We start from the raw sequence: 57671 nt of genomic DNA, 5'->3' as shown, positions 1-57671 counted from the left end.
GGCCTCGGCACCGCCGCGAAGCTCTACCCCGCGTTCGTGCTCGTGGTGCTGTTCTTCCTGTGCCTGCGGGCGGGGAAGTTGCGGCCGTGGTTCACCGCGGCGCTGATGTCCGTGGCGGCGTGGCTGGCGGTGAATCTCCCCGTCGCCGCCCTGTGGCCGCGCGGCTGGTGGGAGTTCTTCCACCGCAACTCGATCCGCGCCGTGGACATGGACTCGATCTATGCGGTGATCAGCTCGTTCACCGGCGGCTGGGTGTTCGGCGGGCAGGGCCCGCGCGGGGTGCCTCGACCCTGGCGAACATGATCACGCTGGTGCTGTTCCTCGCAGTGATCGCGGGCGTCGGCTACCTCGCGCTGAAGGCGCCCCGCCGGCCGCGCGTCGCGCAGTTGGCCTTCCTCATCGTGGCGGGGTTCCTGCTGGTCAACAAGGTGTGGAGCCCGCAGTACTCGCTGTGGCTGGTGCCGCTCGCGGTGCTGGCGATCCCGCACACCCGGATCCTGCTGGCCTGGATGACGATCGACGCGCTGGTCTGGGTGCCGCGGATGATGTACTTCCTCGGCATGCAGAACAAGGGCCTGCCGGAGCAGGCGTTCACAGGCACAGTCCTGCTGCGCGATCTGGCCGTGATCGGTCTGTGCGTGCTGGTGGTCCGGCAGATCTACCGGCCCGACGAGGACCTGGTGCGGTCCACGTTCCCGGGTCCGTACTCGTCGCCGCTCGACGACCCCGCCGGCGGGGTGCTCGACGGTGCGCCGGACGCACCGTGGGTGCGCAACCGCAGCGCGCAGCGGGGCAGGTACCAGACGAAGACGACCAGCAGCGCGGCCCGGCCCCAGACACCGATCCACACGCCCCACTGAACCCACCAGGTGATCGGCGTGTTCGCCGCGTGCTCGGAGAAGTAGTTCCACACCGTGAGTTCGAGGCTCAGGTCGAACAGCAGGTACGCCGCGATGAGCCGCCAGTCCACCTTGAGCAGGATGAAGAAGGGCAGCAGCCATAGCACGTACTGCGGCGAATGCACCTTGTGGAACAGCATGAACGCGGCCAACATCGCGCCGCTCACGCCCAGCCAGGGGTACACCCCGGTGCGGCGGTAGCTCACCAACCCGGCCACGAGCACCGCCGCGATCGAGACGACGATGAGCAGCGGAGAGAGGGCGCCCACGAAGTCGTCGTACTGTTTCGGGTCGTCGAACGCCTTGAGCACGCCCCAGTACCAGATCGAGTTGGTCGACAGGTCCGCCGTCCGCAGCTCCTGGAACTTCAGCGACGCGCGCCAGCCCTCGAACCCGAACACCATGAACGGCACGTTGATCGCGACCGCCACCACGACCGCCGTGGCGGCCGTCGCCGCGGCGCCCGGCCAGTCCAGGGCGCGCCAGTCGATGCGGGCGCGGCGCCCGGGACCGTCCGGCAGCCCGACGGTGCCGTCCCTGCCGTACGTGAGCACGTACAGCACCAGCGGCGCGACGAACAGCCCCGGATAGATCTTCAGGTCGAACCCGACGGCCAGCACCGCCGCCGCGGCGATCGCGGGTATCCGGATCGATCCGCCCGTCCGGTCGGCCCAGGCCATGATCCCGAACGCGACGGTGGCCGCCGCGACGACGGGCAGCTCCATGTTGTGGAACGCGTACAACGCGAGCGGCGGGGCGAGCGCCCACAGGGCTGCGGCGCGGCCGGAGACCTTCGCCAGTACCCAAGCGGTGAGCAGGCCGAACGGCACCAGCAGCAGCGCCATGTGCGCGAGGAAGTCGGCGTCGTTGTGCGCGCCGATCGCACCCACCCAGAACAGCAGGCCGCTGAGCACCGGGTACTCGATGGCGCCGCCCTGCAGCTTGCCCTCGCCGTCGATCCAGCCGGTGAGGTACGGGAACACGTGGTTGTTGACCTCGCGGCCGCTCCACAGGAACTGCAGGTCGGAGTAGCAGATCCGGCCCGGCGTGGACGCGAAGCCCTCGGAGCGGCCGAACTCGTCGAACGGCGCGCCGGTGCACTGCGCCTTGATCTGGTAGCCGATGATGAGTGCGAGAACAGTGAGACCGAGCACGGTCCACGCCACCCGATCAGGGCGGAAACTGGGCCGGGGCATGCGCACCACCCTATCGGCACCGGTCGTGGGGGCAGGTCGACGGTGCCGTCACGCTCCGCCCAGGAACTGCAGCGGGTTCGCGTTCCACACGCCGTGGATCACCAACAGCGGCCACATCACCCGGTACCGCAGCCACAGGAAGCCGAGGAACAGCCCGCTCACGCCCTGGTTCGCGAGCACGTTCATCGCGTCCGGCACGGGCGCACCCGAGCCCTGGATCGCGACGTGCCAGGACGCCCAGACCACCGCCGAGAGCGCGACCGCCGCCCACGGCCCGAGCACCGCGCGCCAGCGGGTGAGCAGCCAACGCCGGTAGAAGACCTCCTCGAGCAGCGCGTTCATCGCGAAGCCGACGAGCAGCAGGAGCACCGCGTCGAGGAGCGGTACCCCAGCGAGGAAGTTCTCGCTCCGGTCGCTGAGCGCCAGGTACACCACCAGGTAGGCGATGACGGCGGGCACGGCCTCCACCCGGCGCGGGCCGTCGGGTCGGGCCACCGGCGGCCCCACCGGCGGTCGAGAGCGAACACCGCGGCGGGCACCGCGAGCAGCAGCGCGAGCTTGAGCACGGTGTACGTCGGCTCCTCCGGGCCGAGCACGATGAGCCCAGCGGCGAACGCGACGCCGCAGGCCAGCAGGATCCAGGCCTGGGGCCGCGGGTCCGACGGTGCCGCCGCCCCCGCCCCCGCCGCCGTGCCCCGGGCGGGAACGGCGAGCGCGACGAGCAGCGCCGCGACCACCGGCGCCCACGGCTGCCACCACGGGATCGTGTCCATCGAGTCCGCGGTGTACCGCAGTCCCCGGCCCGAGAGCGCCGCCACGAGCGACGAGACGCCGATCGCGCCGATCCCGAGCGTCGCGACCGTCCACCCCGCCCACGCCCTCACGCCCCCACCGTACGGCGGCGTCCGTTCCGAAACCGGGCTCCAGCGCCGCGACGCCGCGAATACATCGCCGCGACCTCGCCAGAGCCCGGTTTCGGACGGGATCAGCGCCCGTAGAGGTGCTTGAGCATCATCCGGACGGAGTTCATGTCGCGCTCCGTGCGGGTGAACGAGAGCAGGTCCATCGGCAGCGCGAACTTCTGCGCGGCGACGGACTGGGGACGACTGAACTCGCGGAGTCCGTCCGCGCCGTGGATCCGGCCGAAGCCGGAGTCGCCGAGGCCGCCGAACGGCAGCGCGGGCACGGAGGCGAACGACAGGAAGGAGTTCACGGCTACGGCGCCCGTGCGCAGTCGGCGGGCCAGTTCCCGGCCGCGGGTGATGTTCTTCGTCATGATCGCGGCCGAGAGCCCGTAGGTACTGTCGTTGGCCTTGTCGATCGCCTCGTCGACGTCCTTGACGCGCGTGACCACGACCGTCGGGCCGAAGGTCTCGTCGGTGACCGCGGTCGAATCATCCGGCACATCCACCAGCAGCACGGGCTGGACGGTGCGCTCGCCGACCGACTCCCGGCCGCCGACGAGGGCGCGGCCGCCCCGGCTCAGTGCGTCGTCGATGTGCGAGGCGATGATCTGCAGCTGTGCGGGCATGGTCGCGGGGCCGTAATCGACGCCGTCGGTCTCGCCGCCGTGAATCTCCCGGGATGCGGCGGCCAGCTTGTCGACGAACTCGTCGTACCGGTCCGCGACGACGTACACCCGCTCGACGCCCGCGCAGGTCTGCCCTCCGTTGCCGTAGGCGCCGAAGGCCGCGGCCTTCACGGCGGCCTCGACGTCCGCGTCGGCGTCCACGATCATCGCGTCCTTGCCGCCGCCCTCGATCGTGACGGGCGTGAGCGTCTCGGCGCACGCGGCCATGACGGTGCGCGCCGTGCGGGCCGAGCCGGTGAACGCCAGTTTGTCGACGCCCGAGCGGCACAGCGCGGCGCCCGTGTCGCCGCGGCCGTGCACCACCTGGAGCACGGGCTGTGCCGGGCACGCGGCCGCCCAGGTGTCGGCGAGGAACTGGCCGACGGCGGGCGTCAGCTCGCTGGGCTTGAAGACGATCGCGTTGCCCGCGGCGAGCGCGTACGAGATCGAGCCCATCGGTGTGTAGACGGGGTAGTTCCACGGCCCGATCACGCCGATCACGCCGAACGGCCGGTGCTCGACGGTGGCGGTCAGGTTGGCGCCCATCATCCCGGTGCCGACCTTGCGGCGCCCGAGCACCTTCTCCGCGTTCTTCGCGGCCCAGTCCAGGTGGACGATCGCCAGCATGACCTCGAGCAGCGCGTCGTCGTGCGGCTTGCCGGTCTCGGCGGCGATCGCGTCGGCCAGATTCTCGGACCGGCGCGCCAGCTCGGAGCGGAAGCGCAGTAGCCAGCTCCGGCGGGCCTTCGGCTCGAGGTCGCCCCACCACTGGGCGGCTTCGCTCGCGGCGTCCACCGCGGTCGCCACGGCGGCGGGATCGGCGACGGGGAAGCGAGCCACCTCGTCCCCGGTGCGGGGATCGGTGGAGATCAGCTCGCCGGTCTCGAGATTCGACGGTGCGGTCATGGCGGGTCCTCCCGGGAAGGTGGCGGGTCTTTCCCGATATGTTAGAGACTATTCTCTCAGTTGTGTTAGCTTCGGGGCATGTTCTCGACACGCTTCACCGATCAATTCGGTGTTCAGTACCCGATCGTTCAGGGCGGCATGATGTGGGTGGGGCGCGCCGGCCTCGCGTCGGCGGTCTCGGAGGCGGGCGGGCTGGGTATTCTCACCGCCCTCACCCAGCCGAGCCCGGACGAGCTGCGCGCGGAGATCGCCCGCACCCGCGAGCTCACCCGCAAGCCGTTCGGAGTGAACCTCACGGTGCTGCCCACCATCGACCCGCCGCCGTACGAGGAGTACCTGCGCGCCGCGGTCGAGTCCGGCGTGCGGATCATCGAGACCGCCGGCTCCAACCCGGCGCGGTTCCTTCCGTACTTGAAGGACAACGGCGTCAGGGTGATTCACAAGTGCACCAGCGTCCGGCACGCGCTCAAGGCGCAGGCCATCGGCGTGGACGCCGTCTCCATCGACGGCTTCGAGTGCGCCGGCCATCCCGGTGAGGACGACGTGCCCGGTCTGGTGCTGATCCCCGCCGCGGCGGACGCCCTGGACATCCCGATCCTCGCCTCGGGCGGTATCGCCGACGCCCGCGGCCTCGTGGCCGCGCTTGCGCTGGGAGCCGACGGCATCAACATGGGCAGCCGCTTCCTGTGCACTGTGGAATCGCCGATCGCGCCGGAGGTGAAGGCGCGAATCGTCGCGAACTCCGAGCTGGATACGAAGCTCATCTTCCGCACGCTGGGCAACACCGCCCGCGTGGCGAAGAATTCCGTCTCCGTGGAGGTCGTCGAGACCGAGGCGCAGGGCTGCGAGTTCGAGGACATCCGGCACCTTGTCGCCGGCGCTCGGGGCCGCAAGGTCTTCGAGGACGGTGACGTCGAGGCCGGGATCTGGAGCGTCGGACTGTGCCAGGGCCTGATCCGCGATGTGCCGACCGTCGCGCACCTGATCGACCGGATGGTCGCGGAGGGGCGGGACATCGTGGCCGAGCGGTTGGCCGGCATGATCGACGCGGAGGCGGTCCGGGCATGAGCGAGGACCTGCGGACCACGAAGGACGACGGCGTCCTGACGGTGACGATCACCCGCCCGCAGCGCATGAACGCGTTCGGCATCGCCGCCGCGCGGGAACTGGCCGGGATCATCGCGGCGGCCGACGCGGACCCGGCCGTCCGCGTCGTCGTCATCACCGGCGAGGGGAAGGCCTTCTGCACCGGCGCGGACTTGGCCGGCGAGCCCGCGGCGCCGGAGGAGGCCCTCGAGGCGGTCAACTCGTACGTTCGTGCCATCGTGGGCGCGTCGATCCCGGTGCTCGCCAAGGTCAACGGACCGTGTGCCGGCATGGCCGTGGGCCTCGCGCTCGCCGCCGACCTCGTTTTCGCCGCCGAGGACGCCTACTTCCTCCTGCCGTTCGTGGGCATCGGCCTGCTCCCCGACGCGGGGACCACCGCGCTCGTCCCCGCCGCCATCGGCCGCACCCGCGCGATGGGGATGGCCCTGCTCGGCGAGCGTCTCTACGCGCCGGAGGCGTTGCGTGCGGGGATGCTCACCTCCGTCCGTCCGGCCGCCGAGCTCGACGGTGCCGTGGCCGCCGCCGCGGCCCGGCTCGCGTCCGGTCCGCGGGAGGCGATCGCCGCCACCAAGCGCGCCGTCAACGCCTCCACCCTCGCCGGTCTCGACGATGCCCTGCGTCGCGAGACCGAGTCCCAGGTCATCCTGCTCGAGACCGACGACCACCGCGAGGGCGTCGACGCCATGCTCAGTAAGCGCCCGGCGAACTTCGCGCTCTGATCCGCGGCGCCCGCCCCGTTACCTTCGAGGTGGCCCTGAACCAGGGCTGTGGTCGCTGGCACCGGCATGACTGAAGTCCCCTGTCGTACGCATGATCCGGGGGGTGTTGTCACCGGTGACCGGTGGCGTTGGTCGACCGCTGATAGGGACAGGGCCGCCGAGTTTGGGTAGGTCTCTTCGTAACGTGGGTGCCGGCAACCTCCGCCAGACTGCGACCAGAACCGCCAGCGACTGGAAGGAACGCCCGTGACCTCTGATTTCGCCGTGTTCCTCGGACTCGACGTCGGGAAGGAGGCGCACCACGCCTGCGCAGTCACCGACACCGGCCACCGCTTGCACGATCGAGCGCTGCCGCAGGCCGAGGACGCCATCCGCGCCGTGTTGACCAGCCTGGCCGAGCACGGCCGGGTGCTGGTGATCGTGGACCAGCCCGCCTCCATCGGTGCCCTGCCGGTCGCGGTAGCCCGCGACCTCGGGATCGACGTCGCATATCTGCCTGGACTGGCGATGCGCCGGATCGCCGACCTGCACCCGGGCAACGCGAAGACCGATGCCCGCGACGCTTTCATCATCGCCGAGGCAGCCCGCACGATGCCCCACGCGCTGCGCCGCGTCGACACCGGCGACGCGGCCCTGGCCGACCTGGAGGTGATCGTCGGCTTCGACGACGATCTCGCCGGTGAGGTCACCCGGGTCAGCAACCGCATCCGCGGCCTGCTCACGCAGGTCCACCCTGCCCTCGAACGCGTCCTCGGCCCCCGGATCCAGCACCCTGCCGTGCGCGAATTGCTGACACGCTTCGGTGGGCCGCAAGCCCTTTCGGCTGCCACTCGTCGGCAACTGATCGCCGCCACCAAACCCCGGGCACCACGGTCTTACCAGCGGCTCGTCGACGACGTTCAGGCCGCGCTGACCGAGCAGACGGTCACCGTTCCCGGGACCCGCGCCGCCGAGCTCGTCCTGCCCGAACTTGCCACCGAGCTGACCGGACTGCTCGCTCGGCGCGCCAAGGCCGCCGAACAGATCGAGGCAATGCTCGATGCGCACCCTCTTGCCAAGGTCCTGACCTCGATGCCCGGCATCGGTGTCAGGACCGGAGCCCGATCCTCCTCGAAGTCGGCGACGGCAGCGACTTCCCCACCGCAGGGCACCTGGCCGCCTACGCAGGACTCGCTCCAGTTACCCGCCGCTCCGGCAGCTCCATCCGCGGTGAGCATCCCAGCCGAGGTGGGAACAAGCAGCTCAAACGCGCCTTCTTCCTCTCCGCGTTCGCCGCTCTCCACGACCCGACCTCCCGGGCCTACTACGACCGCAAACGCGCAGCCGGCAAGAAACACAACGCCGCCCTGATCTGCCTCGCCCGCCGACGTATCGACGTCCTCCACGCCATGCTCCGCGACAAGGCGCTCTACCAACCGCGGCCGCCTGCCGCAGCCGCTTGACAGAACCATAGGGACACCCCCGATTCGTCCGAGCCCACCCGATTCGATCGGCGAATCGGGTGGGCTGCGACGTATCGGGGGAAGCGGTGGTGAATCGGGTGGGGCACAACGGATCGGCCGCGGCAGAACGTATCGGGGGGCGGAGAAACGCAGGGCCCGGCACCGTCGGGAACGACGGTGCCGGGCCCTGCTACCGGCCTACGGCCTCCGGCTTAGTGAGTCCTACTCGTAGGTCTCGCCGGCGTCGGCCTTCGCGATCAGCGAGGCCGGCGGCTCGAAGTGTGTGCCGTACTTCGCGGCCAGCTCCTTCGCCCGGGCGACGAAGGCCTTCGGGCCCACGGCACCGTCGGCACCCTCGTACCCGTTGATGAACTGCATGACGCCACCGGTCCACGCGGGGAAGCCGATGCCGAAGATCGAGCCGATGTTGGCGTCGGCCACCGAGGTGAGCACGCCCTCGTCGAAGCAGCGCACCGTCTCGATCGATTCGATGAACAGCATCCGGTCGATCATGTCCTGCAGCGGGATGTCCTGTCCCGCGGGGAACAGCTCCTTCAGGCCCGGCCACAGGTTCGTGCGCTTGCCGTCGGCGTAGTCGTAGAAGCCCGCGCCGTCCTTGCGGCCGGTGCGGCCCGCGTCCACCATCGCGTCGACCACGGCGTCGCTGCCGTGGGCGGGAAGGGGTTGCCGGCGGCCTCGGCGGCGGCGCGGGTCTCCTTGCGGATCTTCTGCGGCAGCGTCAGCGTCAGCTCGTCCATCAGCTGCAGCGGTGCGGCCGGGTAGCCCGCCTGGGCGCCGGCGCGTTCGATCAGCACCGGGTTCACGCCTTCGCCCACGGCCGCGATCGCCTCGTTGACGAACGTGCCGATCACGCGCGAGGTGAAGAAGCCGCGCGAGTCGTTGACCACGATCGGGGTCTTCTTGATCTGCAGCGTGTAGTCGATCACCTTGGCCAGCACCGCATCCGAGGTCTTGGCGCCGCGGATGATCTCCACCAGCGGCATCTTGTCGACGGGGCTGAAGAAGTGGATGCCGATGAAGTCCTCACTCCGCTTCACACCCTCCGCCAGGATGGTGATCGGCAGCGTGGAGGTGTTCGAGCCGAGGATGGCGTCGGGCTCGACGATGTCCTCGATCTCCTGGAACACCTTGTTCTTCACCTCGACCGACTCGAACGCGGCCTCGATCACGAGGTCCACACCGGCGAAGTCCGCGGCGTCGACGGTCGGCGTGATGCGGCCCAGCAGCTCGGCCGACTTCTCGGCGGTGGTGCGGCCCTTGGCCAGCGCCTTCTCCTCGAGCTTCTCCGAGTACGCCTTGCCCTTCTGCGCCGCCTCCAGCGAGACGTCCTTGAGGACGACCTCGATGCCGGCCTTCGCCGAGACGTAGGCGATCGCCGCGCCCATCATGCCGGCGCCGATGACGCCGACCTTCTTGGCCTGGTACTTCTCGTACCCGTCGGGCCGCGAGCCGCCGCCGTTGATGTGCTGCAGGTCGAAGAAGAACGCCTTGATCATGTTCTTGCTCACCTGGCCGGTGGCGAGCGACACGAAGTAGCGTCCCTCGATCACACTGGCGGTGTCGAAGTCCACCATCGCGCCCTCGACGGCGGCGGCCATGATGGCGCGCGGCGCGGGCATCGGAGCGCCCTTGAGCTGCTTGCGCAGGTTCGCCGGGAACGCGGGGATGTTCGCGGCGATCGCCGGCGAGCTGGGCGAGCCGCCGGGGATCTTGTACCCCTTGACGTCCCACGGCTGCACGCCGCCCTCGGGGTTCGCCTTGATCCATGCCTTCGCGGCCGGGATCAGCTCCTCGACGGTGCCCACGACCTCATGGACGAGGCCCACCTGCTGCGCCTTCGCGGGCTTCATCCGCGGGCCCTGCAGCAGCACGCCCATGAGCGCGTTCTGCAGGCCGAGCAGCCGGACGGTGCGCGTGACGCCGCCGCCGCCGGGCAGCAGGCCCAGGGTCACCTCGGGCAGGCCGATCTGCGAGCCGCGCACGTCGGCCGCGATGCGATGATGCGTGGCCAGTGCGATCTCGAGGCCGCCGCCGAGCGCGGCGCCGTTGATCGCGGACACGACGGGCTTGCCCAGGGTCTCGAGGCGGCGCAGCGCGGCCTTCATCGACTCGACGTTGTCGAAGACCTGCTGCGCGTCCGCCTTGGTGGCCTGGCGGATCAGGCCCAGGTTGCCGCCGGCGAAGAAGGTCTTCTTAGCCGAGGTCAGCACGACGCCGGTGATGGAGTCCTTCTCGGCCTCCAGTCGGTCGATGGTGGCGGCCATCGACTCCCGGTACAGGTCGTTCATGGTGTTCGCCGAGCTGGTGGGATCGTCCATCGTCAGCACGACGATGCCGTCGGTGTCCTGCTCCCAGCGGATCATGTTGTCAGCCATGTGTTTCGTGTTCTCCTGAAAGTCTGTCCGGGCCGTCGTCAGAGGCGCTCGATGATGGTGGCGATGCCCATACCGCCGCCGACGCAGAGGGTCATCAGGCCGTAGCGGCCGCCGGTGCGCTCGAGCTCGTCGAGCACCGTCGAGACCAGCATGGCGCCGGTGGCGCCCAGCGGGTGGCCCAGCGCGATCGCGCCGCCGTTGACGTTCACCTGTTCACGCTCGAGCTTGAAGTCGTTCATCCACCGCATCACGACCGAAGCGAAGGCCTCGTTGAGCTCCCAGACGTCGATCTGCTCCTTCGTCAGCCCGGCCTTGGCGAGCACCTTCTCGGTGGCCGGGGTGGGCCCGGTGAGCATGATCGTGGGCTCCGAACCGGTGACCGCGGTGGCCACGATGCGGCCGCGCGGCGTGAGGCCGGCCTTCTTGCCCCCGGCCTCGTTGCCGATCACCAGCAGGGCGGCACCGTCGACGATGCCGGAGCTGTTGCCGCCCGTGTGGACGTGGTTGATCTTCTCGACGGTGTAGTACTTCTGCAGTGCGACGGCGTCGAAGCCGCCCATCTCGCCGATGCCGTCGAAGGCGGGGCGCAGCTTGCCGAGGCTCTCGACCGTGGAGCCGGGGCGACGGTGCTCGTCGTTGTCCAGGATCACCAGGCCGTTCATGTCCTTCACGGGCACGACCGACTTGGCGAAGCGGCCCTCGTCCCAGGCGCGCGCGGCGTTGGCCTGCGACTCGGCGGCGTACCGGTCCACGTCCTCGCGGGTGAAGCCGTCGATCGACGCGATCAGGTCGGCGCCGATGCCCTGCGGCACGAAGTACGTGTCGTAGTTGGTGGTGACGTCCTGGTGCATGGCGCCGCCGTCGGAGCCCAGCGGCACGCGCGACATCGACTCCACGCCGCCGGCCAGGACCAGGTCGTCGCCCAGGCCGGCCGCGACCTTCTGCGCCGCCATGTTGGTGGCCTCCAGGCCGGAGGCGCAGAAGCGGTTGATCTGCACGCCCGCGACGGTCTCGGGCAGGCCCGCGACGGTGGCGGCGGTGCGCGCGATGTCGGAGCCCTGCTCGCCGACCGGGGAGACGACGCCGAGGACGATGTCGTCGATCGTCGCCGGATCCATCGCCGGGAAACGGGTCTTGACCTCGTCGATCAGGCCGACCACGAGGTCGAGCGGCTTGGTCGCGTGCAGCGCGCCGCCGCGCTGCTTGCCGCGCGGTGTGCGGATGGCCTCGTAGATGAATGCGTCGGACACGGTGTTCCTTCCATGGTGTGCTTCCGTCCAGAGTGTCACAAGTGAATCACTGTTCTCTAACTTTCAGCGATTCGGCCCCAGGCGAACATGTTCTACAACACAATCGCATACATGACCGCAGAAGAGAACATCGCCTGGTACCCCGCTCGGAGGAGCCCCGCAGCTCGCAGCGCAACACCTGGAACAATCAGGTGCGCAACCACGCCGTCATGCGCGGCGACGCGCCCGCCCTGAAGTACCTCGACAAACAGGTCACCTGGTCGGGCCTCGCCGGACGGATCGGCGCGTTCGCCGGCGCACTCCTGGAACGGGGGATCACGGCGGGCGACCGGGTGCTCATCCTGGGCCTCAACCGCATCGAGTACGTCGAGGCGGCGCTCGGGATCACGGCGATCGGCGCGATCGCCGTCCCCGTCAACTTCCGCATGGCTCCGCCCGAGGTCGCTTACCTGGTGCAGGACACGAAGTGCAGTGCCGTGGTCTACGAGGCGCCGTTCGACCCGCTCATCGCCGGTGTCGCCGGTGCGGGTGCCGAGTTCGGTCTGCGCGTCAGGTTCGACGGTGCCGACCCCGCCGCCGGTGCCCTGGGCTTCGAGGACCTGATCGCCGAGGGCCGCCCCGACCCGCAGCTCGACGTCCCGGAGGACTCGCCCGCACTGATCATGTACACCTCGGGCACCACCGGCCGCCCGAAGGGCGCGGTGCTCACCCACGTGAACATGCTGGCGCAGGGCTGGAACAACCTGGTGGCGCCCGGCTCGGTGGACCCGGACGCGGTCGGCGCGATCGCCGTCCCGATGTTCCACATCGCCGGCTTCGGCGTGCTCGCCACGGCGTTCCTGCAGGGCCTGACCTCGGTGATCTTCCCGCTGGGCGCCTTCGATCCCGCGCAGACGCTGGACGCGCTCGAGCGCGAGGGCATCACCAGCATGTTCATGGTGCCGATGCAGTGGCAGCTGGCGGTCGCGGAGCAGAAGGCGCGCCCGCGCGACCTCAAACTCAAGTACGTCTGGTGGGGCGCCGCGCCGGCCAGCGAGACCCTGCTGCGCCAGCTGACCGAGACCTTCCCGGACGCGGAGATCTGCGCCGTCTTCGGGCAGACCGAGATGTCGCCCGTGACCTGCGCGCTGTCGGGCGCCGACACGCTGCGCAAGGTCGGCTCGGTCGGCAAGGTGGTGCGGACCGTCGCCGCCCGCGTGATCGACCACGAGGGCAACGACGTGCCCCGCGGGGAGGTCGGCGAGATCGTCTACCGCGGGCCGAACATGATGTCCGGCTACTGGAACAACCTCGAGGCCACGCGAGAGGCCTTCGCCGGCGGCTGGTTCCACTCCGGCGACCTGGTGCGGATGGACGACGAGGGCTTCGTCTACGTGATCGACCGCGCGAAGGACATGATCATCTCCGGCGGCGAGAACATCTACTCGGTGGAGGTGGAGAACGCCGTCGCCGCGCACCCGGACGTCACCGAGGTCGCCGTCATCGGCCGCCCCGATGAGCGCTACGGCGAGGCCGTGGTGGCCGTTGTGGGCCTGCGGGAGGGTGCGACGCTCACGACGGAGGCGCTCTCGGCGTTCCTCAACGACCACATCGCCCGCTACAAGCACCCCCGCGATGTCGTGATCATCGATGCGCTGCCCCGCAACCCCACGGGCAAGATCACCAAGCCGGTGTTGCGCCAGCAGTTCGGCTGAGCGCCCGAGATGTCGCCTCAGGCGGCGCGGACCCCGCAAAACGCCGGGGCCGCGCCGCTCAGGGCGACATCTCGGCGGGCGGGCCGAGTAGTCGCATACGGCGGCTAGACGAGCGGGCGGCCGAACTTCGCCCGTAGGCGCATGTCGAGGATCAGCAGGCGGTACGGCAGCCGCCGCACCGAGAGCGGGACCACGCGGCAGACCGCCGCGACGAGGCGCCAGAACCGGTCGAACCGGCGCTGATCGCGATCGGTCCACTCGATCCCCATGGCCTCGCGGAAGGCAGGCGCGAGGAAGCCCGCGCCCTGGAAGCGGGAGAACCGCCGCACGGGACCGGGCAGCGTGCCGAGGAAGGTGAGGTCGACGAGCTGCCGCAGGTAGGCGCGGGTCGCGTCGTCGGGGTCGATGCGGCGCTCGCACTGCTCGATCCACAGCGCGTCGAACTCCTCCGGCGTGGCCGGCCACAGGTCGGCGGGCACCTGCAGGGTAGTGCCCAGCGGCGCGGAGTCCCGGTAGAACAGCGCCCGCTGTTCGGGGCTCATCCGCCCGCGGAGCAGCTGGTGGGTGTCCTCGAACCCCACGTACAGGCACATCGCGACCCACAGCTGCAGGCCGCGATCCATCGCGTTGTACTTGACTTCGCTGGCCGCGGTGCTGCGCACCTGACGGTGTGCGATGTTCACGGCCTCGCGGTAGCGCTCCTTGTCGCGACGGTCGCCCAGGATGGCGACCGCGAGGTACGTGAACGTGGTGCGGGTCCGCTTGAGCGGGTGCTTGTACAGCGACCCGGATTCCACCTTCGACTCCATCACGCCGTAGCCCACGGGCCGGTTGATCAACTGCATCACCACGTTCGCCTGGCCGGCGGCCGCCGACGGCGCGTCCATCGCGTCGGCCAGGACGGTGAGCACGTGGGCGGGCCGGGCGGGCACGTTCAGGGGGATCCGGTACCCCTGCGCCGGGCGCGCCGCGGGCGTCACGGGTTCGACGGTGCCGGGTTCACTCGGATGCTCCGTGCTGAGGGTCATTTCGCTGCTCCAGGGAGTTTCCGCGCCGAAACGGTGCGTGAATGTTCGCTTACTTAGTAGGCTCGACGGTACACCGCGTGAGCGCATTCGTCACCGAGTACGCTCGACGCGGAGCAAGGAGGAGTGGTAGGTGACGCAGGCGCGACGGAAGCGGCCGAAGGATCGGCGCGAACAGATCGCGAGGGTCGCGGCGGAGGACTTCTCCCGGCGGGGCTACCACGGCGTGGGGATCGAGCAGATCGCGGCGACGCTCGATATCAGCGGACCGGCCGTGTACCGGCACTTCCCCAACAAGTACGCGCTGCTCGAGCACGCGATCTCCACGGCGTCGGACGCGCTGTGTTCCGCCGTCCGCGATGCGGCGGAGGCCGCGCAGGACCGGCCCGCCACCGAGCGCATCGACGCGATTCTCGAAGCCGCCCTGCAGGTTTCGTTCGAGCGCCGGAACACCGGTGGACTCTTCCGGTGGGAACAGAGACTGCTGGAGAAGGACGACCGCGCCCGGATCCGGGCCCAGCTGAACGAGATGATCGGGGTCTTCGCCGACGCCGCGGAGCCCGCGGTGCCGGGCGTGAGCAGGAGGAGCTGGAGCTGCGCTGCGTGGCGGCCGTCAGCGTCGCCGGCAGCGTCACCGCGCACCGCACGGTGCTCGCCCAGAAGCGCGCCGAAGCGGTCCTCGCCGACGCGGGCCGGGCAGTGCTCGCGCTGGCACCCGCACCGTCGCCCTACGAACTCGCGCCGGCTCCCGAGCCCGAACCCGACGCCGGGCGTCAGGGCCAGGTGCTCGACGAGGCGATCGAGTTGATCTTCGCGCACGGCTTCCACAACGTGAGCATGGGCCAGATCGGTCAGGCGGCCGGGATCGTGCCGTCGGGGATGTACCGCTACTTCCCGAACAAGGCCGGCATCCTGGTGGCCGCGCTCGAGCGCGCGGGCGCCGCGACCGTCGACTTCATCGCAGAGGTCTCGGAGGCGCACGCGGAGCCGCGGGCCCGGTTGGCAGCACTGGCGCAGGCCTATGTGCAGCTGTCCTTCCGCACGTCCAAGCTGATGACGGTGTACTTCCGCGAGATCGGCAACGTGCCCGACGCCGACCGCAGTCGCCTCGCGGGCGTGCAGCGCGGCAACATCGCCGAGTTCGCCGAGGCGGTGGTGGCCGTGCGTCCGGGCCTGAGCACGGCCGAGGCCACCTTCCTCGTGCACGCCGCATTCGCGGTGGTGTTCGACGTGGGGCGCTCGCGCCGGTTCGATCCCGCCCCGGACTTCCAGGCGGAGGTGTACGCGATGGTCTGCGCGGTGCTCTTCGGCCCGGCCGCGCCGCTCAGATGAGCGGCGTGCCGGCGTCGATCCGGCGCCGCAGGTCCAGCATCAGCGCGTAGCTGCCGCCGAACCGCAGGAATCGCGGGATGAACCGGTTGACGAAGGCCACGAACGCGAAGAGGTTGTCGAACCGACGCTGGTCCGCAGCCGACCATTGCACACCCATCTGCTCGCGGAAGAACGGCGACAGGTAGCCGATGGTGAGGAAGCGCAGCAGCGAGCCGAACACGATCCGCATGGGCCAGTTGATCATCCGCAGATGTAGAAGGTCGTCGAGGTACTCGGCCACGGGCTCGTCGAGCCGGGTCTTCCCGCACGCCGCCGTCCAGTACTCGTCGAACGCGACCCGGGAGGCGGGCCACATGTCCCGCGGCACCTGCATCGACGTCGCGAGGGTGGCGGCCGACTGGTAGAAGTTCTCCGCCTGCTCGTCCGACAAGGGGCCGTTGAGCAGCTGGTACGAGTCCTCGAACCCGATGAACAGGCATGCGGCGACCCATAATTGGAGCTCGCGGTCGAACGCGTTGTACTTCACGGCGGCGCCCGGCGCCGAGTGCACCTGGCGATGGGCCACGTTGACGGCCTCCCGGAACGCGTCGATCTCTCGCTGCGTGCCCAGGAGCGCGACGGCGAGGTACTGCGTGGTGGTGCGGGCGCGCTTCCAGGGGTGCTTCATGAGGGCGCCGCTGTGCACCGTCGAATCCACCACCCCGTGCCCCACACCGGGATTCATCATCTGCATCGCCACGTTGGCGGCGGCCCCGGCGAAGGACCAGAAGTCGAGTGCGTCCGTCACCGCCAGCCGGCGCTTGCCGGTGCGGCGGTTCGTTCCCGGGATGGCGATCCGGGTCTGTTGCACAGTGAGCGTCATCGGGCGGCCTCCTGGGACGTGGGCGGGAGCGTGGCGAGGTAGTCGTAGAGGGCCTTGATCCCCCAGAGCAACAGCACGACTCCCGCCGCCACCAGGGCGATCAGGGCGAGCCATGCCGCGAGCCGCACGACGGCGGCCACGCGGTGCCGGCCGCCGAGGATCTTCACGAACTGGACCACCAGGTCGATGGCCCACACGAGCGCCATCATTGCATCGTCACGTTCGTGAACAGGAGCACCGGCCAGCACACGATGGCGCCGAGGAACGAGACGATCCGTTCCACGCCGCGCAGATCGCCGAGGTGATCCATGTGCGTCACCGACCACGCGACCCCGACCAGCAGGTAGGGGATCCCGACCAGAATGAGGAAGCCGATGAACTCCGAGACCTTCATCTCGTAGTCGAGGAAGCGTTGCAGCATCTTTCGTCCTTCTCCGAGGCGTCAGTTGGGGGTGCCCGACGGTGCCGGAGCCACCGGCAGCGACGGCATCGTCGGGGTGCCGGGCGGGGTCGCCGATGCCGGGGCCGACGGGCTCGCCGTGCCCGACGGTGCGCCGCCCAGGTCGCCGAGGACGGCCGCCGGGTCGGCGGAGTCGCCGACCTCGGTGATGACCCAGTCGCGCCCCCGGTCGATCGAGACCGAGTACGCCGTGGTGCTCACGGTGCCCTGCGGCGCCTGCACGTTCTGCGAGGAGACATCGACCGCGACCTTCACCTGGTAGATGCCGTTGACCTCGGAGACGACCTTCGCGAACAGCGCCTTGCCGGTGGTGGTCATGCGGAGCGGCGTGAGGATCTCGCGCATGGTGTCGGTAATGGAGTCGAACTTCGCGGACAGCTCCGGGGTGACGCCGGTCTTCATCGCGTTGAGCCACGGGGTGAGGTCGCGATAGTCCATCGTCGCCGCCTTGACCGCGTAGTCCGCGGCGATCTGCTCGGCCCGGGCACGGTCGGCGGCCGCAGCCCGCTCGTCGCTGAGCGTCCGGGTCTGCAGGTACAGCAGGACCGAGACGGCGACGAGGGCGACCACCACGACGGTGGCGAACACCGTGCGGATCGTCGCCGACGGTGCGCGCCGCGCGGGGGCCGCATCGTCCTCGGGATCGGTACGCGGCGCGGGTGTCTTCTCGTCGAGTTCGGTCATCGTGCGGTCCTTGTCGTCGGTGTCGGGCACGGGATCACGGCCGGGGGAGAGTGATGGTCACGCGGGCCGCCCCGTCGGGACCGGCGACCTGGAGGGCGGTGGACAGCAGCGTGCTCAGGTCGATCAGCGGCACCGTCCGGTTGAGCGCCGAGAAGATCGAGATGAACGGGCCCCCGGTGGTGGCGAGCGCGGGCAGCAGCTCGTCGAGGTACGGCTTGAGGCGCATGAGGAACGGGTCGATCGTCTTCGCGAACGGTGTCGGAGCGTCCAGGGTGAGTACCATCTTCTGGACGGCCTCGACCGCGCCGCGGACCACGGTGGCGGTGTTCTGGAACTCGGTCCCCAACCGGCTCACCGCGTTCGGCGCCCAGCCGAGGTCGGCGGAGTAGACCTGGGTGTCGGCGAACATCGTGCGGATGGCTGGCATGCGACTGAGCACCGTCGAACTGAGCAACTGGCCCGCGCGACTGAGGGTGGCCAGCTCGTCGTCGCGGCCGTTGGTGGCCTGCCACGCCGTCTGGACCACGTCGGCGATCGCGCCGCTGTCGGCGGTGCGGTTGAGCGCGGCGAGGGCCTTGAACACGTCGCTCACCGACTTCGACTGCGACACGGACGTGGCGGGTACGACTGCGCCGGAGGCGAAGACGGGGCCGCCCGACGAACGCGGCGAGACCTCGATGTACGGCTCGCTGAGTGCGCTGAGTTGCTCGATCGCCAGCGCGGAATCGACCGGGATGCGGTACTCCGACGGATAGCGGACGCGGACCTCGACGCCCTCGGCCGACGGCCGCACGTCGGTGACGTCGCCGATCCGCACGCCGCGCAACATGATCGGTGAGCCCGGGCTGAGCTGGCCGGTGTGCGCGAGCGTGAGCGACAGCGACGTGTACTGCACGCCCGGGCGCAGGCCCATGTAGCCGAACACCAGGATCGACAGCCCGACCACGAGCACCGCGGTGAACGTCACCGCGTTCGCGATCAGTTCCTTCCTCATTTCACCGCTCCGATCATCCGCATCGCCCGCACCGCCTGCTCCGCCTTGTCGGCCGTCGGCACCGCGGTCCCGTCGAACACCTTCGCGACGTTGATCTTCGGTCCGTTTTCGACCCAGGGGATGATCTTGTCGCGGAACAGGTTCCGCAGGTTGATCAGGTTGTCCGGGTGGGTCGCGCCGACCGGCCGGTCGAGCATGAGCAGCGGGCTGATCACCTCGGTGAGCAGCGCAGCGAGGTCGCGCACCCCCGGCGTCAGCGGGGAGGCGTTCGCCACGACCGGGGCGAGCCCGGCGAACACCTCGGTGACGCGGGCGGTCTCGGCGATCGTGCCCCACCGGCGCAGCCCCACCGGCGACAGGTACTCGCCGATCCGTGTGCGCTCGGCGACGATCTTGTCGGTGATCCCGACTACCGAGCGCAGCGCACTGTCGAGGGATCGGGTGTCGTTGGCCCAGGCCATCAGCGTGGTCGCGAGGTTGTCGGTGATCTTGCGGGTACGCGCCGGATCGTCGGGGAAGGCACCGTCGAGCCTGGTGACGGTGTTGCCGAGCTGCGCGACGCCACCACTGCCCAGGAATCCGGAGATGCTCACCATGAGGTCCTCGATCTGGTCCGGTGGCCTGGTCTGCGCGAGGGGGATGGTCCCACCGCCGCGCAGGGCGGCGGCCGTGGAGTTGGGCGATGCGGCGAGCGCGATGTAGACGTCGCCGAGCAGCGTGTCCTGACGGAGTTCGGCCGTCGCGTCGGCGGGGATCGTGGCGGGCTGCGTGATGGTGAGAGTGGCGACCGCGCGGTCCCGGTCGAGGCGGAGCGAGTCGAGCGTGCCGATCGCGCGCCCGTTGTACCGGACCTGCGCCTGGTCGGGCAGGTTCAGGGCGTTCGCGAACTCGACCTTGAGCGGCCAGCCCGAGGACCACGTGACGGGGGTCGGCAGCGTCGACGGCCCGGCGCCGCGGATGCCGACGAAGCCGAGCACTAGGATCGCGAGGATCACCACTGTGCGGGTGAGCCTGCTGCGCACGGTGATCCGGTTCATCGTGCCGCCCCCGTCCCGCGCAGGATCGTCGAGATGAGGTCGACGTCGATGTGACCGGGGTCGACCACCCGGCACTGCCCCGGCGCGATCCGGTTCACGTTGGCGCAGGTGAGTTCCGGGTTGCGCGCCACCATCTTCGTGGGCGGTGGGGTGTACTCGATCTTCAGGCCGAGCGTCTTCTGGTCGAAGGACACGGTGAACGCGTCGATCAACGGCGGCAGGAAGCCCAGCAGGTCGCCCCAGTTCTTCACGCCCGCGGAGATCAACCGCGACGCGGGGATCACGGTGTCGAGGATCGGCCACAAGTTGTGTCCGTAGTGCGCGATGAGGTCGCGCAGCATCTGGCCGAGTGGGATGAGCGCTTCGGCGAGCGTCTGCGTGGTCCGCGCGGTCGGGGTGATCACGTCGGCGAGGCCGCCGGGGGTGTTCGTCAGGAGGGTCTTGAGCGGGTTCCAGTTCGATGTCATTCCGCCCGTGAGCGACGAGATCGAGTCGATGGTCTGGCCGACGTCGCCGATGCCGGGACCGGGGTCGTCGAGGAGGGCGGCGAGGCCGTCGATGACGCCGCCGATGTCCGGACCGGTGCCATTGGTCGCTTCGGCGAGCGACGTGATCGAGTCCTCCACCTGCTTCGCCTGCGCCGGCCCACCGCCGATGGTGAGCTTCGTCGCGAGATCGCCGATGGTCGAGAGGCTTCGGCTGAGCGACTGGGGGTCTTGGTGTCGGTGAGGCAGGCACCGGCCGCGAGCTGCGGTCCCGCGCCGGTCCCGCCGACGAGCGCCAGTTGCCGCGACGCGATGAGGGAGGCGGCGACGGTGACCGCGCCCGCGTCGGCGGTGAGCCGCTGGTCGGCGTCGATACTGAATTCGACCCGGGCGTCGGCGGTCTGCGGCGTGATCGCCGTGATTCGCCCGATCGGAACGCCGAGCCGGGTGACCGGGTTGCCCACGTACAGGCCGATCGCGTCGGGCATGAGCGCGCAGTGCTGCGACTGCGGCTCGCCGGGGGTTCGCGCGACGTACAGCGCGCCGGCGATGACCGCGCCGACGACGCCGATCGCGAGCGCCGAGATCAGCCACTTGGAGGCGAGGATCCGGGTGAGCATCAGCACGGTGCCCCTTCCATGGGGATGCAGTACTGCGACGAGATGGTGGGGACGGAGGCGTCGAAGACGATGGTGCCGTCGGGCTTCACCGAGGATTGCAGGCGCCGCAGGACCTTCATCGCGTCGTCGATCATCTGCTGGTACTTCTGGAGCAGTCCGCCCATCTGCACGGACATCAGGTTGAACTGCGCCTCCATCGAGGCGAGGTTCTCCTGGTAGAACAGCGCGGGCGGGAGGATCCGCTTGAGTACGAGGTCCAGCGAGCTCATGAAGCGTTTGTATCCGGCCACGTTCAGGCGCGCGGTGGAGAAGTAGACGTTCATGTCGCGCATGATCTGGGTGAGGACGTCGCCGTTGCGGTCGATCTCCTTCGAGTACTCGGCCAGGGTTTGGACGAACCCGCCCACCTGCTCCTTCTGCCGCGAAAGGCTCTGCACCACATCGGACATGGTGGTCAGGAGCTCCTTCATCCGTCCCGGCTCGCCCGCCGTCGCGCGCTGGATCTGGGCGAGCGATTCACGCAGCGGCGCCGGATCCACCGCCCGGATCTTCGGCTCCGCCTGCTGAAAGGTCTGAACCAGGCTGTAGGGCAGGCGGACCCGGTCCTTCGGGATCGTGCCCGAGCCGAGCGGGCTGCTGCCGATCGAGTCGATGTCGACGAAGTAGCCGCCCACGCCGGTGAGCATCTTCACTGCTACGCGCGACTGATCGCCGATGTGCACCCCCCGGTCGACCCGCAGACCCACCGCGACATGATCGCCCGCGAGTTCCACCGCGCTGACGGAGCCCACGGAGACGCCCGCTACCCGGACGTCGTCGCCCGCGCGGATCATGCCCGCCTCGGGGAAGTCCGCGCGGTAGACGGTGGTGCCGACGGGCCGGACCGCGAGCACCGAGCTGGCGATCACCACGACCAGGGCGAGCACGACCCCGAGGACGCCGAAGCCCAGTTGCCGTGCCCGGGAACTCGGCAGGGCCCAGAACTCCTCGATGCCGCTGAAGAACTTCAGCGTGAGGCCGTGACCGTCGCGGAGCAGGCGGGCGGGGAGGGCGGTCAGTTGCGGCACAGCGTCACCTTCGTTCCCCGGAGGAACACCTGGATGCCGGCGGGCAGGCTGGCCTCGCCGCGGCTGCAGCCCGTCGCGCCGCCCCCGGCGGGCGTGCGCTGTTGGGTGAGCGAGGCGAACAGGCCCGGCAGCAGTGCGGCCAGGTCGACCAGGCTCTGCAACCGCGGCAGTTCGGGGCGGGCGAGCTCCAGCCAGGTCGCGCCGGCGGGCTGCAGGCCCGCGCCGCGCAGCAGCGCATCGGCGGCGGCCATCAGTTCGGCGCCCTGATCGGACAGGATCTTCGTTGACGGTGCAGCGTTGCGCAGCACCTGGCCGATGCTGGTGAGGTACCCGATCACGGTGGGCAGCGTCGTCGATTTCCCGCCCAGCGTCTCGTTCATCGCGCTGAGATTCCGCACGAGCGTCTCCAGCAGCGCGGACCTGTCGTTCGTGAACCGGGCCAGCGTCTCCAGCGCGTTCATGAGCGGGCCGAGGCCGGAACCGTCGCCCTCCACGACCGCCGCGATCGACTGCGCCAGGTGGTTGATCTGGTCGGGCTGCATCGCGGCGAGCACGGGCTGCAGGCCGTTGAAGATCGAGGTCACGTCGAACGACGGCACCGTCCGCTCCGTGCCGATCGTGGCGCCCGGCTCGATCGCGGCGGCCTTCGCGTCGCTCGACGTGACGTCGAGGTAGCGCAGACCGGTGAGGTTCTGGAAGCGGATCGACAGCGTCGACTTCCCGGTGAGGCGCTGCTCGCGATCGAGGGTGAACCCGACCCGGGCGAGCGTGGCCCGCGCACCGTCGCCCTGTTCCAGCGCAACGGATTCCACCTTCCCGACCTGGACGCCGAGTAGCCGCACGTCGTCGCCGGGGCGCAGCCCCGAGGCGTTGGTGAACAGCGCGGAGTACGACGCCTGCGCGCCGGACGCCGGCCGGGTCAGAGCGCGCACGGTGAAGGCGCCGCCGACCGCGACGAGGACGATGAAGATCAGGAGCAGGATGCCGGGGTTCCGAGTGGTACGCACGTATCAACGCCCCCTTGCGGTGGTCGGGGCCGACGGTGTCGCCGGCCCGGGCTTCGGGGTCGACGGTGCCGCCGTGCCGGGTCGGGCCGGGGCGGGCTTTCCGGGCGGGGTGACGGTGAACTCCGGCATCGGGGGCAGCATGGAGGCGATCGCGGGGAAGCGCTGGAACGTGACGTCGAGGTTCAGGACCGGGCCGGATCCGTTGTCGGGCATGGAACGCCGGACCCGCTCGATGAGCTCCTCGAGCTGGCGACCGTTGCGCGCGGCGTCGGGCATGGAGTCGACCATGCGGGTCGCGAGTTCGCGGACCGGGGTCAGCACTTCGGTGAGCGCCTTCGCGTTGTCCGGGCTGAGCAGGCCGGCCACCGTCGGGAGCAGTTCCTTGACGAACAGATCGATCGTGCCCTTCTGGCCCTCGGGGTAGCCCTTGGTGTCGGGTCCGCTCCACTCCCACAGCGTTTTCAGGGCGGGCAGGAGGTGTGCCGCGGAGCCGTCGACGGAGCGCAGCACGGCGGCGATGGTGGGCAGGGTCTGCGCGGTGGGGATGCGCTGGGTGTCGGCATTGGCCTCGGCGATGGCGCCGATCGCGCCGAGGAACGGCAGGAACTGGCGCGTCGTGGTGTCGGCCTGTGCGAGGAGCTGGGACATGTGAGGCCGGAAGCCTTGGCGCTCCAAGGAACTGAGCGAGCGGATGAGGGTCGACATGGTGCCATCGTCGGGCGTGCCGAGCGGCTCGAAGGAGGCACCGTCGGCGAGGACCCGGCCCGCGCGCGCGGGCGTGAGGGCGACCACGGTGATGCCGAACGTGTTCCCCGGGGCGAACGCGACGCGGACGGCGTCGGTGACCAGATCGTCCGCGGTGCCGTTGAGTTCCATCTCGACGCCGAGCTTGCCGGAGCCGCGCTCGGAGATGCCGGTGACGGATCCGATCCGGAGTCCGTCCATCTCGATGGCGGTGCCGGGGGCGACGCCCGGCGCGACGGCGCGGACGACCAGCGTCAGGGTCTTCGACGGGGTGGTGGTCAGCGCGCGGACGCTCCAGAAGGCACCGGCGGCGAGCACCGCCACGAGGAGGGCGGCGAGCCCGCGGCGCAACAGGGCCGGGCCCGGCGTCATCATTCCGGAGACGGGCGTGATTCCGTGCGTAGTCGTCATGCCGTCACCCCGGAACACCAGTTCGCTGTCGATGCCCCAGATGGCGATCGTGAGGAGCATGTCGAGGACGACGATGGCCACCATCGAGGCGCGCACGGCCCGGCCGGATGCGACGCCGACGCCCTCAGCCCGCCGGAGGCGAAGAAGCCCTGGTAGCAGTGGATGAGGATGACGGCCGCCAGGAACACGACGACCTTGCCGATGGATGCGACGAGGTCTGCGGGGAGAGGAACTGTTGGAAGTAGTGCTCGTAGGTGCCTGCTGCGTCGCCCTGCGACAGCGTGACGATGGTGCTGGCGGCGAAGAAGCTGACGATGATCGCGATGAGGAAGATCGGCACGATCGCGATCACTCCGGCGATGATGCGGGTGCTCACCACGAACGAGATCGAGCGCAGGCCGAGCGCCTCGAGGGCGTCGATCTCCTCGGTGATGCGCATGGCGCCGATCTCGGCGGTCATCCGGCACCCGGCCTGGACGGCGAAGCCTGCGGCGGCGAGCATGGGCGCGAACTCGCGGGTGTTGGCGAGCGCGGCGATGACGCCGGTCAGCGGGCCCATCCCCAGTAGGTCGAGGGTCGCGAACGCCTGGACGGCGACGGTGCCGCCGACGGCGAGGCCCAGCACCACCATCATCAGGGAGGTGCCGCCGCCGACGATGACGGCGCCGCGGCCCCAGGTGAGGTCGGTGACCGTGCGGATCGTCTGCTTCGGGTAGGCGCGCAGGGCGTGCGGGATCAGCGCGATCGCCGAGACGGCGAACGACGTGATGTGGCCCAGGCGGGCGATGACGACGCGCAGCGCGTCGTACGCCGTGCCGAGCGTGCGGACGCCGCGCGGGCGGTAGCGGGCGATGGTCATCGGGCTCAACCCACCCTCATGGGGAAATAAGACGTGTAGATCTGCGTGAGCGCGAAGTTCAGCACGATGATGCCGACCGTCGAGACGACCACGGTGGTGTTCACCGAATCGGCGACGCCGCGGGCGCCGCCCTTGGCCTCCAACCCGTGCTGGCAGCCGAGGATCGCGATGATGAGGCCGAAGATCGCGGCCTTGAGGAGAGAGAACGCGAAGTCGCGCGTGGTGGCGTAGGCGCCGAAGCTGAGCCAGTAGCTGCCGGCGGTGACGTTCTGGCCGAAGACGGCGAGGTAGTACGCCGCTCCGATGCCGACGACGATGATGAAGGTGCACAGCAGCGGGGCGACGAGCGCGGCCGCGATCATCCGGGGGACGACGAGACGGCGCACGGGGTCGATGCCCATCACCCGCATCGCGTCGACCTCCTCACGGATGGTGCGCGAGCCCAGGTCGGCCGCGATCGCGGAGGCGCCGGCGCCGCCGAGGAGTAGGCCCGCGGCGAGCGGCGCGGCCTGCTGGATGACGGTGAGGCCGCTGGCGGCGCCCATCAGCGATCCGGCGCCGATCTGCTGCACGATGCTGCCCACCTGGATGGTGACGATGACGCCGAACGGGACCGCCATGAGGAAGGCGGGGACGGCGGTCACGCTGACCAGGAACCAGGACTGGGTGATGATCTCGCGGATCTGTACGCGCCCACGGAGCAGGTCGGCCGCCATCGCGACGATCGAGTTCAACACGAGCTCGACGGTCCGCCCCAGGGTGCGGACCGGCCCGAGCGCGTTGTCGTCAATGTTCCGGCGCAGCGCGGCGAGCGCGCCCGGCCGGGTTGCCGGGGCGGTTCCGGTGGTTCGCTCGGACATCGGCGCCTCCCTTCGTCCGCCATATGTTAGGGAATATTCTCTAGCTGTGGGTGATTTCGGCCACATATATCCGAGCGCGGCGTCACTTTCCTGATTTCGCTGGTGGCGAGGCATTGGGGTACCCTGGGGCGGTTGCCGATGCGGCGACACTCCTGCCGCGGAGAGTCCGCGGCCGCATAGTCCATAGGAGGAGGCGAAAGCCCATGCGTAAGTACGAACTGATGGTGATCCTGGATCCGAGCCTGGATGAGCGCACCGTCGCTCCCTCGCTCGAGACCTTCCTGAACGTGGTCCGCAAGGACGGCGGATCGGTGGAGAACGTCGATATCTGGGGCAAGCGTCGTCTCGCCTACGAGATCACCAAGAACTCCGAGGGCATCTACGCGGTGATCGATCTGACCGCCGAGCCCGCCACCGTGAACGAGCTCGATCGTCAGCTCAAGCTGAACGAGTCGGTGCTTCGCACTAAGGTGCTGCGGCAGAACTAGCCGTACAACGAATCAGGGAGAGTCACCATGGCAGGCGATACGGTCATCACGGTCATCGGCAATCTGACGGCGGATCCGGAGCTGCGCTTCACCCCGTCGGGGGCCGCAGTGGCCAACTTCACCGTCGCCTCCACGCCGCGCACGTTCGACCGCAACACCAATGAGTGGAAGGACGGCGAGGCGCTGTTCCTGCGCTGCAACATCTGGCGCGAGGCGGCGGAGAACGTCGCCGAGTCGCTCACGAAGGGCACGCGCGTCATCGTCTCCGGCCGGCTCAAGCAGCGGTCGTACGACGATCGCGAGGGTCAGCGGCGCACGGTGGTGGAGCTCGAGGTCGACGAGATCGGCCCCTCCCGAGGTACGCGACGGCGAAGCCGACGCGCACGCAGCGCGGCGGCGGTGGCGGCGGTTTCGGTGGCGGCCAGCAGGGCGGCGGTGGCGGTTACAGCCAGCCCGCGCAGCAGGCTCCGCGCCAGAACCAGCCCGCAGACGATCCGTGGGGCAGCGCCCCCGCGGCCGGGAGCAACTTCGGCGGCGGCACCGACGATCCGCCGTTCTGATCCCGGATCGAACACTGTGTACGGGCACCTCGCTGCCCGGATAGACCTCAACAAGGAGTACCAACACCATGGCCGGTAAGGGCAATGGCCGGAAGGTGCGCGTCGAGAAGGCCGTCAAGGCCAAGGCGTGCACGTTCTGCAAGGAGAAGAACACCAAGATCGACTACAAGGACACCACGCTGCTGCGTCGGTTCCTGTCGGAGCGGGGCAAGATCCGCAGCCGTCGCGTGACGGGCAACTGCGTCCAGCACCAGCGCGACATCGCGATCGCCGTCAAGAACGCGCGTGAGGTGGCTCTGCTGCCGTTCACGTCGACGACCCGCTAAGGAGGGTGAAGAAATGAAGCTCATCCTCACCGCCGATGTCGACAACCTGGGCGGCCCCGGCGACACCGTCGAGGTCAAGGACGGCTACGGCCGCAACTACCTGCTGCCCCGCGGCCTGGCCATCGTCGCCACCCGTGGCGCCGAGAAGCAGGTCGAGGGCATCCGCCGCAGCCAGGAGGCCAAGCGCGTGCGCGGCCTCGATCACGCCAACGAGCTGAAGCAGGCCATCGAGGGCCTCGAGGCCGTCTCGCTGACCGTGAAGACCGCCGAGTCGGGCAAGCTGTTCGGCTCGGTCACCGTTGCCGACGTCGCCGGCGCCCTCAAGGCCGCCGGTGGGCCCGTGGTCGACAAGCGCAGCATCGAGCTGCCCGAGGGCCACATCAAGTCCACGGGCTCGTTCCCCGTGGTCGTGGCCCTGCACCCGGACGTCCGCGCGAAGTTCGCGCTCACCGTCTCGGCGCAGTAGTTCCTACGACGAACGCCCCCATCGCCATCGGCGGTGGGGGCGTTCGTCGTCTGCGGGCCCGGGTGTCAGACCTTCAGCGTGCCGACGCACGGCGTGCTGGTCTGGGTGCCGATCCACTCGGACCCCGCGCCGGCCTTGATCACCATGTTGAACGTGACGGTGCCCTTGCCGGTCGTGATCGGGGTCTTGTTCAGGGTCGGCGACGCGCCGACGCCGCTGACCTTCGCGGTGCCGTACTTGCCCGTGGTGGTGTTGTTCCACGACACGGCCGAGGTGGACGCGAACTGGCTCAGGACGAAGTCGCGGTAGCCGGCGGTGCCGGTCGCGGAGATGAAGATCTGTCCGTTCGTGCCGGCAGTCGCGGTGACCTTCCAGGTCAGTTGATCGCCACCGATGACGAACATCGGGTTGGCGCTGGAGCACGTGGCCGTGACGGAGGCGGGCTTCGGCTTCGGAGCGGGCTTCGGCGCCGCCGCCGCGGGTCCGATGGCGCACGTGGCGACAGCCGCGAGCGCGACCGCGACGCCGGCTGTGCGCGTCGAGATCGTGGAGGTGTTCATCGGGGGCGTCCTTCCGCTGTGAATGATGCTCGGATCAGGCTACTCGGTGCAGGGCGCAGGAAGAAGGCGGCCTCGTTGCCACGAACGTGTTCTCGCAGGTAGTGAGGCCGCGAGGTGACCGATCGGTAACAACGGGGGTGCGTTTGACCACCCGCCGGGGAACGATGCACTGACGACACGCCCGAATGTCAGGACGGTGCGACACGCGGGCGGATGTCACTCCACAGCCCGTGCATGAATTCGGACCGCCCTGACCAGGGACGTTATCGATGTCCGATGTTTGTTTCCACAGGTTTTCCCCATCCCTCCACACCGGCGTCCCCATGCTGGTCGCGCGCCCTCCACAAGAAGTGCACAGCTTCATCCACAGGTCGGCTTTGCGTCCGCGCGCGGAGGGCTTAGCGTTCACGGGCGTTGGTCGCGAGCGCGCGGACGGCAAGGTTGTCAGAGCGCTGCGCTAGACCTACGGGTGAGCAACGGCGAGTCCGCGCGCCTCCTCGGAGGCCGGGACGGGAGAGAGGCGGGTGCGGTGTCGGTCACGGACGAGCAGGAGTACACCCCCGGTCCCGCGAACGGCGCCGGCCCCTCGCCCGACGGTCCGCCGCCCGAGGACTTCGGCCGCCAGCCCCCGCAGGACATGGCCGCCGAGCAGTCCGTCCTCGGCGCGATGATGCTCTCGAAGGACGCGATCGCGGACGTGCTGGAGCTCCTGAGCCCGGGGGACTTCTACCGGCCCGCGCACCAGTCGGTGTACGACGCGATCCTCGACCTGTACGGCGCGGGTGAGCCCGCGGACGCCGTCACCGTCTCCGCGGCCCTCGACCGCAAGGGCGAGCTCAAGCGGGTCGGTGGCGCGCCGTATCTGCACACGCTGATCTCCACGGTGCCCACGGCCGCGAACGCCGGCTACTACGCCGAGATCGTCGCGGAGAAGGCGATCCTGCGTCGGCTCGTCGAGGCCGGGACCAGGATCGTCCAGTACGGCTACTCGGGGTCCGACGGTGCCGACGTCGCCGAGGTCGTCGACCGCGCGCAGGCCGCCGTGTACGACGTGACCGAGCGCAAGGCGTCCGAGGACTACGTGATCCTCGAGGAACTGCTCCAGCCGACGATGGACGAGATCGACGCCATCGCCTCGCGCGGCGGCATCAGCATGGGCGTGCCCACCGGGTTCACCGACTTCGACGCGCTCACCAACGGCCTGCACGCCGGGCAGATGATCATCGTGGCCGGACGCCCGGGCGCGGGTAAGTCGACGATGGCGCTGGACGTGCTGCGCTCGTGCGCGATCGAGAACCACATGCCCGGCGTGCTGTTCAGCCTCGAGATGAGCAAGACCGAGGTGGTGATGCGCCTGCTCTCCGCGGAGGCGCGGATCAAGCTGGCGGACATGCGCTCGGGCAAGATGTCCGACGACGACTGGACGCGGCTCGCGCGCCGCATGTCGGAGATCTCCGAGGCCCCGCTGTTCGTGGACGATTCGCCGAACCTCACGATGATGGAGATCCGCGCGAAGGCACGGCGGCTCAAGCAGCGGCACGATCTCAAGCTGATCGTGATCGACTACCTGCAGCTGATGACGTCGGGCAAGAAGGTCGAGTCGCGCCAGCAGGAGGTCTCGGAGTTCTCCCGCCAGCTGAAGCTGCTCGCGAAGGAGCTCGAGGTCCCGCTGATCGCCGTGGCGCAGCTCAACCGTGGCCCCGAGCAGCGCACCGACAAGAAGCCCCAGGTGGCCGACCTCCGCGAGTCCGGCTCGCTCGAGCAGGACGCCGACATGGTCGTCCTGGTGCATCGCCCCGACGCCTACGAGCGCGACGATCCCCGCGCCGGCGAGGCCGACTTCATCCTTGGCAAGCACCGCGCCGGGCCCACGGCGACCGTCACCGTCGCCCACCAGCTGCATTACTCGCGCTTCGTGGACATGGCCAAGGGCTGAACCACCGCTGTAGGGTCTCAGGTTTCGTGGCCAAATCTCACGTCACCTGGCCACTGCTTGACCTTTTGGCCAGATAGCTGAGACACGCCGTGCCGCATCCCACCGTCTACCGGCTACGAGTGGCAGCGTCGACCCTGTGCCTCCCGGAAGCGTCTCGGGGCCCGCGGCGGAAGTGTCGTACCGCAGCGGTCTAGATGAGCGCGAGCACACTATCCACCTAGCGGCTGCGTCGATGACCGAACTGGCGACAGCCGCACCGTGGCGAACGTTCCGCTCATACCTGGGGCAGACCTACTACTCCGGTTCGTACTGGTCGGCTACGACACAGAGCCTTGTGATCTACGAATCACGCCTAGAGCTCGCCAACCTGATCCTCGCGGACTTCAACACAAGCGTCCGAAACATCGCGGCCCAGCCATTCCGCCTGACCACGATGATCGATGGAAAGACCCGGAACCACGTCCCGGACTATCTCCTAGACACCGAGACCGGCCCTGTCGTGGTGGATGTCAAACCCGCGGAGTTCGTCGGCAAGGTCAAGGTCGCGGCGACGCTGGAGTGGACTCGGGAACTCATCGAGGAGCGCGGATGGCGCTACGAAATTGCTTCCGAACCCCCTGCCACGCGGATGATGAACGTCCGGTTCCTCGCTGGATTCAGACACAACCGATACGTCGACGGCGACCTCGTCCTACAGATCCGTGAGGTCGCATCTGTTGGGATGCGCGTCGCTGACGTCCTGAGCCAGTTCCCCGGACAGCGTGACTTCGTTCGTGCAGCCCTCTTCCACATGATGTGGACCCAACAGATCTCCGTTGACCTCGATAGCCGTCTGACCGAGCATCACCTGATAAGGGAGATTCAATGAGAAGCAGCGCAGTCCGTCTGGGTGTCGGCGCTCAGATCTACTACGACGGCGAAACATTGGAAGTCGTCGAACTTGATGCTGCCGGCGGCACACTGCAGGTACTCGCGAAGGACCAAACGGGCAATCACTACCGGAGGATTGCGGCCAAAGACCTCACCGGGTCCGGCCGTGGCAAGGTCCTCACGAGCGACACCGGAATCCGAGCGAACGACGACATCGAACCGGCAGGCGCGGTCCTGGCGACCCTCAACCAGCGAGAACTCAACGCCCTCTCCGAGCGCGCATCGCACATCCGCGAAGTCCTCACAGGGTTCAAGGCCGGCAACGAAGAACTCGCGACCCGCGGCGAACCACGAGCCAAGTACTCCCAGGCCGACCACTAGGCGAGCGCTACGCATCCAAGGCACAAGAACTAGGCGTCGGCCCGCGCACCGTACGACGATGGGTCCGGGGCTACCAAGCACACGGTGAAGCGGGCCTAGTCGATGCGAGGCGAGCGAACATCACCGCTTCGCCAACCACCACCGTCGACCCGCGCTGGGAAGAAATCGCGATTGAAGTCATGGTCGAGCACGGTGCGCTGTCGAAGCCATCACGAACCATGGTCATCAACCGCACGAATGCCCGAGTCATCGCGAAGTTCGACGGCGCCGTCGAACCTCCATCTCGCGCGACAGCATTTCGAGTCCTGGCTGACCTCGAGCAGCGATATCCGACGTTCCGTCTATCGGCGAAGCGAAACCGCGACATAGCTGCACGTCCGGACGGCGTATACGGCAAGCTCCGACCGACGCGACCTGGTGAATACCTACTGATGGATACAACCAGGTTGGATGTTTTCGGCCTTGATCCAGTGACTCTGCGGTGGGTCCAGATCGAGCTGACGGTCGCGATGGACTGGTACACAAGGTGCATTACCGGGTTGCGTCTGACGCCGGTTTCGACGAAGTCCGTCGATGTGGCGACCGTACTGTACGAGGTCTATCACCCGAGGCCGGCCGGCGAGAACTGGCCGGCGCACGCGGTGTGGCCTGAACACGGACTACCGCGATCAGTTCTGGTTGACCTGAGTGCTGAGCGCACATCATCTGGCACGGCCGGACCGGCCATCGTGCCTGAGACCCTTGTCGTCGACCACGGCAAGGTGTACTTGTCGCAGCACATGATGAGTGTCTGTCAGCGGATGGGAATATCTGTCCAGCCAGCACGTCTGCGAACCGGACGTGACAAGGGACCGGTCGAGCGGTTCTTCAGGACAATCCGCGAAGATCTACTCCAGGCACTTCCCGGTTACAAGGGACCTGACATCCACTCGCGAGGCGAGAGCCCCGAAGCTGACGCCTTCTTCTACATCGACGAACTTGAGACCATCATCCGCGAATGGATCGCGGTCGTCTATCACCACCGTCCGCACTCGAGCCTCGTCGACCCCCGAGTGCCGGGCCTACGGATGTCGCCCGCAGCGATGTTCGAGCACGGCGTGGCTCGCGCCGGCTACATCGAAGCCCCCAGAGACCCCGATCTTGCATACGAGTTCCTCAAGCCTAGGTGGCGGAAGATCCTCCACTACGGTGTCGAACTCGATGGCCGTCGTTACAACGGTGAAGGACTCAACGGCCTGCGCAACATGACAAGTCCGTACACCGGTGAGGCAAGCGGGAAGTGGCCGATCTACTACGACCCCGACGACATCACCACGGTCTACATCCGACGACCCGACGACAACAAGTGGTACCCCCTCGCATGGGAGCACACGCTCGCCGTAGCGATGCCGTTCAGCGAGGACGCTCTCGCATACGCACGCAAGCTTGCAGCATCGAAATATCGCTACCCCGACGACCGCCTCGCAGTCGACGACCTCCTCGAACGATGGAAAATCGGCCTGGGAACCTCCGCCATCGATCGGAGGATCGCGCTACGGATGGCAAGAACGGCACAGGAGTTTGACCGCATGGTCGGCGAACCTGCTGTGAGATCCCTGCCCTCGGTCGCGCGAATCCTTGCCCAGTCGGCCCCAACGACTGTCCCGATAGCTTCCGATAACTCGGCCGAGTTATCGGAAGCTATCGGGACAGAGCAACCCGCCGGTGGTGACGACGACGAGTTCGACCAGGTCAGCGACGAGGACTACTACGCCGATGCAGTGGAGGACGTATGAACGAGCCCCGCCCGGCCCTCGACAACCTCACCCTGGCACGGAAGGAAGGCTGGAGGAAGTTCGTCAACACACCGGACCGCGTTCCGCCCGAGCAACTGAACCGCAATCAACTCGAGGCGCTAAGCGACAACGCACGATCCGCGTACGACCGAGAACGCAGGGACTGGCACGCAAACCTGGGGACCCTGAGGACTCGGCAACTCGCTGACGTCCACGAGGACCTATGGGACATCATCGACTCCAATGCCCAAGACTGCGACAAGCCGAAGGGTGCAGTCGCCATCGACGCGGTTCCCGGCTTGGGTAAGACGACTGCGATGCTGGCGTTCGCCAAAGCCTTCCACCGCCGCGAGATCGCAGAACGTGGCGAGCAGACACAAGATGGCAACGAACGATGGCCCGTCTGCCGAGTCGGCTTGACCGGCAACACCGGCCTGCGCGACTTCAATCGCGCGATGCTGTCCTTCTACGCACACCCCGGTCAAACACGAGGCAGCGCGGCAGACTTCGCGCAGCGTGCCCTCAACAGCGTCCTCAAGTGCGAGACCAAGATCCTCATCGTCGACGACCTCCACTTCCTCCGGCTCCGATCCACCTCCGGTGTCGAAGTCAGCAACCACTTCAAATACATCGCTAACGAGTTTCCGGTGACCATGATCTTCGCCGGCGTCGACCTCAAGGACCGAGGCATGTTCTCCGAGGGCGACGCATACCAAGGTGCACTTCTTGCACAAACCGGCAGACGGACCACGAGATTGACGATGGACCCCTTCGATCTCACCGGCGACTCAGGGCGACAGGATTGGAGCCGAACTCTCAAAAGGATTGAGCAGAAGGTGGTCCTCGCGGACAAGTATCCAGGCATGATCGCGGGTGACCTCTCGGACTACCTCTACATCCGATCCACCGGGCAGATCGGCTCACTGATGACCCTGATCAGGGTCGGATGCCAACGAGCAATCCGCACCTGCCATGAACGGCTCGACGCCGGGCTACTCGATACGATCAAGATCGACGAGGCCGCCGAGGCCGCCCGGAAGGAGCTCAAAGCTGCCTTCGAGAGCGGTCGCATCACAACACGAATGGATGCGGCAGGATGACCCCGTCCGTGGGTCCGCCGAGGACCCTACCCATCAGAGTGGCCCCGGTCCCCGGTGAAGCGATCGACTCCTGGCTTGAAACCGTCGCCGCTCGCACACACACCGCATGGGGCGACATCCTCGCCGCGGTAGGCCTGCACAACGATGACCGAAGACCCTACCCACCGTGGGCCATAACGCTCGCCGACAGAGAACTCGAACATCTCCAGATTGCGACGCAGACCGACAACTCTGTCGAACTCACCCTCCAGCGCTACCACGGCACCGCTGTGTTGATAGACCCTGAGACCCACCAGCTCACCAGCGCCGCGCCATGGACACGAAGAGCTGGGTCGCGCTTCTGCCCCTACTGTCTCGACGATAACCATGGCCGATGGCCACTGCAGTGGCGGCTCGGGTGGGCCTTCGCATGTCCCCTCCACCACTGCCTCCTCGCTGACGCCTGCCCAACCTGCGGGCGCGCCCCACGCAGCCGCGCCTACCCTTCCGACCGCACGCCCCGCCCAGGGCGATGCCCCAACCCGTCTCTTCTCGAAAAAGGCCGAGGGCGCTCCGCGCCACGGTGCGACACAGACCTCACCACCGCACCTGTCACGACGTTCAGCTCCGATCACCCCGTCATCCGCGCGCAGTCATTGATCAACCAGATCATCGACGAGGGCTCGGCCCAGTTCGGCGTGTACGCGAAGTCCCCACAACCAGCGATGAAGGTACTCGGCGACATCCGGGCAATCGCCGGCCGCGTTCTCCACTTCGCGGCAGAACGCGACCTCGCCAGGCGATTGCCCGCCCACCTGCTCACCGCGGCGGCGCCCGACAATGCACCCGAATACGTCCCCGAAGGTATGCGGACAGTTCTCTTCACCAAGGCCTTCGACCTCGGAGCCAAACCCGCCCTGGACGCACCAGCGAAATCCGCTACTACCGCCATCGCAGTCCACGCCGCGCTCGATGTCCTCGACCGCGAAGACATGGCTGCAGCGGGGATCACCTACGGTGGATCATCCCTGCGAGCTACGACGTTGAACACCGCATCCGACCCTCAACCGTGTGGGGCGGAGACGCCACCTCGCCTGTGCTCGCCGCCATCCAGATCGCCAGCCTCGCACCAGGAATGGCGCCCTCCGATCAACTACGATATCGGGCGCGAAGCGAGCTTCCCGGACGACCATCATTGGGATCCGATGCAGATCTCGACATTCGTTTGGTCCCAACTGAATTCTGGCCAACGCTCGGAAATATCCTTACAACACCGAACGCCCGGCGCACCAACGTCGACCGAGCCCTGTCCGCGGCACTCCACCTTGTCGGCACCGGCGCCACACTCACTGACGCCACACTCCGCGCAGGCGGCAACATCAGCGGCCACGCACTGTCAAGATTTCTCCAGCTCATGGAAGCTGATCCCCACTGGCCCGCCGTCAGCACAGCGCTGACCAGAATCGCCGAACACCTCGCCGCACACGGCAGCCCAATCGACTACAACCGCCGACGAAACCTCAACTACACCACACTTCTCCCCGACGAGACATGGCGCCAGATCAGCCGCGACACCGCGACCCCATCCCCTGGACCCGCTCGCGCCGCAATCGCTCGAGGCTATCTCCAAGAGCGGCTTTCCGCATGCCCAGCCCAAAACACTGACTCCTACCTCCGAGGAAAGATCGCCGCTTTCCCCCGGCACCTCACCCCGCAACTAAGCGACGCCCTCTTCGAACACGCACACGACTTCCTATCAACCGCCGGCATCGACGACGAACCCGTCGAATGGGCACCACCAATCACACTCCTCGACGACCTCGACCTACCCGGAACGCGGCCCGGCGAGATCGACACCTATCGACTTCGCGAACTGATTCGAGATGCCGACGTGAACCTCTCGACGGCCGCTCGCGAACTCGACACGACCATCGCAGCCGTCCGCCTCGAACTGGCCTCGACGCCCCTGCCTTTCGAGCCCGAAGCGATCACACAGTCGCGTCCCCGCAGCCCCGCCATGCAGTCGGCACGCCGGCAGCTACCCAGGGCACATCTCCTCGCCCTCTATGAGGCGGAAGGACTGTCCCTCAACAAGATCGCGGCACGTACCGATGTCAGTCGACAGGTCGTTGGCCGGCTACTCAAGGAGTACGGAATCCCCACCATCCCCGCAGCAGAGCGCATTAAGGAGGCGGTAGACCACGACTGGCTGCGCGAACAGTACATCGACCGATGCCGAACGCTCCCTGACATCGCTCAAGAACTCGGAATGAGCACCAGCAACCTTGCCCGCTGGGCCAGGCGACACCAAGTTCCCCTCCGACCGCGCGGCGGAGCCAGCCACGCGGCAAGTTTGACCAGCGATGACGGTCAACCAACCCCGCGTCAGTGGGTCCGATCCGCCGTAACGAACGAAACAACGCGCGAACGGCTCGAACAATTCAGACACGCTGCAGACCATCCGTCCATCGCCTCGGCCGCGCGGCAACTCCACATGACCCCCGAAGCACTGCGTTACAGAATCAAGGCACTCGAACGAGCTACCGGGCACGCATTCATCATCCCCGCAGAGCACGATCGGCCCATGAAGGTCACCCCGTACGGGCTGAGTGTGCTGGCAGCCCTCCGTCGTGTCGCTTCTGGAGCTGCCTATCCGCAGGGTTACCACCAGGTGGCGGGCGTTAGTAGTTCTCGAACGAAGTCATCGTGCCTTCTGCCTAGCACCTAGGCGACCAGCGCATGGCTGAGACGAATGGCCGGCGGCGCCGGGTGCCCGCGTGCAGCGAGCGAGTGTCGGCGAGTTCCAGACACAAAGGGAGAAAGGGAATCCGGGCCAGCTGCGGGATGCCGACTGATTATGGAGTCTGAGCAGCAGGCACACCTGATCGTGTCGCAGGTCAAGAGGAACCAGCCCGGGCTGATTTGCGTCGGATTGCTGCGCGAAACGATGTGATGCTCACCGGATTGCCGTGCGCATAGACGACGGTGCCAGTCTGGCGATAGTCGGCTTCGGCTAGTGTCAGTCGCATCGACGCGGGGTGGAGCAGCTCGGTAGCTCGCTGGGCTCATAACCCAGAGGTCGCAGGTTCAAATCCTGTCCCCGCTACTAAAGGTAAAGGTAAAGGTCAGGGGCGGTTTCCGAGAGAATCGGAAGCCGCCCCTTTCTCGTAGTTACCGACAGGATTACCGACACGTTCGGCATACCGCACCGCAGTCCGGGGAGCCTGTCGCGACGCACCAGCTGATCCAGCCAAGGCTCAACAATTCCGCATCCGGATGACCTAGCGTCGAAGGCGATGGCGGATCTCACGGACTATGAGCGGCGCGGCGACCCGGACGCGCCGTTCGCCCTGACCAAGAAGCACGAGAGGGCGCAGCGCGAAGCAGAGCACATCAAGGCGGCGGCCCAGGAGATCGCCCGCGACGCGCCTCCGCTGTCGCCCGAGCAGATCGCGACCCTCTCGCGGATCTTCAGAGCTCCCAAGCAGCCGGGCGAGCTCATGAGGTGGCGGCTGCGGCTCTACTGCGGCCACGTCGTCGTCAGGACGGCGCATCGCACCCACATGACGCTCCACGCGGCGTTCACGAGCTCTACCCGCTGCCCGGAGTGCGGACTCGACCCAGCGCTCATCATCGACGGCGAGGCCATCGGGAGCCCGGAGGAACCGCCCACGAGGGCCGGCGGGACCTCGCGGCCCCGTGAGGCCGCGGGCGCGCGCAAGCCATCGAGGGCGCAGCTGGAGGCGAGGGTCCGCGAGCTCGAGGCGGAGGTCGCGCGCCTGAGCGGCGGCACCACTGACTCCTGACGCAGCACCGACCCGACGGTGCGCGCGACGTGCCTGCGAGGATGACCGGTGTGAGCGGGAGGGCGGGATCGGACGAGCACTACGTGCTGGACCTCTGCGACGAGGTGCTCGGCAGGAAGGGCGATCGCCAGGCCACGTTCGACTGGCTGCGCGGCGACCCGTCGCCCGCGCGTCCCCGCGGCGCGAAGCTCCCCGTCGACGGGTACTGGCCGGACCTGGGCCTCGTCGTTGAGTTTCAGGAGGAACAGCATTCGCAGCCCTCGCCGTTCTTCGACCGCCGGCGGACGGTCTCCGGCGTCGGCCGCGGCGAGCAGCGACGCATCTACGACGAGCGCAAGCGCGCGCTGATCCCGCAGCACGGCCTGCGGCTCGTGGTGATCGAGAAGGCTGCGTTCGTCGTGAAGTCGAGGCGGATCGTGCGCGACTGCGCCGAGGACCTCGCCGTCGTCCGCGACCACTTGTTCGACGAGGAGCCCGCGGCGCTGCCTGACGACGTCGAGCGACTGTTCGCCGAGCAGCGCGAGTACTGGGGCATGCTCCGCGACTCCGGGGCCGTGGACGCCGCGGCGGAGGTCGAGTGCATGCGGCGGGAGATCGGCGGCGGTTGAGCGCGTAGGGGGCGCTCGTGGCGATCGCCTCCGGTCATACCGCGACACCAACTGCTCGTCGCGGCGATCGACTAAACGACGCTCCACCCGAATGGAAAGATGTCAGCGGGCCGCGATATCAAGTAGTTCTCACCCGACCGAAGGAAGCACACGCCCTGTGACGATCACCCAGCAAGAACTCGAGAGCCGGCTGTGGGACGCCGCCAACGCACTGCGCGGCCCGGTCGATCCCGCGGACTTCAAGACCTACGTCTTCCCGATGCTGTTCTGGAAGTGGATCTCCGACACGTGGGTGTACGAGCACGACGAGGCGATCGATGAGTACGGCGACGACCTGGACGACGAGATCGAGGCCGACTTCCACCGGTTCGAGATGCCCGACGGCACGCTGTGGTCCGAGGTCACTGGCAAGGTCAAGAACCTCGGAGCGGAGATCGCGAAGGCGTTCCAGCGGATCGAGCAGGCGAACCCACGATCGCTGGCCGGCGTCTTCGGTGACGCGTCATGGGGCAACCAGGAGCGCATCCCCGAGTCGTCCCTGCTGGCCCTGATCAAGGCTTTCAACCAGATCAGGCTCGATCCGTCGACGGTGTCCCACGACCTGCTCGGTGCCGGCTACGAGTACCTGCTGAAGAACTTCGCCGACGAGTCAGGCAAGAAGGCCGGCGAGTTCTTCACGCCACGCGAGGTCGTGCACCTGCTCGTCGGCATCCTGGAGCCGCAGCCCGGCGAGACCGTCTACGACCCGGCGTGCGGCTCGGGCGGCATGCTGGTAGCCACAATCAACCAGCTGCGCGAGTCCGGCATGGACCACCGCACACTGCGACTGTATGGCCAGGAGATCAACCTGACGACCTCCTCGATCGCCCGGATGAACCTGTTCCTGCACGAGATCGAAGACTTCGACATCAAGCGCGGCGACACCCTACGGAAGCCCGCGTTCAAACACACCAGTGGCGCAGTCCGTACCTTCGACGCAGTGATCGCCAATCCGCCATTCTCGCTGTCGAACTGGGGGGCCGACGGCTGGGCGGCGGATCCACGGGCGATCTGTGGGGTGCCGCCGGCTCAGAACGGTGACTTTGCCTTCGTTCAGCACATGATCGCATCGATGAACCCTGGCACCGGCCGCGTAGGCGTCGTGATGTCCCATGGTGCGCTGTTCCGCGGCGGGACCGAGGCGAGGATTCGGCAGTGCCTTATCGAGAAGAATCTGCTTGAGGCCGTCATCGGGTTGCCGTCGAACCTTTTCTACTCCACGACGATCGCTGCCTGCTTGCTCATCTTCCGCGACCAGAAAACCACCGACCGCGAGAACCACGTGCTGTTCGTCGATGGTTCGGCCAGGTTCGTGAAGGGCAAGAACCAGAACCGGATGAGCGAGGACGACGTCAATCTCCTCGTCGAGGCGTACCGGACGGGCGACGATCCCGATGGCGAAGGCGGCACGAACGTGCGCCTGGTGCCCTTCGATGAGATCAAGGGCAACGGCTTCGACCTCAACATCGGGCGCTACATCAAGGTTGCCGCAGATGAGGCTGCGGATCTTGGAACGGCGCTGGTCGAGTACGCCGACGCGAGGCAGCGTCGCCTTGAGACCGAGAATGCGATGTTCGAGAAGCTCGCGGCGGCCGGGATCGATCTGAGCATGTTCGAGGCATCCGATGAGTGAGTGGGCACCGACCCGGCTTAGCGACGTGACCACGCAGGTGCAAGACGTCGTGAGGGTTGTCGATGGTGAGTCGTACTCGCTGCTCGGCGTCAGGTTGTACGCGGGAGGTCCATTTCGTCGGGAGACAGTCACTTCCGAGACCTCGAAGGCAACTCGATTTTTCCGCGTGCGGAGCGGTCAGTTCATCTACAACCGGCTCTTCGCCGGGAAGGGCGCCTTCGGGCTGGTGGGCCCTGACCTTGAAGAATCGTACGTGTCCAACGAGTTTCCAGTCTTTGACTGCGACCGTTCGAACTTGCTTCCCGAGTTTCTGATGCTTCACTTCCGACAGCCGCAGGTGTGGGAGGGCATCGAGCGCGTCAGTACCGGGACGACGGCCAGTCGGAACCGCTGGAAAGAGTCGCAGTTCAACGACTATCGGATCGCACTCCCGTCGCTTGTGGAGCAGCGCCGCATCGTCGACGTCATGGCCGCGGTTGACGCGCAGATCCTTGCGTTATCCGAGGAGGTTGAGGCGAAGGCTCGCACGCTGAGTGCACTCCGTGCCGATGTACCCGATTCTGACGAGGTGTCCATCTCATCCATCGTGCAACGCATCGACAGCGGCAAGAGCGTCCAAACAAAAGGCGAGGAACCTGTGCAAGGCAAGGCGCGTGTCTTGAAGTTGAGCGCCGTGCAGCTCGGGTGGTTCGACGCGAACGAAGCCAAGCGGCTCGATGATCCCTCGGGGTACACGAAGACTCACCTTGTGTGCGATGGCGACCTGCTTATTACGCGGTCAAATACACCCGAGCGTGTCGGTTACGTCGCGGTCGCCGTTGACGTTCCGCCCGATACCTACATGCCGGACCTGATCTGGCGAATCCGGCTGGATGAATCACGGTGCCTCGCCAGCTACCTGGAGCATCTACTCTCAGCCAACGAGTTCCGAGCACGAATCACTGCTTCGGCGTCGGGCACCAACAAATCCATGCAGAAGATTAACAAGAAAAGTTTCGGGACTATCAAGATCCCAGTTCCGGACACAATCGCGGAGCAGGAAGCGTATGTGGCGACGTGCGACGCAGTGATTGAGGCCATCCGCGTGGGCAAAGCCGAACTCACCAGCCTCCGTACTTTCCGCTCTGCCCTCCTAACCTCCCTTCTGAACCAGGAGATCGAGATCCCGGAGTCCTACGACAGTCTCCTGACGGAGGTGTCCTGACATGGGCTGGACAGAGACGAGCACGATCCAGCGGTCCCTGCTGGAGTGGGCCGAAGAAGCCGGCTGGGAGTACGTCCCCGGCGACGAACTGCCGCGCACAGAGCACGACGTCGTCATTGAGAGCTGGGCTCGCGAGGCACTGCTCGCGCTGAACCCCGAACTCGTCGACGATCCGGAGTCAGCAGACCTCGTGATGCACGAGATCAACCAGGCGATCCTCGACGCCCACAACGGCCTCGTCGCCGCCAACGAGCGGCTCACGGTGATGCTGCGCGGCGACCACGCGTTCCCGACGATCACCGGCAAACACGTGCCGCGGAGACTCATCGATTTCGAGAGCATCGAGAGCAACCGGTTCGTCGTCGCAGACGAGGTCACCATCACCGGGGCGGTGAAGACCCGGCGGTTCGATGTCGTCTACTACGTCAACGGCTTCCCGCTCGTGGTTGCGGAGACGAAGACGCCTGTCAAGCACTCCGTCTCGTGGGTGAACGCCGCGAAGGACCTCTACGACGTCTACGAGGAGGAGTACCCGAACTTCTTCGCCACCAACGTCTTCAACGTCGCCACCGAGGGACTCGAGTTCCGCATGGCCCCGATCCGAGCGGTCCCGGACCCCGACTCCGAGATCTGGGCTCCGTGGGGCTCGACCGAGGACGACCCGAAGGTCGTCACCGGCCCCGCCCGCGTCGAGCGCGCCGCGCGGCTGCTCCTGCGGCCGGAGACTATCCTGCCGATCCTGAAGGACCTGGTGATGTTCCGGCACGCGCGGGACGCCTCGGAGATCGACATCAAGCTCTTGCCGCGCTATCCGCAGTTCGAGGCGGCGCTGGCGATCCACGACAAGGTGCTTGCGGACCGGCCCGGCGGGCTGATCTGGCACCACCAGGGCTCGGGCAAGACCGAGTTGATGGCCTTCGCCGCGGCGCGGCTGCTGCGCGACGACGCCGTCGTCGAGAAGTTCGGCGGCGCGCCCACGGTGATCGTCATCGCCGACCGCAAGGACCTCGTGCGCCAGACCGCGGAAATGTTCGAGACCGCCGGCATGCCGCGCATGAGCGTGCCCAAGAACCGGCGCGAGCTGTTCGCCCTGCTTAAGAGCGACGAGCCCGGCGTCGTGATCACGACGGTGCACAAGTTCGCCGAGGCCGGGCACCTGAACGACCGCTCGAACATCGTCGTGCTCGTCGACGAGGCGCATCGCTCTCAGGAGGGGAAGTTCGGCAGGGCGTGGCGGGAGGCGGTGCCGTATGCGAAGTTCTTCGGTGCGACCGGCACCGCGATCCGGGACAAGGATCGCTCCACGTTCAAGCTCTTCGGCGACCCGAACGACCCGGACTTCATCATGTCGCGGTACACACCGGAGCAGTCGATCGCCGACGGCTTCACCAGACCTGTCGTTGTCGAGGGCCGGTCGGTGGGCTTCAGCCTTGACAAGGAGGCGCTGGACGAGGCGTTCGACGAGCTGGCGGACGAGGAGGACCTCGACGAGGAGGAGAAGGTCTACCTCTCGGGCAAGGCCTCGCACATCGAGACGATCCTGTCCAACCCCGACCGCGTCGCGGCGGTGTGCGCCGACATCGTCGACCACTTCCTGGCGTTCGTCGCGCCGTTGGGGCAGAAGGCACAGGTCGTCGCCTACAACCAGAACCTCGTCGTCGCCTACGCGCAGGCCATCGAGGGCGAGCTGAAACGCCGCGGTGCCGTCATGCCCGACGGCAAGCAGCGGGAGGTCGGCGTGGTGATGCACGTCGCCGACAGCAAAGACACGCCCAAGGAGCTCAAGAAGTACCTGCTGACGCCCGAGCAGGAGGAGGCGCTCAAGCGCCGGTTCAAGAAGGTCGACGACCCGATGTCGTTCGTCGTGGTCACCGCGAAGTGGATGACCGGCTTCAACGCGCCCATCGAGGGCGTGCTGTACCTCGACAAGCCTGCCAAGGACGCCAACCTCTTCCAGACAATCACCCGGCCGAACCGGCCGTGGAAGAATCCGATCACGGGGCAGCGCAAGGACTTCGGCCGCGTCGTCGACTACATCGGCCTTGCCAAGGCCATCGGCAACGCCATCGCCGGCCCGAAGGCCAAGGATGGCGAGGACGACGACCTGGACGTCGTCGACGCCTCCAAGCTGGCCGGCAAGTTCGTCACCGACCTGACCAAGCTCCTGCACCTCTTCGTAGGCATCGACACTACCGACGCCTCGTTCGAGTCCCTCGCGCAGGCGCACGAGCGAATCCCCGAAGACAGCACGCAGCGCACGGAGTTCGTCGAGGGCTACGTCGCGCTGCAGACCGTCTGGGAGTTCCTCGACCCCCACCCGATGCTGCTGCCTTTCAAGCAGCAGTACCACTGGCTCGCGAAGGTGTACGAGTCCATCCGGCCGAAGGACGTGTCCAAGGCCTTTCTGTGGGCCCGCCTCGGCGCGAAGACCACCGAGCTCATCCATGGCCACATGAATGAGGTCGCCGTGAAGTCGATGGCGTCCCGGACGGTCACGCTCGACGCCGCCGGCCTGGCGCTGCTGAAGAGGATCGCGGCGCAGCTGAAGCTCCCGGACGATCCGCCCGACAAGGGGAAGGGCGACGTGTACCAGGACGTGCTCGACTCGATCGAGGCCCGCCTCAAACGTCGGCTCGCGGACACCGACAGCCCGGTGTACAAGTCGCTCGCCGAGCGGATAGAGAAGCTCCGGGCGAAGGCGATCGAGAACGTCGAGGACTCCCTGGCATTCCTCGAGGAAGCCCTCAAGGTCGCCCAGGACGTCGTCGCGGCCGACCGCGCCGCAGAGGAGGGCGACGAGGAGACGCTGGAGCGCATCGCCGACCCGAAGCGTGGTGTCCTCACGCAGATCGTCGAAGAGAACACCCCGGAAGGGCTGCACAAGATCGTCCCGGAGATCGTCGAACGCATCGACGCGATCGTCGGCGAGGTCGCTTACACGGGCTGGACCTCGAGCGACTCTGGCGACAAGTCAGTTCGACGAGAGCTGCGTGCGGTCTTGAAGAACTACTCGCTCCCGATCAAGGGCGACCTGTTCGACCGCATCTACCAATATGTTCGGGAGAACTATTAGTGGCGTCGGGGTGGGCTGACGGAGATGACCCGCCGCGGCGGACACCCCGCCGCTCGACGCCCCGGAGCCATGCTTCGAGAGGTCCACACAGGAAGCGTGGGGTGGCGTGGACGTGAGTCGCAAAGCTCAACCACGGGCGCGGGCAGCATGAGTCTTCTATTAGTCAGCGGACGCTTTGAGTCGCGGCGCCGTGCCCGTAATGTCCGCGAAGCCCTCAGGCGTCGAGCACTTCTTGATGAGATGGCTCACGTACGCCTTGGTGTAGCGGTACGACTTCGTGGGCTCGTCGTACTCGCAGAAGTCGGGGTTCGTCCTGTCCGGGTTTGGGTCACCGCTAGGTGGGCGGACCTTCTTTCTCTTCCAAGCCGCCGTGAAGTGGGCCTGGTTGAACGCAAAGGGGATGCCAGCCTCGACTTCGGCGGCTGCCGGCTTCGGCATTAGTCGGCCGAGTCCGGACACGGGCCGTTTCTGCTCGCGCACGATCACTTGTCCACGACGGCCCATCTCCTCGGCGACTGCGCGCTCTTGGTCGGTCATGTCCTCGTACCGTGTGAACTGCATCGCAACCGCGTCCGGGTCCTTTGGGGCGAGCTCGACCATCGCACGGAGCCGGAACTCGTAGCGCGAGTCGTTGACGATCGCCTCGTCGAGTCCTGACTCGTAGTCGGTGACGAAGCCGCGCAGGTCAGCCGGGAGCGTCTTGCGGAACCTGCGGAGCGCCTGCTCGCCTTGGGATGTGAAGGTGCCGACGAAGATCGGCAGTCGCAGCCGCAGGGCAAGTGACTGCGTGTCGCCGAACTGCTCCGTCAGCTCCGTCTCGTAGTTGACGAGTAGCGCGTGCGCGTGGCCGGCCAGGTTGAGCATGAGGGCGTCGTCGGCGTGGGCGTGGCGGTGCTCGAGGCGGTTGCGCAGCTTGATGAACAGGGCAAGGTTCGCTCGCACCGGGGCTGTGTCGGCCGGCCAACGCTCCTTCATCGAACGCTCGAGTTCCCAGCGCTTGGGTTCGCCGTCGACCTTGATCAGGCGCTTCTTGAAGTTCGGGTCCCAGTAGCGGAAGTCGACGTCGTCGCGGACAAATTCGGCGTGCAGGAGGTAGAGCCATGCTAGATGCATGTGGATGACGAACCCCTCGAACGCGCGGGCTTCCGCCGAGTCGTTGTAGAGCCGGACAGCCAGACACGCCTCTTCGATGCTCGCGTCCAGCGTCGACTGCCATCGAGGTGGTCGAGCCATGCCAGGACACTAGCGCCACTGTGCGACAAGTAGTCCGTGTTTCAGGCAGTCTGACACTGAGCTCCAGCTGCCTTGCTACCGGTGCCGGCAGAGGAGCTGACAAGGTGGTGTCTGACGTGGCGAGTGCCGAGTCCGATCTCATCGTCTGCCGCCTGGAACGCTGGCGATGCTGCCGGGCATCTGGTGATGGGGCCCGTCGAATACCGCGGGCCTGTACCGCGCGGGGTCAGCCGATCTCAGGCCACTGAGCCCTATGTCTTGGTTGCGTCATGCTGTGGTCCCACGGTCGGGCGAGTCGTAGGTCGAGCCAGGAGAGGTCGGCGTTATCGGTCGCTGGCGCCAGATCGTGAGCGCGTGCGCCGTTGTCGGTCGCGTGGAGCTCGTCGAGGCAATCGCTAAGTCGTCGGATATGCTCGCGCCCGCGATCGGCAGGTGAGCGAGGGAATAGGGCTTCAATGAGTTGCTCAACTTCGTCCCCGGTCAGATCGATTCCGAGGTCCCTGATCGACAGCGTCGCGGTGTCCACACCTGTCCATTGCAGGTCTATCGGGCGGGAACGATCTTGTGAGTCGCTCATGTTAACCAAGTCTGACAGAGTCGCGAGTGTCGAGCGCGCCATTATTCTCGTGTTGGAAGTGGACCAGCGCCGCTGACGACCGGTCACGACGCGCAAGTGTCCACAGCGAACGTGCCCGAATCACGCCTGTATCTGCTTCGGTAGTGATCTAAGACCACGGCCTTGTCACCAGAATCAGGAAGATCACGTCGTTGCGCCTGTACCGGTCGCGCGGAGCCCAAGAGCTACGCTGCCGTGCACTCGACGAAGTCCCGACGTCCCAGACTCCGCTGCGTTGTGGCACTCCTGCACGGTACGGCGCGGATGGTGCGATCAGAGGCCGGGGTAGAGGGTCGATTCCCAGGAAGTCAGGTTTCGAGGTGGGGTGCGGAGCGACGCCGGCCCGTGGGCGGATTGCAGCGAGACAAGCGAGTGTCCGGTGCGAAGTCCAGTTCGGATGATGTGGCGGCCGACGCCCAGCTGACCGTCGTGGCCCTGAATCGTGAAACCGACGACATGGACAGGATCTCCGAACGAGCTGAACTGCGCGGCCACGAGTGTCGGAGCTTTGATTGCGAGGCCATCAAGTTGCGGTCCGGAGCCTTCGAGGTGGGGGTCGACGCCGGCCGCGACGTCGAGTAGGTGTCGTGCCGGCGCGCCAGAAGCTGTCGCGATCTCCTGCAGTCCGATCAAGCGAAGCCCTGTGGCTTCCGATCGACGGAGACGACCGGCAAGCAGGAAAGCGCCGAAGGCGGGGCAGGCGAATAGTGCGGTCACCTGTGTCGCGTCCTCAAGTGCGGACAACCGGATCCGAAGGCGGCTCCAGTGCCCGCGTGGCGCCGCGTTTCGGCGGGGTGCAGAGCCGCGTTCGATCCATTCCACGGGGTGAGCGTACTGACTTGCCTGTATCGCGTGCGATGCAGGGCTGTGGAGGTGCGACTCCAAAGGGACACGCTGTAGTATCGCGTGCGATACAAACCGTGTGGGTCGCAAGGCGGCGGTGGAGTACCGACGACAATCGGTCGGTGCCAGTTCCCGAGTCGTCGCTTTCCTCAGCGCAGAGGCGGGTACGAAGGGTGCGTCGAGATGCTGTCGGCGAAGCGCTTCGGCGAGCACGCCTTTCGTCGGGGCTGAGCCAGGAGGGGCTCGCGAGGCTTAGTGGCGTGAGTCGTGCGGCGATTGCGCGGATCGAGACGGGAGAGGCGTCGACGCAGGTCGATCGGCTCTGGGACTTGGCTGCGGCCCTCGACACGACCCCGAGCGCGATCCTGGCCCAGGCTGAGGGGTTGCTGTAAGCCACAGCGCGCACCTCCACGTCGTTGTCTGACCGAGGGTGGAGGACGTTTCCTGGATATCTCGGGCCTTGCACCTTGATCGCGGACACCTCGATTCCCGCATCGCTTTCTCCGGGGTGGTGGGTGTGGATGCGGCGAATGCCCATCCCTGACGGTGCGCCGAGCTTCTCCCCACTCGACGGATCGGCGCACGGCCGATCGACGCGGCCGTCCACTCAGCGCCAGCGCGAACGGCGCCCAGCTGCTCGCGCACATGACGGGCGGCGCTTCGCCCACCGTCACACCGCGCCTCGGCCCACTCCCGCCCGCGAACCTACGCCCGTGGAATCCCCCACGTCGGCGCCGCTCGACCCCGGAACTGGGACCGCGGCCTCGCAGCATGCGGCTCTGCACAGAGCGCCGCCGCCGACGTTTGAGACGGACTCGACGATGTCGACGCGCACGCGGGTCAACTCCTCAAGGGCTCGTCCACGAGGCCACCCGCGCCCTCACGGGAGCCGAACGGCTCGCAACCGGACGACGGGCCTCGCCCATAGCGGCGTCAGTCGATCTCGGCCAGCGCGGCGGCTGCTGCAGCGATCTTCGCTGCGACATCCTCCATTGAGGACTCAGCGGTATCGAGCCCAGAACGCGAGGCCAGCAACGGGCTCACCTCGCGTAGTGCCTCGAACGTCGTCTCGTGCGCGATCGGGATGACCCTGTCCGTGGCCAGTAGCGCCGACAGTTCCTTGTCCGCGACGCCCTCCGCGAGCAGACTCCGCAGCATCGCCGGGGTGACCAGGACGATGCCGATGCGGGAGTTCGCGAGGCCGCGGTCGATCTCTCGCAGCAGCGACTTGCCCAGGCCTAGATCGCGCTCGCTGAACCACACGGTCGCGCCGTAGGAGAGAAGCAGCTCGTAGAGGGCGGCAGCGGAGGCCTCCCGGTCGTCCCACGCGTGGCATAGGAACAGGTCCTTCTTCGCAGGGAACGCGCGGGCCTGCTCTTCGGCCTTCTGGACCAGCGGCTCGATCGAGCGCCACTCGGAACTCGAGTACGACGCGGTGTTGCCCGAGCGGGTGCGCCTAGACCGACTGCTCCCGACTCCGGTCGAGCTGAGTCGGCCGCCGCTCCCACCACTGCGGTAGATGGAGCCGGCGGGCGGGGGATCGTAGTACGACGGACGCCGCGCGGAGGACCGGTTGCGGCAGACGGGGCAGTTGGAGGCAGCGCTCGCCGAGCGATGACCGTAGACAGGAGCGGTGCAACCAGACATACCTGTCACCCTACGGGCGGGGTCTGACACAAATTCGTTGCCGCGACGGCACGCCCGTCGCCCGAGTGCCGCAAATCGTGTCCCGCAGACCTCGCAGCCCCAGACCGGCGAACCTACCGACGTAATCCTCGTACGATATGTCGGGGTCGCGTAGGAGTGTGCATTCGAGGGGGAAGCGTGGACGGTCAGCAGCGGTTCTCGACCTACGGCAGCGGCGGCTCACTTTTCGACCAACTCATCGAGATGGTCACCTCTGCGCGCTGCCGGGTCTGGATCAAGGTTCCGTGGTGGGATGTCAGCGGTAAGGCGCGGGAGTTGCTTGACGTGGTGACGGCCGCCGGCCGCCGAGGCGTTGACGTGTTGGTTTTGTCGCGGCCGGAGTCGTCGAACGATGCCGCGCATCGCGAGCTCCGCCAAGCCGGTGTTCGCGTAGTCGCAGTGCGCTACATCCACGAAAAGGAGCTCGTAGCGGATAACGTCGCACTGACGCATTCGATGAATTTCACGCGCACCGAGATCGACCGTAACCAGAACTCGGGCAATCTCATCGTGGACCATGCGGCGGTGGACGAGTTGGTCTCAGGGTTTGAGCGTCTGCTTGCGAACAGAGCTGCGGCGGCCGTGGGAGACGAGGAGTGGACGCCCACCGACAGACTGATCCCTGAACAGCTGCTGCCGTTCATGACACGCTACTCGCGCTTGAATCCCTTGCAATCGAAGGCGGTACCGGCAATCCTGCATTCATCCGGTCACGTCATGATTGTGGCGCCGACGAGCGCAGGCAAGACGCTGATCGGTGAGGTCGCTGTCCTCCGCTCGATCATCGAGGAGAAGCGTCCGGCCGTGTGGTTGTTGCCTGCGCGCGCGTTGGCTGCGGAGATCGGTGAGGCGACGCGGCGGTGGCGTGCACACGGAGTGTCCGCAGCTGAACTGACGGGCGAGACGAACATCGCGAGCGAGACCATCCAGAAGGCGCAGCTCTGGGTAGCAACGACCGAGAAGTTCGAGGCACTGTATCGGCGCTCGTCCTTGCGGGAGTTCATCGGCAAGGTCGGATGCATCGTCGTCGACGAGGTCCACCTCGTCGGGGACCCGCAGCGTGGTGCGACTCTCGAAGCGCTGATCGCGCGACTGCGGGCGGTATCCGAGCGGACTCGTATAGTGGCTCTCTCGGCGACGGTGTCGAACGCCGAAGAGCTCTCGAACTGGTTCAACGCGGAGCTCATCGAGGTAAGTTGGCGCCCAACCATTCTGACGACGCAGTACGTTCCGTACGTGGTGGAGCCGCCGGGGCGGTTCGGTGAAGTCCAGGATGCGAAGGACGGAGCGTTCCGGTCCGTCTTTAATAGTGTGCGGCCGGCGCCCGCCGAGGAGTCTGCGGGCCTGGACGGTGATCGGGACGAGGCCAGCGTTCTCGTGTTCTGTGGAACCAAGAACAACGTGTTGCGGACCGCAGCCCTCGCAGCGGGTATCGATTTCGGCCCGGCCAGTGACGCGGAGCGGCTGGTGGACGAGTGCTTCCGCCGCGGTGTCGGGGTGCACTTCCGCGACGCCCCGCACGCGGGTCGTGCACTGTCGGCGTTCAAGGAACGGTCGATCAACACATTGGTCGCGACTTCGGGCCTGTCGACGGGCGTCAACACTCCGGCGAGGATCGTCGTGATCCGGGATCTGACGCTCGGTAAGGACACACCGCTTGAAGTCAGCCAGGCGCAGCAGATGCTGGGCCGAGCGGGACGCGCCGGGCACGAGCCAGAGGGGTTCGGCTACCTGCTGGTGCCCGACGACGAGGAATTGGTATGGCGTCGCAAGCTTTCCGACGGGTATGTTGCTAGATCGAATGTCGCTGCTCAACTCACTGATGTGATCCTCGCCGAGGTGCTTCTCGGATCGATCGCGGACCGCGAATCGGCTGCTACCTGGTTCGAGGAGACGCTCGCGTTCGCACAGTCCGGCGACTCTGTCCAGGTAGATGAGGCGGTGGATTTCCTCGTGGCCAAGGGCTTCGTGGTCGAGGGCGGCGGGGCGCTGGCGACGACGGAGCTCGGTGCGCTGACATCTCGGCTGATGGTGGAAGCGGAGTCGGCAGCCGAGATCTTGGCGAAGCTGGCAGAGGCACCTTTACCCAACTCGGCCGCCGAGGCCGAGGAGATCGTGCTGGCTGTTGTCTCGAGCGCCACCACGAAGCTTCGGGAGTGGCCGATCAACCAACGTATCTACCAGCCCGTGGTCGAGGAGATCCTCAACCGCTGGTCGCAGCGGGCGTTGTCCACCGCAGGGGAGGACTTCGGCCCCCAGTTCTGCATGGCCGCCGCGACTCTTGCTCTGCGTGATCAGCGTCGACTCCGCGCGAAACCCCCGCACGGCATTTCGCTCGCTGAATTCCGTCGGGCGATCGACGACATGCCCCGGTACCTTGCGTGGGTGGGCGCTCTCGGATACCTCGGGGTCTCGAACTGGGCCCCAGCAGTCGCGGGTGATCTCTCACGGCGACTGACCTGGTGGGGTCTGTACCCCGTTGTGGAACGAGGGCACGGGCGGTTGTTGTGGCTGCTCGAGAAGTGCTTGAACCCGGAGAACCGTAGAACCGCTATGCAGGACCTGTGGCGCAGAGCCAGGGACGCGGGCTTCGACGGCCCGGACACCATCCGCGCGAGGCCGCGGGGGTCGACATCTCAGCTGATCAGTTCACGCAGCTCATCGAGTCCCGCGCTGTTCTGGAGCTCGAGCCGGCAAACGAACTCATAGTGCCGATCAGGAGCTCGACGACGGAGTCGAGGCTTGCGCTCTTGTCAAACACTGGTCGCCGCCGAGCGGCCGGGACGTTCGAACAGGTTCGCGCGGCAACGATCCCGGTGCCGCACAACTCGCCCCGGGTCCGGTCGCCGCGGACCTTTTCCTCTACACCCGCACGGGGGACTTCGCGTACGCCAACCTCGTGACGGAGATCCTGAGGGAGCCGAGCCGACTAAGAGTGCCATTGAAGAGTCACGCGAAGCGATCACCAGGCTGCACGCCGTCGCGACCGTAACCAAGCCGATTGGGCGCGTGCGGAAGCTTCTGATGAGTGAGCGGCGGCAACGGGCCACCGAGCTCACGCCGCTCATAGCTCCCGATCCTCAGCTGCAGCCAGTGGCAGGCGCGCTCGCAGAACACGATGACGAGCCGGCGACTGCGATCATCGCGATGCGGGCCAATGTCGTGAAGCTCCTGGGGTTCCGCCAGTCAGCGGATCTCCGGCCGGCGGTGAGTGTCTTGCAGTCGGGAGAGGCGACCGCAGATGAGCGGGAGCTCGTTCTGTGCGCATTGCTCGGATCCCGAGGGTACGAGGTCGGCATCGCGACCATCAACGGATCGCTCGCCGCGCTGGTGCACCTCGCCGGCGACTGGAAGATGGTCACGCTCACCATCGAGGGCAGGGCTGATGTCGAGCCCTTGATCCCGGCAGACCTGCCCTCGATCCTGCGCGCTGTGGTACCTCCAGCGCAGGGCTCGAACGAACCGGCTGGTCCGCGCTGTACATGGATGGCCGACTTCGTTCGATAGCTCCGCGAGGTCAAGCCTAACGTGCAGGCCAGGGCCTTGAGCGGCTGGGTACGCGCGGCTCGGCAGACCGCGAGTTCACGAGGGGGATCATGGCGCCCTACATCGGGCTGGAACAGGAACGGATCGACGTTGCCGTCGACTCGTGGAAGCGGCGGTGCCTGCTCGACGATGGTTCACTGCTGTTCCCAGACAATGACCGCCAGGTTGAGTGCCATGCAGTGGGTCGATGACTGGCTCGAACCGTACTTGTGAACGAGAGACCTCGGCAAACCGGTTCGCGGCCGGGGGCTCTCGTCTCCACTCCAGCACAGCGCCCGCAAATCGGTCGCTTATCGGTACACCGGTCGTACGCCTTCGAGAATGCCGGCTTAGGTCCATGAGACCCGTTCGTCGATGCCTCATATTCGGTCGTGCGCGACGTCAGAGCAACGTCCCTTGCCGGGGCTGGCCCTTCAAACGATCCAGAGCGACGCCGAGCTCTGTTCTCGAGGTCACAGGCTGAGCACCCGCCTCGATGAGGATGCGGTTCCCTACGGGCGTCTCCTCCCCGAAGTTGAGTGCGAAGACCGGCCTGCCTCGCTTGAGCGCGTCTCGTCCGGCAGCGAGCGTGCCACCCTTTTCGCCGGCCTCGATTACCACCAGGGCTTTGCCAAGGCCGAAGATCACGTGATTGCGAGCCATCGCCCCGTACGCCGCCCACGGTTGGTCGGGGCGGAATTGGGAAACGACCAGCACTCGGCTCGGATCGAAGGTCTCCTTGAACTCACGCTTGACGCGGAAGGCGTCGATCCCCTCGGCCAGGACGATGACGGTCCGGCCGCCCCGATCCAGCGCGGCGAGGTGGGTCGCGGTGTCGACGCCCTTCGCGTACCCAGACACCACCGTCAGTCCTCGATCGCTGACCTCTTCGCCGCACGCGCGCGCGGCCTTGAGCCCGAGCGGACTCACCTTCCGCGATCCGCACATCCCCGCGCCGTCTGCGGTGAGCAACGCCAAGTCGCCCTTGCAAAATAGGGTCGGAACGACCGGTCTGCTGCCGACCACCAAGGACTCCGGGAACGCGCCATCGCCAGCGTTGATCGTATCGATGCCTCGGGACTGGAGGTCGTCGACTTGCCGGGCCAACGAGGACCGAGCCTCGTCGGACAGCCCGCGCCAGGCATCCCGCAGAGGCTCCGGGTCCGGGTCTGCTAGAGCTCGGGTGACCTTCGCGGGCGTGCGGAACACCTCGAAGGCGACCAGCGCCCTGAGCGTTCCCTCGGCAGACATCCGTTCAGTTCCTCATCGTTCTCGCGCCAACGAGACCATAGACTGCGTCAGCCCCCGCACGCTTGGCAACATGGGCCACTTCGGTGCAGGTCCCACCGGTGTGCCAAACGTCGTCGATGATCACGCAGGCTCCGTCCAGCATCGTAGGAGAGGAAAACATGCCAGATACATCGAGACTCGGGTCCGCCTTACGCTGAGCGCGAGCAGGACCGATCGTCTCGATCAACTGTTTGCTGGTCGACTCAGCCACCAAGCGCGCCAGCAACTCACCGGTGCTGTTGCCGTCGCCGGCCGAACCCGGCACGCTCAATAGGTATGGCGCATCCCGGTACGCCGGATGCTTCCCGATCGCGTCGGCCAGCCGTGCCGCGAGGGCTTTCCGCGCCCGTCTCTGCGCTCCTGGGGAAAACACATAGTACTTCGCCCTGTAGACCAGTTCGCCCACGTCGGTGTTCTTCCACTGGGACGGCGGCAGTTCGTCGTCGACCGTCTTGTACCGGTCAAGGGCGAGGACGAGGTCGAACGGCGCGGGGGCGGGTAGGCACAGTCCTGACCCCAGCAGCGAGACCAGCTCTCCGACGCCGTCCGGAAGCGCTCCCGGGAACTCCAGGCATCTGTTGAACTCGGCTCTCGACGCCGGAACCTCGACGAGACGGTACCCCGAGCCGAAGCACGCAGCGATGTGAGCCAGCGGCAGATCGGCGGTCTTCAAGTACAGGCGCCGCCACTCGGCGCCCCCGCTGGCCGGTCTCACGCGCAGGGAATTCTCGACCCGGGATGGGCGGGCCGGCGTGAACTCGGACAAGTACATCGAACGTTTACCTCGACTCGATCATCAGTGAATTTCACAGACTACAACGGTTCGACTCGTTCGCGGTTGAGCGCCCATTTCGCGGGTTCCGCTTCAGATCTGCTGATGCGTGCGGAACCGAGCACCAGCGAGCCAGTCGCTGCCTATACTCACGTTTTCTTGGCATCCGCTCGGCGACATGCGCCAGCACCGCTTCGATCAGGGTAACGTCGTGCACGGCGCGCGTCAGACGTCGGCAGATCCGAATACCACGTCCCGGTGGCCGTCAGAGTTCGCGCCTCAGGCGTGAGGAAATGCTCAACATGATCTGCGCGGTTCGTGCTAAGGATGCAGAACCTGAGGGTTGGGTTTGGCGCGACTGATGTTCCAGGACCTGCGCTACGCCTGTGCATGAGTCGCGTCGCCGTCAGCGGGGTGCGCAGCCGCGGGAGACATCGGAGACGAACCGGGACTGCGCATCGAACTCAGATTCGAGCCTTGCGGGTATGGAGCCGCGGTGTCCCGAAGGCATCCAGGCGAAGTAGATACTAGTAGTTGCATTCTAGTTACCTACTAACTACAGTGTGTACTGTGCCTCCCGAGAAGATCACAGCGACCGCAACGGATCTAAATCGCCGCCCGAGCGAATACTTGGCCATGGCGATCGACGGCATGGTCGTCGAGATTCTGAGAAACGGAAGATCGGTCGCGGTCTTGGGACCGCTAAGTTTGCTCAACTCGATCATGAAGGAAGGAGGTGAGGGGGAAATGACTGATGACCAGCTGGATGCCCTTATGAGTGGGATCAATGGTGTTCGTTCGGCGATGCTGGAGGTCGCGGAAGCGATCGAGAAGTCGTCTAAGCGATTCGTGTCGGCGCTTGACCAGAGTGACTCGGTTCGTGTGTCGACGACTGCGCGCACGACGACCGCGATCGAGGATCTGACGGTCGCCCTCGGGCGCCGCGGCTAGAGGCTCCGCGAGACTGAGCCCGGCCTGGGAGAGACAGGCCGGGTTCTGCCTTTCGCGAACGCGGCTTGTACGCTCGGCTTAGTGTCGTCGGTGGTGATGGGTGCCCGGTCGATCACCAGATGCACGGCGTCAACGATCTGGTGGTTGTAGCTCCCGGCCCCGCCCACGCAGGTTCGGATCAGCCACGTCTGCGACCTGGCTACGGGAACAACGCTGCATCATCAAGAACAGAATTCGCGACCATGACTAGAATCTGTTGTCTGCTCTGCAGCAGGCAGCGACTGTCTCTGGGCGAGGCGGTAGCTCGTCGCCGGGCGGTCGGTGTCGCATTGGCTGGCGGGAGGTCCGCTCTTGGATACGGGTGCAGCAAGAGCGGCGTTCGTGCAGTACGGATGCGCGCTGATATACATCGAAGTTGAGGACAAAGCTGGCGATGTCCATGTCGGATCCGGGTTCCACGTGGGCGAAGGAGTATTTGTTACTGCTCGCCACGTCATTGAAGATAAGACCATCCTCGAGGTTGGGTCGACGGAGCGTTCTTATGTACCCATCGAGGACGGCGGCGCCTCGTCGACAGTAGTTGTCAAGGATGGCGTGAAACGGCCTGTGCACGCCGTGCACAACAGAGTCTTGAACTTGACACGCGGCCCCTATTTTCATTCCGACGATTCAGTCGATGTGGCAGTCTTTCAGGTCGGGAATATCGATCCGATGACACCTGTGGTCCGCCTAGGTGGCCATCTGGACGATTGGCTGGGTGAGAGTGACTTCGTATTAACTGAGGCAATCGTGCTGGGGTATCCACGGATTCCAAAAGCCATGCGGCCAAACCTTGTTGGCACCCGCGCCGAGGTGAATGCGATGATCGATCGGTATGATGCACCGCACGTACATTTTGTGCTTTCGGAAATGGCGCGTGGTGGCTTCAGTGGTGGGCCGGTGCTTAGTGAGTATGGATATGCGCTCGGAATGGTAGCGAGTTCGCTCGTTACCAATGACGATAGAACTGAACTCGGCTACATGACCGCCGTCGGCGTTGAGCCTCTTTATGTCTGCCTCGCAGAGCGTGGACTGCTTCCCGATTGTCAGGCAGAGGGGTGGGACGATTTCTGGAGTATTTCCTCGTCTGACTTTGGCGAGGAGTCGGATGAAACCTGACTTAGGTCAAATTAGTGCGCAAGGATTGCGTTGATCGCGTCCTGTAGTTCCGCGGGGACGGGGTCGGCGGCGGTGATGCTCTGTGGACCTGCCTGGATTTCGATGGTGCGGTAGCGGCGGGCGGTGGTGACGAACTTCTTGATTGACCATCCGGCCCGCCCCTCGACGAGCCTGGTGATCGCGAGGGCGGCGAAGACGATGGTCAGGTGCGCGTCGATGCTCTCGCGGAGGCGGTGGTAGATCGGGCGGGCGGCGAGATCACTTTTGGTCATCCGGAAGCTCTTCTCGATCCGCCACAGCTGGTGGTAGGAGCCGATCACGAACTCCGGTGTCGGGGCGTCGATGTTGGTGACGTACGCCTTCCATCCCGCGACGGCTCGGTTGCGGGCTTCGAGGTCACGGTTGACGCTCTTCTTCGCGTCCTTGATGGTGACGAACCGGTTCCGCTTGATCGGGATCTTTCCGTCAACAGCCCTCTGCGCCTTGATGATCTGCTCGTCGATACCCTTCAATGTCCGGCGGGCCCGGGCGGCCCGGTACTGGTAGTAGACAACGTGATCGCGGCGTTTGTCCGTCGGGCCGGCGGGCATCGGCTGGATGAGCACGAGTTGGTCATCGGGTTCCTGCCCGGGATGCCGTTTGCGCCAGTCGTCGATGATCCACGGCACGCTCGCGCCGAGGCGTTCGCCGATGATGAACCGCAACCCGGCGGCTTCGAGGGCCTGCTTGTTCGCCGCGGAGACCATCCCGGCGTCAGCGACCACCGTGACCTGCCCCGATTCGAGGTGGTGGGCGGCGGTGAACGCGGCAATCGTCGGCAGCATCGTGGTGGTCTCCGCCCGATTGCCCTCGAACGCTTCGATCTGCAACGGGAACCCCGACGGATCGGTCAACAAGCCCACAGTGATCTGCGGCTCAAGGCGGCGTTCCTTGGAGAAACCGGGCCTGCGGAACTCGTCCTCGGTGTCGGTTTCGAAGTAGAGCGTGGTCACATCGTAGAGCAACAACGTCGCCGGCCCGATTCCGGCGTGGTCGGCGCACGCGGCTGATAGTGCTTGCCGCCAAGCCGGTTTCGCATACACGGGCAGCCGCCGGGTGATCGTGCGATAGGACTGCGCCACGCGGCCGACCTCATCGAGCACCCGCAGCGAATCGAGTTTGCTCGTC

At 66.9% G+C, this 57671-nt stretch carries 49 protein-coding genes, 1 tRNA gene and 8 pseudogenes (2 of these 58 running past the window's edge); 30 read left to right on the top strand and 28 right to left on the bottom strand.

Annotation, left to right across the window (positions count from 1 at the left end):
• A pseudogene (locus MTP03_RS22175) lies at positions 1-860 on the top strand (glycosyltransferase family 87 protein); it begins 753 nt to the left of the window's first position.
• Positions 861-1009: 149 nt separating this feature from the next.
• Here MTP03_RS22175 and MTP03_RS24145 read toward each other — a convergent pair.
• From MTP03_RS24145 to MTP03_RS22155, 4 genes and pseudogenes are all read right to left on the bottom strand, one after another.
• A pseudogene (locus tag MTP03_RS24145) lies at positions 1010-1579 on the bottom strand (hypothetical protein); the annotation flags it as partial.
• Between the two features lie 564 nt (positions 1580-2143).
• Positions 2144-2464: a CPBP family intramembrane glutamic endopeptidase gene (locus MTP03_RS22165; protein WP_248489992.1), complete on the bottom strand. Its 321-nt coding sequence runs from the start codon at positions 2462-2464 to the stop codon at positions 2144-2146.
• The gene (locus tag MTP03_RS22160) at positions 2434-2979 is read right to left on the bottom strand and encodes a hypothetical protein (RefSeq protein ID WP_248489991.1); all 546 of its coding nucleotides are present in this window, start codon (positions 2977-2979) and stop codon (positions 2434-2436) included. The genes MTP03_RS22165 and MTP03_RS22160 overlap by 31 nt, the downstream gene beginning before the upstream one ends.
• A 101-nt stretch (positions 2980-3080) precedes the next feature.
• Positions 3081-4571, bottom strand: a complete 1491-nt coding sequence (locus tag MTP03_RS22155; RefSeq protein WP_248489990.1) for an aldehyde dehydrogenase family protein — start codon at positions 4569-4571, stop codon at positions 3081-3083.
• A 78-nt stretch (positions 4572-4649) separates the two neighbouring features.
• Here MTP03_RS22155 and MTP03_RS22150 point away from each other — a divergent pair, with 78 nt between their 5' ends.
• From MTP03_RS22150 to MTP03_RS22140, 3 genes and pseudogenes are all read left to right on the top strand, one after another.
• Positions 4650-5639, top strand: a complete 990-nt coding sequence (locus tag MTP03_RS22150; protein WP_248489989.1) for a nitronate monooxygenase family protein — start codon at positions 4650-4652, stop codon at positions 5637-5639.
• Entirely contained in the window at positions 5636-6397 is a 762-nt protein-coding gene (locus MTP03_RS22145) for an enoyl-CoA hydratase-related protein (protein ID WP_248489988.1), read from the top strand. The genes MTP03_RS22150 and MTP03_RS22145 overlap by 4 nt, the downstream gene beginning before the upstream one ends.
• A gap of 246 nt (positions 6398-6643) precedes the next feature.
• Positions 6644-7839: pseudogene (locus MTP03_RS22140) on the top strand (IS110 family transposase).
• A gap of 222 nt (positions 7840-8061) precedes the next feature.
• On the opposite strand, the gene MTP03_RS24140 reads toward MTP03_RS22140, so the two are convergent.
• From MTP03_RS24140 to MTP03_RS22130, 3 genes are read right to left on the bottom strand one after another with little or no spacing between them, the layout of a single operon-like run.
• Positions 8062-8484 (bottom strand): hypothetical protein, encoded by a 423-nt coding sequence (locus MTP03_RS24140; protein ID WP_371820828.1) that lies wholly within the window; start codon positions 8482-8484, stop codon positions 8062-8064.
• Positions 8394-10235, bottom strand: coding sequence for a 3-hydroxyacyl-CoA dehydrogenase NAD-binding domain-containing protein (locus MTP03_RS22135; protein WP_371820827.1), 1842 nt, complete (start codon positions 10233-10235; stop codon positions 8394-8396). Before MTP03_RS22135 ends, MTP03_RS24140 begins: the two co-directional genes overlap by 91 nt.
• 38 nt (positions 10236-10273) lie before the next feature.
• Positions 10274-11485 (bottom strand): acetyl-CoA C-acetyltransferase, encoded by a 1212-nt coding sequence (locus MTP03_RS22130; protein ID WP_248489987.1) that lies wholly within the window; start codon positions 11483-11485, stop codon positions 10274-10276.
• Positions 11486-11694: 209 nt separating this feature from the next.
• On the opposite strand from MTP03_RS22130, the gene MTP03_RS22125 reads away from it, so the two are divergent.
• Positions 11695-13179: an AMP-binding protein gene (locus tag MTP03_RS22125; protein WP_248492334.1), complete on the top strand. Its 1485-nt coding sequence runs from the start codon at positions 11695-11697 to the stop codon at positions 13177-13179.
• A 104-nt stretch (positions 13180-13283) separates the two neighbouring features.
• On the opposite strand, the gene MTP03_RS22120 is transcribed toward MTP03_RS22125, so the two are convergent.
• A complete protein-coding gene (locus tag MTP03_RS22120; protein WP_248489986.1) occupies positions 13284-14207 on the bottom strand; it encodes an oxygenase MpaB family protein in 924 nt (307 codons plus the stop codon).
• A gap of 130 nt (positions 14208-14337) precedes the next feature.
• Here MTP03_RS22120 and MTP03_RS22115 point away from each other — a divergent pair, with 130 nt between their 5' ends.
• Positions 14338-15012, top strand: coding sequence for a TetR/AcrR family transcriptional regulator (locus MTP03_RS22115; RefSeq protein WP_248489985.1), 675 nt, complete (start codon positions 14338-14340; stop codon positions 15010-15012).
• 29 nt (positions 15013-15041) lie between these two features.
• Positions 15042-15536 (top strand): TetR/AcrR family transcriptional regulator, encoded by a 495-nt coding sequence (locus tag MTP03_RS22110; protein WP_248492333.1) that lies wholly within the window; start codon positions 15042-15044, stop codon positions 15534-15536.
• On the opposite strand, the gene MTP03_RS22105 is transcribed toward MTP03_RS22110, so the two are convergent.
• The 13 genes and pseudogenes from MTP03_RS22105 to MTP03_RS22055 all read right to left on the bottom strand — a co-directional run bounded on the left by MTP03_RS22105 (position 15529) and on the right by MTP03_RS22055 (position 25626).
• Positions 15529-16398, bottom strand: a complete 870-nt coding sequence (locus tag MTP03_RS22105; RefSeq protein WP_248489984.1) for an oxygenase MpaB family protein — start codon at positions 16396-16398, stop codon at positions 15529-15531. The genes MTP03_RS22110 and MTP03_RS22105 overlap by 8 nt on opposite strands.
• Positions 16395-16607 (bottom strand): hypothetical protein, encoded by a 213-nt coding sequence (locus MTP03_RS22100; protein ID WP_248489983.1) that lies wholly within the window; start codon positions 16605-16607, stop codon positions 16395-16397. Before MTP03_RS22100 ends, MTP03_RS22105 begins: the two co-directional genes overlap by 4 nt.
• Positions 16604-16819 (bottom strand): hypothetical protein, encoded by a 216-nt coding sequence (locus MTP03_RS22095; RefSeq protein ID WP_248489982.1) that lies wholly within the window; start codon positions 16817-16819, stop codon positions 16604-16606. The genes MTP03_RS22100 and MTP03_RS22095 overlap by 4 nt, the downstream gene beginning before the upstream one ends.
• Positions 16820-16840: 21 nt before the next feature.
• Positions 16841-17572, bottom strand: a complete 732-nt coding sequence (locus MTP03_RS22090) for a hypothetical protein (RefSeq protein ID WP_248489981.1) — start codon at positions 17570-17572, stop codon at positions 16841-16843.
• A gap of 4 nt (positions 17573-17576) precedes the next feature.
• Entirely contained in the window at positions 17577-18536 is a 960-nt protein-coding gene (locus MTP03_RS22085; RefSeq protein ID WP_248489980.1) for an MlaD family protein, read from the bottom strand.
• On the bottom strand, positions 18533-19573 hold the full coding sequence (locus MTP03_RS22080; RefSeq protein WP_248489979.1) for an MlaD family protein: 1041 nt from the start codon (positions 19571-19573) through the stop codon (positions 18533-18535). Before MTP03_RS22080 ends, MTP03_RS22085 begins: the two co-directional genes overlap by 4 nt.
• Positions 19570-20199: a hypothetical protein gene (locus tag MTP03_RS22075; RefSeq protein WP_248489978.1), complete on the bottom strand. Its 630-nt coding sequence runs from the start codon at positions 20197-20199 to the stop codon at positions 19570-19572. The genes MTP03_RS22080 and MTP03_RS22075 overlap by 4 nt, the downstream gene beginning before the upstream one ends.
• Positions 20200-20402: 203 nt before the next feature.
• A pseudogene (locus MTP03_RS24135) lies at positions 20403-20546 on the bottom strand (MlaD family protein); the annotation flags it as partial.
• Positions 20547-20677: 131 nt separating this feature from the next.
• Positions 20678-21745: an MlaD family protein gene (locus MTP03_RS22070; protein ID WP_248489977.1), complete on the bottom strand. Its 1068-nt coding sequence runs from the start codon at positions 21743-21745 to the stop codon at positions 20678-20680.
• Positions 21733-22752: an MlaD family protein gene (locus tag MTP03_RS22065; protein WP_248489976.1), complete on the bottom strand. Its 1020-nt coding sequence runs from the start codon at positions 22750-22752 to the stop codon at positions 21733-21735. Before MTP03_RS22065 ends, MTP03_RS22070 begins: the two co-directional genes overlap by 13 nt.
• Before the next feature lie 3 nt (positions 22753-22755).
• On the bottom strand, positions 22756-23868 hold the full coding sequence (locus tag MTP03_RS24130) for an MlaD family protein (protein WP_371821008.1): 1113 nt from the start codon (positions 23866-23868) through the stop codon (positions 22756-22758).
• A gap of 45 nt (positions 23869-23913) precedes the next feature.
• Positions 23914-24766: pseudogene (locus MTP03_RS22060) on the bottom strand (ABC transporter permease); the annotation flags it as partial.
• 5 nt (positions 24767-24771) lie between these two features.
• Positions 24772-25626, bottom strand: a complete 855-nt coding sequence (locus MTP03_RS22055; RefSeq protein WP_248489975.1) for an ABC transporter permease — start codon at positions 25624-25626, stop codon at positions 24772-24774.
• Positions 25627-25829: 203 nt separating this feature from the next.
• Here MTP03_RS22055 and rpsF point away from each other — a divergent pair, with 203 nt between their 5' ends.
• From rpsF to rplI, 4 genes and pseudogenes are all read left to right on the top strand, one after another.
• Positions 25830-26114, top strand: a complete 285-nt coding sequence (gene rpsF, locus MTP03_RS22050; RefSeq protein ID WP_248489974.1) for a 30S ribosomal protein S6 — start codon at positions 25830-25832, stop codon at positions 26112-26114.
• Between the two features lie 27 nt (positions 26115-26141).
• A pseudogene (locus MTP03_RS22045) lies at positions 26142-26674 on the top strand (single-stranded DNA-binding protein).
• Positions 26675-26742: 68 nt separating this feature from the next.
• Positions 26743-27000, top strand: coding sequence for a 30S ribosomal protein S18 (gene rpsR / locus MTP03_RS22040; RefSeq protein ID WP_068526176.1), 258 nt, complete (start codon positions 26743-26745; stop codon positions 26998-27000).
• A 13-nt stretch (positions 27001-27013) separates the two neighbouring features.
• On the top strand, positions 27014-27466 hold the full coding sequence (gene rplI / locus MTP03_RS22035) for a 50S ribosomal protein L9 (RefSeq protein WP_248489973.1): 453 nt from the start codon (positions 27014-27016) through the stop codon (positions 27464-27466).
• 65 nt (positions 27467-27531) lie between these two features.
• On the opposite strand, the gene MTP03_RS22030 is transcribed toward rplI, so the two are convergent.
• A complete protein-coding gene (locus MTP03_RS22030; RefSeq protein ID WP_248489972.1) occupies positions 27532-27870 on the bottom strand; it encodes a hypothetical protein in 339 nt (112 codons plus the stop codon).
• Here MTP03_RS22030 and MTP03_RS22025 point away from each other — a divergent pair.
• From MTP03_RS22025 to MTP03_RS24125, 6 genes and pseudogenes are all read left to right on the top strand, one after another.
• Positions 27860-28048: a hypothetical protein gene (locus MTP03_RS22025; protein WP_248489971.1), complete on the top strand. Its 189-nt coding sequence runs from the start codon at positions 27860-27862 to the stop codon at positions 28046-28048. The two genes, MTP03_RS22030 and MTP03_RS22025, sit on opposite strands and share 11 nt — an antisense overlap.
• 507 nt (positions 28049-28555) lie before the next feature.
• A complete protein-coding gene (gene dnaB / locus MTP03_RS22020) occupies positions 28556-29962 on the top strand; it encodes a replicative DNA helicase (RefSeq protein WP_248489970.1) in 1407 nt (468 codons plus the stop codon).
• A gap of 232 nt (positions 29963-30194) precedes the next feature.
• Positions 30195-30830 carry a TnsA-like heteromeric transposase endonuclease subunit gene (locus MTP03_RS22015; RefSeq protein WP_248489969.1) on the top strand — a complete coding sequence of 212 codons (636 nt, stop codon included), beginning with the start codon at positions 30195-30197 and terminating at the stop codon, positions 30828-30830.
• Positions 30827-32988 (top strand): annotated as a pseudogene (locus MTP03_RS22010) (helix-turn-helix domain-containing protein). Before MTP03_RS22015 ends, MTP03_RS22010 begins: the two are co-directional and overlap by 4 nt.
• Positions 32985-34088 (top strand): AAA family ATPase, encoded by a 1104-nt coding sequence (locus tag MTP03_RS22005; RefSeq protein ID WP_248489968.1) that lies wholly within the window; start codon positions 32985-32987, stop codon positions 34086-34088. The pseudogene MTP03_RS22010 and the gene MTP03_RS22005 overlap by 4 nt, the downstream one beginning before the upstream one ends.
• Positions 34085-34462: pseudogene (locus MTP03_RS24125) on the top strand (TniQ family protein); the annotation flags it as partial. The gene MTP03_RS22005 and the pseudogene MTP03_RS24125, both read left to right, overlap by 4 nt.
• A gap of 258 nt (positions 34463-34720) precedes the next feature.
• Here the strand turns inward: MTP03_RS24125 and MTP03_RS22000 are convergent.
• Positions 34721-35029 carry a hypothetical protein gene (locus MTP03_RS22000; RefSeq protein WP_248489967.1) on the bottom strand — a complete coding sequence of 103 codons (309 nt, stop codon included), beginning with the start codon at positions 35027-35029 and terminating at the stop codon, positions 34721-34723.
• Positions 35030-35163: 134 nt separating this feature from the next.
• On the opposite strand from MTP03_RS22000, the gene MTP03_RS21995 reads away from it, so the two are divergent.
• The 7 genes from MTP03_RS21995 (at position 35164) to MTP03_RS21965 (ending at position 44430) form a co-directional block, all read left to right on the top strand.
• Positions 35164-36795: a LysR family transcriptional regulator gene (locus MTP03_RS21995; protein WP_248489966.1), complete on the top strand. Its 1632-nt coding sequence runs from the start codon at positions 35164-35166 to the stop codon at positions 36793-36795.
• Between the two features lie 304 nt (positions 36796-37099).
• A tRNA-Met gene (locus MTP03_RS21990) sits at positions 37100-37173 on the top strand.
• 190 nt (positions 37174-37363) lie between these two features.
• The gene (locus tag MTP03_RS21985; protein ID WP_248489965.1) at positions 37364-37873 is read left to right on the top strand and encodes a hypothetical protein; all 510 of its coding nucleotides are present in this window, start codon (positions 37364-37366) and stop codon (positions 37871-37873) included.
• A gap of 50 nt (positions 37874-37923) precedes the next feature.
• Positions 37924-38481 carry a hypothetical protein gene (locus tag MTP03_RS21980; RefSeq protein WP_248489964.1) on the top strand — a complete coding sequence of 186 codons (558 nt, stop codon included), beginning with the start codon at positions 37924-37926 and terminating at the stop codon, positions 38479-38481.
• 157 nt (positions 38482-38638) lie between these two features.
• Positions 38639-40153 (top strand): class I SAM-dependent DNA methyltransferase, encoded by a 1515-nt coding sequence (locus tag MTP03_RS21975; RefSeq protein ID WP_248489963.1) that lies wholly within the window; start codon positions 38639-38641, stop codon positions 40151-40153.
• Positions 40154-40178: 25 nt separating this feature from the next.
• Complete coding sequence (locus MTP03_RS21970; protein WP_248489962.1) at positions 40179-41357, top strand: restriction endonuclease subunit S; 1179 nt, start codon at positions 40179-40181, stop codon at positions 41355-41357.
• Between the two features lies 1 nt (position 41358).
• A complete protein-coding gene (locus MTP03_RS21965; RefSeq protein ID WP_248489961.1) occupies positions 41359-44430 on the top strand; it encodes a type I restriction endonuclease subunit R in 3072 nt (1023 codons plus the stop codon).
• A 159-nt stretch (positions 44431-44589) separates the two neighbouring features.
• Here MTP03_RS21965 and MTP03_RS21960 read toward each other — a convergent pair whose 3' ends face one another.
• Positions 44590-45663 carry a DUF3644 domain-containing protein gene (locus MTP03_RS21960; protein ID WP_248489960.1) on the bottom strand — a complete coding sequence of 358 codons (1074 nt, stop codon included), beginning with the start codon at positions 45661-45663 and terminating at the stop codon, positions 44590-44592.
• Positions 45664-46624: 961 nt separating this feature from the next.
• Here MTP03_RS21960 and MTP03_RS21955 point away from each other — a divergent pair.
• Together MTP03_RS21955 and MTP03_RS21950 are read left to right on the top strand one after the other, a co-directional pair.
• Entirely contained in the window at positions 46625-46861 is a 237-nt protein-coding gene (locus tag MTP03_RS21955; protein WP_248489959.1) for a hypothetical protein, read from the top strand.
• Positions 46862-47136: 275 nt separating this feature from the next.
• Positions 47137-47514, top strand: a complete 378-nt coding sequence (locus MTP03_RS21950) for a helix-turn-helix domain-containing protein (protein WP_248492332.1) — start codon at positions 47137-47139, stop codon at positions 47512-47514.
• Positions 47515-48055: 541 nt separating this feature from the next.
• Here the strand turns inward: MTP03_RS21950 and MTP03_RS21945 are convergent.
• Positions 48056-48769, bottom strand: a complete 714-nt coding sequence (locus MTP03_RS21945; RefSeq protein ID WP_248489958.1) for a toll/interleukin-1 receptor domain-containing protein — start codon at positions 48767-48769, stop codon at positions 48056-48058.
• A gap of 177 nt (positions 48770-48946) precedes the next feature.
• Between MTP03_RS21945 and MTP03_RS21940 the strand changes: the two genes are divergently transcribed.
• On the top strand, positions 48947-51517 hold the full coding sequence (locus tag MTP03_RS21940; RefSeq protein ID WP_248489957.1) for a DEAD/DEAH box helicase: 2571 nt from the start codon (positions 48947-48949) through the stop codon (positions 51515-51517).
• 315 nt (positions 51518-51832) lie between these two features.
• Positions 51833-52315 carry a hypothetical protein gene (locus MTP03_RS21935; protein WP_248489956.1) on the top strand — a complete coding sequence of 161 codons (483 nt, stop codon included), beginning with the start codon at positions 51833-51835 and terminating at the stop codon, positions 52313-52315.
• 420 nt (positions 52316-52735) lie between these two features.
• Here MTP03_RS21935 and MTP03_RS21930 read toward each other — a convergent pair whose 3' ends face one another.
• Together MTP03_RS21930 and MTP03_RS21925 are read right to left on the bottom strand one after the other, a co-directional pair.
• A complete protein-coding gene (locus MTP03_RS21930) occupies positions 52736-53584 on the bottom strand; it encodes a DNA-processing protein DprA (RefSeq protein ID WP_248489955.1) in 849 nt (282 codons plus the stop codon).
• Between the two features lie 4 nt (positions 53585-53588).
• On the bottom strand, positions 53589-54395 hold the full coding sequence (locus tag MTP03_RS21925; protein WP_248489954.1) for a hypothetical protein: 807 nt from the start codon (positions 54393-54395) through the stop codon (positions 53589-53591).
• Positions 54396-54965: 570 nt separating this feature from the next.
• On the opposite strand from MTP03_RS21925, the gene MTP03_RS21920 reads away from it, so the two are divergent.
• Together MTP03_RS21920 and MTP03_RS21915 are read left to right on the top strand one after the other, a co-directional pair.
• Entirely contained in the window at positions 54966-55346 is a 381-nt protein-coding gene (locus MTP03_RS21920; RefSeq protein WP_248489953.1) for a type II toxin-antitoxin system Phd/YefM family antitoxin, read from the top strand.
• Positions 55347-55697: 351 nt separating this feature from the next.
• Positions 55698-56504 (top strand): serine protease, encoded by an 807-nt coding sequence (locus MTP03_RS21915; RefSeq protein ID WP_248489952.1) that lies wholly within the window; start codon positions 55698-55700, stop codon positions 56502-56504.
• Between the two features lie 11 nt (positions 56505-56515).
• Here the strand turns inward: MTP03_RS21915 and MTP03_RS21910 are convergent, their stop codons facing one another.
• Positions 56516-57671, bottom strand: the 3' portion of a protein-coding gene (locus tag MTP03_RS21910; protein WP_248492090.1) for an IS1634 family transposase. The gene runs 302 nt beyond the window's last position; 1156 of the gene's 1458 nt are visible here — the last part of the coding sequence; its start codon lies off the right edge, out of view; the stop codon is at positions 56516-56518.

Origin of the sequence: Tsukamurella sp. PLM1, assembly GCF_023168325.1 — a bacterium.
Taxonomy (GTDB): Bacteria; Actinomycetota; Actinomycetes; order Mycobacteriales; family Mycobacteriaceae; genus Tsukamurella.
Note: the sequence above shows the minus strand (reverse complement) of the source record. Positions and strands in the feature narration are given on the sequence as shown.

Excerpts from the sequence above, each read along its gene's own strand:
- MTP03_RS22155 (WP_248489990.1), bottom strand. The coding sequence starts at position 4,571 with ATGACCGCACCGTCGAATCTCGAGACCGGCGAGCTGATCTCCACCGAT.
- MTP03_RS22150 (WP_248489989.1), top strand. The coding sequence starts at position 4,650 with ATGTTCTCGACACGCTTCACCGATCAATTCGGTGTTCAGTACCCGATC.
- MTP03_RS22145 (WP_248489988.1), top strand. The coding sequence starts at position 5,636 with ATGAGCGAGGACCTGCGGACCACGAAGGACGACGGCGTCCTGACGGTG.
- MTP03_RS24140 (WP_371820828.1), bottom strand. The coding sequence starts at position 8,484 with ATGGTGGACGCGGGCCGCACCGGCCGCAAGGACGGCGCGGGCTTCTAC.
- MTP03_RS22135 (WP_371820827.1), bottom strand. The coding sequence starts at position 10,235 with ATGGCTGACAACATGATCCGCTGGGAGCAGGACACCGACGGCATCGTC.
- MTP03_RS22125 (WP_248492334.1), top strand. The coding sequence starts at position 11,695 with ATGCGCGGCGACGCGCCCGCCCTGAAGTACCTCGACAAACAGGTCACC.
- MTP03_RS22120 (WP_248489986.1), bottom strand. The coding sequence starts at position 14,207 with ATGACCCTCAGCACGGAGCATCCGAGTGAACCCGGCACCGTCGAACCC.
- MTP03_RS22110 (WP_248492333.1), top strand. The coding sequence starts at position 15,042 with ATGGGCCAGATCGGTCAGGCGGCCGGGATCGTGCCGTCGGGGATGTAC.
- MTP03_RS22105 (WP_248489984.1), bottom strand. The coding sequence starts at position 16,398 with ATGACGCTCACTGTGCAACAGACCCGGATCGCCATCCCGGGAACGAAC.
- MTP03_RS22100 (WP_248489983.1), bottom strand. The coding sequence starts at position 16,607 with ATGATGGCGCTCGTGTGGGCCATCGACCTGGTGGTCCAGTTCGTGAAG.
- MTP03_RS22095 (WP_248489982.1), bottom strand. The coding sequence starts at position 16,819 with ATGCTGCAACGCTTCCTCGACTACGAGATGAAGGTCTCGGAGTTCATC.
- MTP03_RS22085 (WP_248489980.1), bottom strand. The coding sequence starts at position 18,536 with ATGAGGAAGGAACTGATCGCGAACGCGGTGACGTTCACCGCGGTGCTC.
- MTP03_RS22080 (WP_248489979.1), bottom strand. The coding sequence starts at position 19,573 with ATGAACCGGATCACCGTGCGCAGCAGGCTCACCCGCACAGTGGTGATC.
- MTP03_RS24130 (WP_371821008.1), bottom strand. The coding sequence starts at position 23,868 with ATGACGCCGGGCCCGGCCCTGTTGCGCCGCGGGCTCGCCGCCCTCCTC.
- MTP03_RS22055 (WP_248489975.1), bottom strand. The coding sequence starts at position 25,626 with ATGTCCGAGCGAACCACCGGAACCGCCCCGGCAACCCGGCCGGGCGCG.
- rpsF (WP_248489974.1), top strand. The coding sequence starts at position 25,830 with ATGCGTAAGTACGAACTGATGGTGATCCTGGATCCGAGCCTGGATGAG.
- rpsR (WP_068526176.1), top strand. The coding sequence starts at position 26,743 with ATGGCCGGTAAGGGCAATGGCCGGAAGGTGCGCGTCGAGAAGGCCGTC.
- rplI (WP_248489973.1), top strand. The coding sequence starts at position 27,014 with ATGAAGCTCATCCTCACCGCCGATGTCGACAACCTGGGCGGCCCCGGC.
- MTP03_RS22025 (WP_248489971.1), top strand. The coding sequence starts at position 27,860 with ATGACGAACATCGGGTTGGCGCTGGAGCACGTGGCCGTGACGGAGGCG.
- MTP03_RS22030 (WP_248489972.1), bottom strand. The coding sequence starts at position 27,870 with ATGTTCGTCATCGGTGGCGATCAACTGACCTGGAAGGTCACCGCGACT.
- MTP03_RS22015 (WP_248489969.1), top strand. The coding sequence starts at position 30,195 with ATGACCGAACTGGCGACAGCCGCACCGTGGCGAACGTTCCGCTCATAC.
- MTP03_RS22005 (WP_248489968.1), top strand. The coding sequence starts at position 32,985 with ATGAACGAGCCCCGCCCGGCCCTCGACAACCTCACCCTGGCACGGAAG.
- MTP03_RS21985 (WP_248489965.1), top strand. The coding sequence starts at position 37,364 with ATGGCGGATCTCACGGACTATGAGCGGCGCGGCGACCCGGACGCGCCG.
- MTP03_RS21965 (WP_248489961.1), top strand. The coding sequence starts at position 41,359 with ATGGGCTGGACAGAGACGAGCACGATCCAGCGGTCCCTGCTGGAGTGG.
- MTP03_RS21960 (WP_248489960.1), bottom strand. The coding sequence starts at position 45,663 with ATGGCTCGACCACCTCGATGGCAGTCGACGCTGGACGCGAGCATCGAA.
- MTP03_RS21950 (WP_248492332.1), top strand. The coding sequence starts at position 47,137 with ATGCAGGGCTGTGGAGGTGCGACTCCAAAGGGACACGCTGTAGTATCG.
- MTP03_RS21945 (WP_248489958.1), bottom strand. The coding sequence starts at position 48,769 with ATGTCTGGTTGCACCGCTCCTGTCTACGGTCATCGCTCGGCGAGCGCT.
- MTP03_RS21935 (WP_248489956.1), top strand. The coding sequence starts at position 51,833 with ATGAGTGAGCGGCGGCAACGGGCCACCGAGCTCACGCCGCTCATAGCT.
- MTP03_RS21930 (WP_248489955.1), bottom strand. The coding sequence starts at position 53,584 with ATGTCTGCCGAGGGAACGCTCAGGGCGCTGGTCGCCTTCGAGGTGTTC.
- MTP03_RS21925 (WP_248489954.1), bottom strand. The coding sequence starts at position 54,395 with ATGTACTTGTCCGAGTTCACGCCGGCCCGCCCATCCCGGGTCGAGAAT.